The sequence below is a fragment of the Butyrivibrio sp. FC2001 genome (assembly GCF_000424125.1).
Classification (GTDB): Bacteria; Bacillota; Clostridia; order Lachnospirales; family Lachnospiraceae; genus Butyrivibrio.
On record NZ_AUJH01000022.1, the window covers coordinates 1 to 57,671 of the forward strand.

Annotated in this window: 46 protein-coding genes and 1 tRNA gene (1 of these 47 running past the window's edge); 29 read left to right on the forward strand and 18 right to left on the reverse strand. The window is 39.1% G+C overall.

What is annotated here, in order from left to right:
• Positions 1 to 176: 176 nt before the first annotated feature.
• Positions 177 to 716 carry an NADH peroxidase gene (locus tag G601_RS0110875; protein ID WP_026665369.1) on the reverse strand — a complete coding sequence of 180 codons (540 nt, stop codon included), beginning with the start codon at positions 714 to 716 and terminating at the stop codon, positions 177 to 179.
• A gap of 207 nt (positions 717 to 923) precedes the next feature.
• Here G601_RS0110875 and G601_RS25035 point away from each other — a divergent pair, with 207 nt between their 5' ends.
• Positions 924 to 1,781: a MurR/RpiR family transcriptional regulator gene (locus tag G601_RS25035; protein ID WP_051201043.1), complete on the forward strand. Its 858-nt coding sequence runs from the start codon at positions 924 to 926 to the stop codon at positions 1,779 to 1,781.
• A gap of 71 nt (positions 1,782 to 1,852) precedes the next feature.
• Here G601_RS25035 and G601_RS0110885 read toward each other — a convergent pair whose 3' ends face one another.
• From G601_RS0110885 to dnaA, 13 genes are all read right to left on the reverse strand, one after another.
• A complete protein-coding gene (locus G601_RS0110885) occupies positions 1,853 to 4,105 on the reverse strand; it encodes an ABC transporter substrate-binding protein (protein WP_081673499.1) in 2,253 nt (750 codons plus the stop codon).
• A gap of 6 nt (positions 4,106 to 4,111) precedes the next feature.
• Positions 4,112 to 5,212 carry a hypothetical protein gene (locus G601_RS0110890; RefSeq protein WP_026665371.1) on the reverse strand — a complete coding sequence of 367 codons (1,101 nt, stop codon included), beginning with the start codon at positions 5,210 to 5,212 and terminating at the stop codon, positions 4,112 to 4,114.
• Between the two features lie 20 nt (positions 5,213 to 5,232).
• Positions 5,233 to 6,687: an MBOAT family O-acyltransferase gene (locus tag G601_RS0110895; protein WP_242834412.1), complete on the reverse strand. Its 1,455-nt coding sequence runs from the start codon at positions 6,685 to 6,687 to the stop codon at positions 5,233 to 5,235.
• Positions 6,688 to 6,791: 104 nt separating this feature from the next.
• Positions 6,792 to 7,553 carry an exodeoxyribonuclease III gene (locus G601_RS0110900; RefSeq protein ID WP_035790696.1) on the reverse strand — a complete coding sequence of 254 codons (762 nt, stop codon included), beginning with the start codon at positions 7,551 to 7,553 and terminating at the stop codon, positions 6,792 to 6,794.
• Between the two features lie 43 nt (positions 7,554 to 7,596).
• Positions 7,597 to 8,871, reverse strand: a complete 1,275-nt coding sequence (locus G601_RS0110905) for a chloride channel protein (protein WP_026665374.1) — start codon at positions 8,869 to 8,871, stop codon at positions 7,597 to 7,599.
• A gap of 23 nt (positions 8,872 to 8,894) precedes the next feature.
• Entirely contained in the window at positions 8,895 to 9,107 is a 213-nt protein-coding gene (locus G601_RS0110910; protein ID WP_026492704.1) for a hypothetical protein, read from the reverse strand.
• 91 nt (positions 9,108 to 9,198) lie between these two features.
• Positions 9,199 to 10,647 carry a GGDEF domain-containing protein gene (locus G601_RS0110915; RefSeq protein ID WP_026665375.1) on the reverse strand — a complete coding sequence of 483 codons (1,449 nt, stop codon included), beginning with the start codon at positions 10,645 to 10,647 and terminating at the stop codon, positions 9,199 to 9,201.
• Positions 10,648 to 10,652: 5 nt separating this feature from the next.
• Positions 10,653 to 13,190 (reverse strand): DNA gyrase subunit A, encoded by a 2,538-nt coding sequence (gene gyrA, locus G601_RS22925; protein WP_242834413.1) that lies wholly within the window; start codon positions 13,188 to 13,190, stop codon positions 10,653 to 10,655.
• A 166-nt stretch (positions 13,191 to 13,356) separates the two neighbouring features.
• Entirely contained in the window at positions 13,357 to 15,294 is a 1,938-nt protein-coding gene (gene gyrB / locus G601_RS0110925) for a DNA topoisomerase (ATP-hydrolyzing) subunit B (protein ID WP_026665376.1), read from the reverse strand.
• Positions 15,295 to 15,304: 10 nt separating this feature from the next.
• Positions 15,305 to 16,405 (reverse strand): DNA replication/repair protein RecF, encoded by a 1,101-nt coding sequence (gene recF / locus G601_RS0110930; protein ID WP_026665377.1) that lies wholly within the window; start codon positions 16,403 to 16,405, stop codon positions 15,305 to 15,307.
• Complete coding sequence (locus tag G601_RS0110935; RefSeq protein ID WP_026492700.1) at positions 16,402 to 16,623, reverse strand: RNA-binding S4 domain-containing protein; 222 nt, start codon at positions 16,621 to 16,623, stop codon at positions 16,402 to 16,404. Before G601_RS0110935 ends, recF begins: the two co-directional genes overlap by 4 nt.
• A 4-nt stretch (positions 16,624 to 16,627) precedes the next feature.
• Entirely contained in the window at positions 16,628 to 17,737 is a 1,110-nt protein-coding gene (dnaN, locus tag G601_RS0110940) for a DNA polymerase III subunit beta (protein ID WP_026492699.1), read from the reverse strand.
• 303 nt (positions 17,738 to 18,040) lie between these two features.
• On the reverse strand, positions 18,041 to 19,432 hold the full coding sequence (dnaA, locus tag G601_RS0110945) for a chromosomal replication initiator protein DnaA (protein ID WP_026665378.1): 1,392 nt from the start codon (positions 19,430 to 19,432) through the stop codon (positions 18,041 to 18,043).
• 486 nt (positions 19,433 to 19,918) lie between these two features.
• Here dnaA and rpmH point away from each other — a divergent pair, with 486 nt between their 5' ends.
• The 19 genes from rpmH to G601_RS0111035 all read left to right on the forward strand — a co-directional run bounded on the left by rpmH (position 19,919) and on the right by G601_RS0111035 (position 40,766).
• Positions 19,919 to 20,053, forward strand: a complete 135-nt coding sequence (rpmH, locus tag G601_RS0110950) for a 50S ribosomal protein L34 (protein WP_022761795.1) — start codon at positions 19,919 to 19,921, stop codon at positions 20,051 to 20,053.
• 85 nt (positions 20,054 to 20,138) lie between these two features.
• Positions 20,139 to 20,516: a ribonuclease P protein component gene (rnpA, locus tag G601_RS22930; RefSeq protein ID WP_051205756.1), complete on the forward strand. Its 378-nt coding sequence runs from the start codon at positions 20,139 to 20,141 to the stop codon at positions 20,514 to 20,516.
• A complete protein-coding gene (gene yidD, locus G601_RS25760) occupies positions 20,488 to 20,697 on the forward strand; it encodes a membrane protein insertion efficiency factor YidD (protein WP_081673500.1) in 210 nt (69 codons plus the stop codon). Before rnpA ends, yidD begins: the two co-directional genes overlap by 29 nt.
• Positions 20,698 to 20,714: 17 nt before the next feature.
• On the forward strand, positions 20,715 to 22,007 hold the full coding sequence (locus G601_RS0110960) for a YidC/Oxa1 family membrane protein insertase (protein WP_026665379.1): 1,293 nt from the start codon (positions 20,715 to 20,717) through the stop codon (positions 22,005 to 22,007).
• 14 nt (positions 22,008 to 22,021) lie between these two features.
• On the forward strand, positions 22,022 to 22,837 hold the full coding sequence (jag, locus tag G601_RS0110965) for an RNA-binding cell elongation regulator Jag/EloR (protein ID WP_026665380.1): 816 nt from the start codon (positions 22,022 to 22,024) through the stop codon (positions 22,835 to 22,837).
• 84 nt (positions 22,838 to 22,921) lie between these two features.
• Positions 22,922 to 24,319 carry a tRNA uridine-5-carboxymethylaminomethyl(34) synthesis GTPase MnmE gene (gene mnmE, locus G601_RS0110970; protein WP_035786744.1) on the forward strand — a complete coding sequence of 466 codons (1,398 nt, stop codon included), beginning with the start codon at positions 22,922 to 22,924 and terminating at the stop codon, positions 24,317 to 24,319.
• Between the two features lie 33 nt (positions 24,320 to 24,352).
• On the forward strand, positions 24,353 to 26,275 hold the full coding sequence (mnmG, locus tag G601_RS0110975) for a tRNA uridine-5-carboxymethylaminomethyl(34) synthesis enzyme MnmG (RefSeq protein ID WP_155834516.1): 1,923 nt from the start codon (positions 24,353 to 24,355) through the stop codon (positions 26,273 to 26,275).
• 107 nt (positions 26,276 to 26,382) lie between these two features.
• A complete protein-coding gene (rsmG, locus tag G601_RS0110980; RefSeq protein WP_026665382.1) occupies positions 26,383 to 27,120 on the forward strand; it encodes a 16S rRNA (guanine(527)-N(7))-methyltransferase RsmG in 738 nt (245 codons plus the stop codon).
• 230 nt (positions 27,121 to 27,350) lie between these two features.
• The gene (locus G601_RS0110985; RefSeq protein WP_026492692.1) at positions 27,351 to 28,115 is read left to right on the forward strand and encodes a ParA family protein; all 765 of its coding nucleotides are present in this window, start codon (positions 27,351 to 27,353) and stop codon (positions 28,113 to 28,115) included.
• 27 nt (positions 28,116 to 28,142) lie between these two features.
• The gene (locus G601_RS0110990) at positions 28,143 to 29,033 is read left to right on the forward strand and encodes a ParB/RepB/Spo0J family partition protein (RefSeq protein ID WP_026492691.1); all 891 of its coding nucleotides are present in this window, start codon (positions 28,143 to 28,145) and stop codon (positions 29,031 to 29,033) included.
• A gap of 24 nt (positions 29,034 to 29,057) precedes the next feature.
• Positions 29,058 to 29,570, forward strand: a complete 513-nt coding sequence (locus tag G601_RS0110995; protein ID WP_026665383.1) for a DUF4446 family protein — start codon at positions 29,058 to 29,060, stop codon at positions 29,568 to 29,570.
• Positions 29,571 to 29,618: 48 nt separating this feature from the next.
• On the forward strand, positions 29,619 to 30,905 hold the full coding sequence (gene serS / locus G601_RS0111000) for a serine--tRNA ligase (protein WP_026492689.1): 1,287 nt from the start codon (positions 29,619 to 29,621) through the stop codon (positions 30,903 to 30,905).
• 52 nt (positions 30,906 to 30,957) lie between these two features.
• Positions 30,958 to 31,842, forward strand: coding sequence for a DUF3881 family protein (locus tag G601_RS0111005; protein WP_026492688.1), 885 nt, complete (start codon positions 30,958 to 30,960; stop codon positions 31,840 to 31,842).
• A 69-nt stretch (positions 31,843 to 31,911) separates the two neighbouring features.
• Positions 31,912 to 31,985 (forward strand) — tRNA-Arg (locus G601_RS0111010).
• Positions 31,986 to 32,234: 249 nt separating this feature from the next.
• Entirely contained in the window at positions 32,235 to 34,559 is a 2,325-nt protein-coding gene (locus G601_RS22935; protein WP_051205758.1) for a DUF3160 domain-containing protein, read from the forward strand.
• Positions 34,560 to 34,573: 14 nt separating this feature from the next.
• The gene (locus tag G601_RS25040; RefSeq protein WP_196808871.1) at positions 34,574 to 36,019 is read left to right on the forward strand and encodes a CapA family protein; all 1,446 of its coding nucleotides are present in this window, start codon (positions 34,574 to 34,576) and stop codon (positions 36,017 to 36,019) included.
• Positions 36,020 to 36,132: 113 nt separating this feature from the next.
• Positions 36,133 to 37,242, forward strand: coding sequence for an NHL domain-containing protein (locus G601_RS0111025; protein WP_026665384.1), 1,110 nt, complete (start codon positions 36,133 to 36,135; stop codon positions 37,240 to 37,242).
• A 65-nt stretch (positions 37,243 to 37,307) separates the two neighbouring features.
• Positions 37,308 to 39,800, forward strand: a complete 2,493-nt coding sequence (locus G601_RS0111030) for a clostripain-related cysteine peptidase (protein WP_026665385.1) — start codon at positions 37,308 to 37,310, stop codon at positions 39,798 to 39,800.
• Between the two features lie 6 nt (positions 39,801 to 39,806).
• Entirely contained in the window at positions 39,807 to 40,766 is a 960-nt protein-coding gene (locus G601_RS0111035; protein ID WP_026492685.1) for a 3'-5' exonuclease, read from the forward strand.
• A gap of 25 nt (positions 40,767 to 40,791) precedes the next feature.
• On the opposite strand, the gene G601_RS22945 is transcribed toward G601_RS0111035, so the two are convergent.
• A complete protein-coding gene (locus G601_RS22945; protein ID WP_035790697.1) occupies positions 40,792 to 42,216 on the reverse strand; it encodes a D-alanyl-D-alanine carboxypeptidase family protein in 1,425 nt (474 codons plus the stop codon).
• A 154-nt stretch (positions 42,217 to 42,370) separates the two neighbouring features.
• Here G601_RS22945 and trmB point away from each other — a divergent pair, with 154 nt between their 5' ends.
• The 3 genes from trmB to G601_RS0111055 all read left to right on the forward strand — a co-directional run bounded on the left by trmB (position 42,371) and on the right by G601_RS0111055 (position 44,404).
• The gene (gene trmB / locus G601_RS0111045) at positions 42,371 to 43,009 is read left to right on the forward strand and encodes a tRNA (guanosine(46)-N7)-methyltransferase TrmB (RefSeq protein WP_026492684.1); all 639 of its coding nucleotides are present in this window, start codon (positions 42,371 to 42,373) and stop codon (positions 43,007 to 43,009) included.
• Positions 43,010 to 43,065: 56 nt separating this feature from the next.
• Complete coding sequence (gene trxA, locus G601_RS0111050; protein ID WP_022763000.1) at positions 43,066 to 43,389, forward strand: thioredoxin; 324 nt, start codon at positions 43,066 to 43,068, stop codon at positions 43,387 to 43,389.
• 94 nt (positions 43,390 to 43,483) lie between these two features.
• The gene (locus tag G601_RS0111055; protein WP_207638045.1) at positions 43,484 to 44,404 is read left to right on the forward strand and encodes a hypothetical protein; all 921 of its coding nucleotides are present in this window, start codon (positions 43,484 to 43,486) and stop codon (positions 44,402 to 44,404) included.
• Here the strand turns inward: G601_RS0111055 and G601_RS0111060 are convergent.
• On the reverse strand, positions 44,395 to 44,847 hold the full coding sequence (locus G601_RS0111060) for a hypothetical protein (protein WP_155834517.1): 453 nt from the start codon (positions 44,845 to 44,847) through the stop codon (positions 44,395 to 44,397). The genes G601_RS0111055 and G601_RS0111060 overlap by 10 nt on opposite strands.
• Before the next feature lie 31 nt (positions 44,848 to 44,878).
• Between G601_RS0111060 and murI the strand changes: the two genes are divergently transcribed.
• From murI to nrdG, 3 genes are all read left to right on the forward strand, one after another.
• Positions 44,879 to 45,712, forward strand: coding sequence for a glutamate racemase (gene murI / locus G601_RS0111065; RefSeq protein ID WP_026665387.1), 834 nt, complete (start codon positions 44,879 to 44,881; stop codon positions 45,710 to 45,712).
• Positions 45,713 to 45,842: 130 nt separating this feature from the next.
• Complete coding sequence (gene nrdD, locus G601_RS0111070; RefSeq protein WP_026665388.1) at positions 45,843 to 48,059, forward strand: anaerobic ribonucleoside-triphosphate reductase; 2,217 nt, start codon at positions 45,843 to 45,845, stop codon at positions 48,057 to 48,059.
• A 1-nt stretch (position 48,060) separates the two neighbouring features.
• Positions 48,061 to 48,591, forward strand: coding sequence for an anaerobic ribonucleoside-triphosphate reductase activating protein (gene nrdG / locus G601_RS0111075; protein ID WP_026665389.1), 531 nt, complete (start codon positions 48,061 to 48,063; stop codon positions 48,589 to 48,591).
• A gap of 44 nt (positions 48,592 to 48,635) precedes the next feature.
• Here nrdG and G601_RS0111080 read toward each other — a convergent pair whose 3' ends face one another.
• Both G601_RS0111080 and rsmA read right to left on the reverse strand, forming a co-directional pair.
• Positions 48,636 to 49,400, reverse strand: a complete 765-nt coding sequence (locus tag G601_RS0111080) for a TatD family hydrolase (RefSeq protein ID WP_026665390.1) — start codon at positions 49,398 to 49,400, stop codon at positions 48,636 to 48,638.
• A 17-nt stretch (positions 49,401 to 49,417) separates the two neighbouring features.
• Positions 49,418 to 50,287: a 16S rRNA (adenine(1518)-N(6)/adenine(1519)-N(6))-dimethyltransferase RsmA gene (rsmA, locus tag G601_RS0111085; protein WP_026665391.1), complete on the reverse strand. Its 870-nt coding sequence runs from the start codon at positions 50,285 to 50,287 to the stop codon at positions 49,418 to 49,420.
• Between the two features lie 204 nt (positions 50,288 to 50,491).
• Between rsmA and G601_RS0111090 the strand changes: the two genes are divergently transcribed.
• The 3 genes from G601_RS0111090 to G601_RS0111100 form a co-directional block, all read left to right on the forward strand.
• Positions 50,492 to 53,641 (forward strand): tetratricopeptide repeat protein, encoded by a 3,150-nt coding sequence (locus G601_RS0111090; protein WP_026665392.1) that lies wholly within the window; start codon positions 50,492 to 50,494, stop codon positions 53,639 to 53,641.
• Between the two features lie 57 nt (positions 53,642 to 53,698).
• Complete coding sequence (gene glgB, locus G601_RS22950; RefSeq protein WP_081673502.1) at positions 53,699 to 55,732, forward strand: 1,4-alpha-glucan branching protein GlgB; 2,034 nt, start codon at positions 53,699 to 53,701, stop codon at positions 55,730 to 55,732.
• A 98-nt stretch (positions 55,733 to 55,830) separates the two neighbouring features.
• A protein-coding gene (locus tag G601_RS0111100; RefSeq protein ID WP_026665393.1) for a DUF6240 domain-containing protein crosses the window boundary here: on the forward strand, positions 55,831 to 57,671 show its 5' portion. It continues 1,267 nt past the right edge of the window; the window shows 1,841 of its 3,108 coding nt (coding positions 1-1,841); its start codon is at positions 55,831 to 55,833; the stop codon falls past the right edge of the window.

A 57,671-nucleotide genomic window follows, 5' to 3' on the forward strand; every position in this document is an offset into this window, starting at 1 on the left:
TGTGAAAAGAAACAAGGACAACTTTATAAAAGGACAATTCTTTTATCCTTATTTTGTTCATAAAAATAGGTAGTACATTAAAGGGACAACTGTAAGAATAAAAAAGAGAGAACCACCATCAAATGATATCGGTTCTCTCTCATATAACTTTTTACTTATAAACTCTATGCTTTATCTTATTTAAAATATCTGTCCAATAATCCCTTAAATGCCTTGCCATGTCTTGCCTCGTCACGAGCCATCTCATGGACTGTGTCATGGATTGCATCAAGATCAAGAGCCTTAGCACGCTTTGCAAGATCTACCTTACCTGCTGTAGCGCCATTCTCAGCATCTACTCTCATCTGTAGATTCTTCTTTGTGGATTCTGTGAGAACCTCACCAAGAAGCTCTGCAAACTTAGCAGCATGTTCTGCCTCTTCCCATGCAGCCTTAGCATAGTAATCACCAACCTCGGGATAACCCTCTCTGTAAGCCTGGCGACTCATAGCAAGATACATACCAACCTCTGAGCACTCACCATTAAAGTTAGATCTAAGATCTTCGATAATGTCATCCGGAACACCCTTAGCTACTCCAACAACATGCTCTGCTGCCCATGTAAGCTCACCTTCCTGCTTTGTAAATTTCTCAGCAGGAGCATGACATACCGGACACTCTGCCGGCGGCTGATCTCCCTCATGAACATAACCGCATACTGAACAAACCCATTTCATAAACAGAAATCTCCTTTCTTAAGTTATACAAATATAGGTAATACTGTTATTAGTATACCAAATAATTTTAACACATTTAATCGTTTATAGAATTTTAATAAATGCTTAAATATATTATTGTTATTTAATAATGTAATTACTGTTTTTGCGTTATACTATAAATGGTTAATTACGTTATTCTCGCCTATGATGAAAAGGGGATAGAATATGTCATTATTAGAAGAAAGAATTAAAAGCGTTTATGCAAATCTTACCAGAGAAGAGCGCAAAGCAGCTGACTATTGCTTAAAAAATGATGCAACCATATATAACAATACCGTAGCAGAGCTTGCTGAGGCTTCAGGAACGACACAGGCTACCTGGAGCAGATTCTCCAAGTCTCTTGGCTACTCAGGACTTAAAGGTCTAAAGCGCGAGATTTTCTCAGATGCAAAGAAAGCTGAAAAAGCAGGTCCTCACATAGAGTTCAAGGATCTTAACCAATATACATCAATGCAGGCAATAGCCGATAACATCTGCGCTACCAGCTCACAGGCTATTCAGACTACCTACAGACTGTTCGATTCCCAGTCCTTTGAGGGAGCCGTTGACGCTATAGTCGGTGCAAGAATGATCAGGATATTTGGTGTAGGAAGCAGTTCACTTGCTGCTTACGATCTTTTCACCAAGTTCCAGAGACTGTCCTATAACGTAACCTACAATGAGGATTATCATAACAGTCTCATGAATGCCGCTCAGCTCCAGAAAGAGGATGTAGCCATTTTCTTCTGCGATTCAGGTAAAACCGATGAAATCATGCAGATTTTGAAGATTGCAAATGAGAGAGGCTCTGATACAGTTGCTATCACAAAGCTCGGAAACAGTCCCCTTGCTCAGGGATGTAAGCATGTGCTCTTTACCACATCCCCTGAAATTGATAAAAAGAGTGGTGTTACAAGCTCAAGATTTGCGCAGCTTTTCCTTGTAGATACTCTTTATACAGCTGTAGCAAATAAAGACTTTGCAAACATTCGCCAGCATCTTCAGGATTCCTATGATCTGTTCCATGATATGGGAACCTATTGATTACTCTTATCTACTTAAAAAAAGTATATTATTATGCCCCGGATATCATTAAAAATATCCGGGGCGTTTTTTTAATTACTGCTAAGGTATTTCTCAACTCTGTGCTGTATCAGGCTTGATGCCTTCTCAGCAGTTATTTCTCCGTTATAGTAGGGCTTTGCTGCCTCACTTATTATCTTTATTATCTCAGTGTCCTGATGACGGAGTCTGTCTATTGAGCAGATAAAGGTTTTAAAGCTCTCCGCCTCATTTCTGTTAAGAGGCGTGATCGTTATTTCCCTGTCTCCGATTATTGCCGTACTGTTGGTTGTTATCTTTCTGCCGCTGTCATCGATGTAGTATTTATCCTGTTCAGACTTCTCCATCAGTGCATTAAAGGCGTCCTCATTTACCGGGAATCCCCAGTCTATTTTGTACTGGTATTCATCAAGAAGGAAATACCTTATAAATTCCCAGGCTGCTTCTTTGTTGGAGCTTAAGCTGCTGATACCAAATAGCATTCCCGGATCAATATATGAAAGTCCTCTATCCTTTCCGGGATAGCCATTGAAAACCACATCTGCACTAAAGTATCCATCCTTTATAATTCTGTAATCCTCAAAGGATGTTATAAAGCAGCTCTGCAAAAGAGCCTTTTTATCTCTAAAGCAGTTGTCATCTATCTTCTGGTTATTATGCTCCTGTGCTCTTTTGAGCTCTCTTATGAAAATCAGAAGATCTATGAATTTGTAATTCTTGAAGTTACAGGTATTATTTTCAAAGTCTATAAAGTCAAATGCACAGGCTGTATAAAGATCCTCTGCACTGTCAAAGGTCTTTGTTCCCATCATGTTCTGCAGCTTGATGTTGTGCTTATTGCAGTGATTTATATAATTTGAAAGTGTTATTTCTTTTCCTTCAAGAAGACTGTTTGAAGCTGCGCAGGTAGCCACCGTAAATGAAGGCATTACCATGTACTGCTTACCGTTTCTGCTAAGAAGAGAATTAATGCTCTTAAGATATTTCTTATTAGTTATCTCTTCATCATTTTCAATATATGAATCAAGGGGTTCAAGAAGTCCATCTGATATATACGAATCGATGGACGCGTAGGAATTTAGAACCATGATATCCGGCGCATTCCCCTCTTCAATATCCTTGTTCATCGCCTGGTATATTGAATAATAGCTTGAATATCCTTCCTCCGCGTAGTTCTTGACCTTTATAAAATATTCGTCACTGCTTTCGTTAAAATCAACTATCCTCTTTTTTACATATTCGTCGGTAAAAGCTGTTCCGATAGTGATTATCTCTTTTACATTACTCTGAGTATTTCTCTTTGATATCTCAGTAGTTTTTATGGTATCTGCGCCATAGTTAGATACAAGTCTGAAGGTCCCCTGAGCGTATTCATAAAGAAGCAGCGTACTGTCTGAATAAAAACCGTAGTCCTCAAAGCAGCAGATTTTTTTTAAGCTGCCATCTCCAACATTAAAACCATATATGTAATTATTGTTTAAATAGTAAAAGTTATAGGTAATTCCTGGAAAAAGATTACTTCCGTTAGCGATATCTGACGGCGCATAATGTTTCTTCCCAAGAGTCAGCTTCTTTTGATCTAACTCACTAAGGAAATATTTCCACTTACCATCTGTCTCCCCTACAAAAACTCTTCCATCAGCTGAGGTGAAAAATCTCCTGTCTCCATGCAGATTCCCCTCTTCCTTAATCTGCAACAGACTTACACGGCCATTATCCTCATCATAGAGAGAGTATCCACCGTATTGAGAGTAGGTAATGATTCCTTTTCCCTTAATATAAGCAATATCCAAAATATGTGAGTTCTCATCATTATCCGTTAAAGCTACAGCCCAGATCTCATCTCCTGAGGAGGAGTATTTAACCAGTCTCTTTTCCCCATTACCGGTATAGCTGTTATCATCCGGTGTGTTAAGAGATGCTACCTTATCCGGGTATATTGTTCGTATGGCATAAAAACAGCCTTCATCTCCCATAGTAAGGCATTCAAGGTTAACATTACCTGATTCTAACAGTATTTCCTCTGCCTTTTTCTCATCGTTTCTGACTCTTGAAAAGCTATAAGTACTATGTCCGTCACTCTTTGTCATTCTAAGGCAGTACATTCCGTTTTTATCAAAGGTAAAATTGGAATACTCACTGTCACTTGAAATATTTATGCCAAGGTCTTTGAATTCATAGGTATTGATCTCTGTATTTGAATCTACTTTTTGTGATGTACTGCCACTTTTCCCGCAAGCGCATGAAAAAGTCATAGACAGTACCATAACCGCAACTATCCCCCCTGTTAGCAGTTTTTTGATCATATTTTTTTATTCTTCTATCTGTTCGTATGTTAAGAGGTTCTGTTCTTCGTAGGGCTTAATAAGCTCATTAACTATTTTATCCGAAAAGCTCTTCATGTCATCAAGCATTTCCTCGTAATTGTCTTCTGTCATCTGGTACTCACCGGCTATCATCTGATCAAGCATAAGCTTATTGATCTCCGGAGAAAAATGGATTGAATCCATGTAGTTATCAAGATTTGTTATTACATCCTGCTCATTTTGGAAACAGAAGACCTTTACATTATCATACTGTAAGAGACTCTTGACCATCTCCTTTTCACAGTGGATAAATGCATCCCTCTCACCTGTTCTGTATATTCCGTCCCACCAGAGCATGGAATATGCAGGGAAAAAGAAATAAAACTCTGTGTCAGGGTGTCTTTCAACTTCACCTGTAAGAAGCTCTATATTTCCATTAAGCTGCTCGTCATAGACCTTCTCATCCATCATGGGAGTTTCGGTTCTGGTTCTAAAATAAAGTCCAAGAGCGCTCTCGCTGCTAAAGTTCTTCCACTTTGCCCAGTTATATGACAGGTTCTCATTGTAGTCAGTTATATATGAGTTAACTATCATATATGGGATTTTCTCAAGGATTACGCCCTTATTGTACAGATACTGCACATCATTAAAAGGATTATGATCGTACAGATACATAGGGCATCCTGTCATCTCGTAGGTGGTTTCAGTACTTGCATTTAGCGATGAAGGGTCTATGTTATAAAACACCCTCTTTATATCATTACCTGATGCAAAGGCTTCATCTAACAGATAACAGAGGTCTGCCGTTGCACCATAAGACCTTATCGCCTTAATTGACTTGCAGTTAAATGCTTCGTCATACCAACCGTTGTCATTATTCTCAGCAACAGATGATCCGACTATAAGTGTGTCATAATCAAAGTGCCTGAGGGTACCTATACACTGATATTCCTTGTCATTAAGAACTGCCTTAAGTCCAAACCAGGGCTTATGGTAGTGATAAAAAGGATCTATGCAAAATACCACTGCGCCTGTCAGTATGATAACCACAAGAGATGCTATCGCAAATCTTTTTATGAAATTAATGTCTTTGTTACCGTTTTTCAAAAATCGTCCTCTTTAAACAATCAGAACTGGAAATATATAAATGTGCTTACCTGTGATAATGAGATAAAGGACCATATAAAAATGATGACCATAAAGATCACGTGTCCTACTGAATTCCTCTTTTCATCCACGATCTCATGGGCGTTCTTTGCTCTTATCACTAAAACAGATATCACAAGAAGAATTATCCATGTGATCAGATACAGGATGCTTGTGTACTGCTTCGCATACATATTTGCAGCGGTAATAAGCAGGTAGTTCTCAGATATATCAAGCATTGCTGATGTCTTATACATAAATCCCGGCCAGGTCGGTATCACAAGCTGTTTAAAATACTGCAGTGCATAAGTCATGTCCTGGGATCTGAAGAATATCAGTGATACAAGGAACATCATAAATGTAAGTATCTGTCCAAGCATCCTGGGAATTACAACTAAAGGCTTTTCCCTAAGTAGATAGCTCTTTTTAATATCTCCCTCGACTGCCATGATTCCAAGGTCATCCCATACCACCAGGATTCCCATGACAAGTCCCCAGCATATATATGTCCAGCCTGCTCCGTGCCAAAATCCGCTGAGGATAAAGATTATAAGTACATTAGTTGCTGTTCTAAGCTTTCCCTTCCTTGATCCGCCAAGAGGAATGTAAACATATCTTACGAAAAATCTTGTAAGTGTCATGTGCCATCTCTGCCAGAGGTTTCTGACGCTGAAGGCTTTATAGGGCGAGTTGAAGTTCTGCGGAAGCTCTATTCCAAGCATCAGACTTACGCCCTCTGCCATATCGCAGTAGCCGGAAAAATCAAAGTACAGCTGGAATGCATAGGATATCAGAACCAGCGCTCCTGTAAGAGTATCCATATAGTAGGTATATTTAAATCCGTAGTCCGCGATCTTAGCAAGGTTATCTCCAAGAAGTACCTTTTTGGAAAGTCCTATTACAAAAAGCTCTATACCTCTTCGGAAGTTCTCAGCCTTTAATGCTCTTTTTTCAGTATCTCTTATCTGACCGATTATCTCATAGGGGAGAGCTATAGGTCCCTGAACTATCTTAGGAAAATATGTGATGTAAATGAGATATTCTATGAAATCTACATCTCCAAGCTTTTCATTTTTCTTGACCTTATTTTCTTTTTCACGCTTTATATCAGTTATAAATGCTATCTGTGAAAATACGTAAAAACTTATTCCCACAGGCATTATTATTTTTAATTCCGGGATTTCTTTTCCTATGACTGTAAAAATATTGGAAACAAAGAAATTTGAGTATTTAAAAAATCCTAAGAGAAGAATGTTAAAGATAATTCCTATTACATGGATTATTTCTGCTTTTTTCAGGAAGTTATCCACAATTAGCCTGGATATTCCATAGTTTATAAGACATGAAACCATTAAAACCCAGACAAATCTCACTGAAAAAAGGCCGTACAAAATCAGGGAAGCTGCGATAAGTGCCAGATCTGCCAGCTTCCACATTTTGATCCGATTAAGTCCGTGCCAGATTATCAGCACTATTGGTAAAAATATTAAGATAAACGAAAATGAATTAAATGACATGTCTCAACTATAAGGTTATTTGTTTATTTAAGTATAAGTCCTACAGGACAATGGTCTGATCCCATCTGATCCTTGTAGATAACTGCATCTTCAATTTTGTCTTCAAGAGCTTTTGATGTTACAAAGTAGTCGATACGCCACCCTGCGTTCTTTGCTCTCGCCTGGAATCTGTAGGACCACCAGGAATAAGCTCCTTCAAGATCAGGATAAAAATATCTGAAGGTGTCGATCAGGCCTGCATTTACCACATTTGTGAATTTCTCACGCTCTTCATCTGTAAAGCCTGCGTGTCCACGATTGGGCTTCGGATTTTTAAGGTCTATCTCCTTATGTGCTACATTTAAATCTCCGCAGTAGATAACAGGCTTTGTCTCCTCAAGCTTTTTAACATATTTTAAGAAGTCATCCTCCCATCTGCATCTGTATTCCAGTCTGGACAAATCATCCTTGGCATTGGGTACATAGACGGTTATAAGATAGTATTCCGGATACTCAGCTGTTATTATTCTTCCCTCATGGTCATGTTCCTCGATTCCAAGACCATAGGTAACATTTATTGGCTCTTCTTTTGTGAAAAGAGCTGTTCCTGAATATCCCTTTTTCTCTGCATAGTTCCAGTATTGATGATATCCGGGCAGATCAATCTCTATCTGACCTTCCTGAAGCTTTGTCTCCTGAAGGCCTATAACATCGGGCTTTTCATTTTCCATAAAGCTATTGAATTCGCCCTTTGATACGCATGCTCTAAGTCCGTTAACGTTCCATGATACCAGCTTTTTTGACATTGTTATCTCCTGTTAATTAGCTATTATGTGCCTGATTTGTCAGTTACCTTGTTTTCTGGTTAATGTATTTATTGTGGAACTTTGAATACATAATTTTCTGTGAGCCATATACTCCGTAGTAGCCTGAGAATGTGTAGCTAAGTGCAATTGCTATAAGATAATATGGCATTCCTTTATATCCAAACATCTCAAAACAAAGAAGAAGAGATGAAATCGGGCAATTTGTTATACCGCAGAAAAGTGCTCCCATTCCGATTGCTGAGCAAAGAGCAGCATTAAATCCAAATATCTGGGAATACAGGCTTCCAAAGGTTGCTCCTATAAAGAGTGCAGGTACGATTTCACCGCCCTTATAACCGGCTCCAATGGTAACTGCTGTAAAGAGCATCTTAAAAGCAAAGGCCATATACGGAGCTTCTCCTCTTGTAGCAAGCTCTATGATGTCCATTCCTGCTCCATTGTAGTAATTATTACCTACTATAAGTGTAAGAACTACTACAAGGCATCCACCTACAAATATTCTGATGTAGGGATTTTTGAAGAATTTCTTGTACAGCTCGCCGCTTTTCTTCATGGCTATGCAGAACATGATGCTTATGAGTGCACAAAGAATAGCAAGTACTCCGCCCTTTATTGCATTGTTTATTGAAAAGGCCGGAACGATTTCAACTGTGAAAACATCCGGAACTGTTCCAAAATGCTGGGCAACGGTGCTTGAAACCAGCGCAGATAAGACGCAGGGGATAAGAGCAGCATAGTACATTACTCCAACCGCCTCTATCTCCATCGCAAGGAATGCTGCGGCCATAGGTGTACCAAAGAGTGCTGCAAAAGCTGCACTCATGCCACACATGGTGATTATTCTGCAGTCATTTTCATCAAGCTTTATGAGCTCACCAAAGTTATATCCGATACTTCCGCCAAGCTGAAGCGCAGCACTTTCTCTACCCGCACTTCCTCCGCAGAGATGTGTTAAGATCGTTGCTACAAATATCAGGGGTATCTTTCTTTTTGGCAGATGATCACCGGCTGAAATCGTTGTGATAACCAGATTCGTACCGGTATCCTCATATTCCTTGGAAAGTCTGTACAGAAATACTATAAGCAGACCCGCAAAGGGAAGCAGATATATCATGAAGCTGTGAGCTTTTCTAAACTCAGTAGCTAATCTGATTCCATGAAAAAAGGCAGCCCCAACTGCCCCTATGATTAATCCCACAATAATACCAAGCACCAACCATTTCAGTGTGGATAAAAGCCTTCTGATCTGATGCTTATAGTGTGGTTCTTCACTATTCGCATTGTTTTGAACAGACATTTTCTCACCCAAAAACTATCTTATTATTTTGACATTGACGCTATAAGTGCATCTATCTCTGCCTGACTTAGCATCTTACCACTATCTGCAGGATTGGGAGCCGCGGCAGGTGTTGGCGTAGCTCCAGCTGCTGCGGGCATACTAAATGAGCCTGCTCCCTGTTGAGAAGACTTACCCATAATACTCGCAAGTAAAGCCTGTTGTTCTGGATCTAATCCGTTTGCATCAGTACCCATTTACTATCCTCTAAATTAAATGCTAATGATACTAGTTAAGCACATTGTATCTTCTTTTATTGTTTTTAACAACTTAATAAATTATAAACTATTAACCAAGAGTTTCCATTCTTCGCATATTTTTGAGATTATCATCTGTTTCCTTGAGCATTTCTCTAAGTGACAGACTCTCCTCATAATCAAATTCGCAGATAGAATAGATCAAGTGATTAAGATACTTTGTATTCTCCATGAGAAGCTTATTGTTCTGACGGGCCATCTCAATTCTGAGTTCCTCAGCCTTATCCTCTTCGTCTGTAACCTCTATTACAGCAAATTCGTCACCACGTATTCTTCCGCAGACACTCTTTTTACCAAATACTTCTTCAAGAATATCAGCTACTCTCTTTACAGCGTGGTCGCCCTCGTCATGGCCATGAATAGCATTAATGTTTTTTAATGAATCCATGTCTATATATGCAACTACAGCATATTTTCCTTCCTTGAAGTCCTTTTTAAGAAGATCGTATGCCTTTGTGAAAAATCCTCTTCTGTTAGGAAGATTGGTAAGATAATCCTTATCTCCAATATGATCAAGAACAGATCCGTCTCTTGCAATCTCCTCCTGGCACTGAGTAAGCTCTTCCTCAGCATCAATAAGACGTTTTCTTAAGAAATTCATTCTTATTCCGCTAAGAACAATGCTTGTAATAAGGTCATCAAAGGTTCCTGTTCTTACACTGTCTTCAAATCCGATGATAAAAAGACCATACTGCTCCTCACCTCTGAAAACATTTCTTATAATTTTTGTACCCTTGATTTTGGAAAGGTCAAAAATATCAGAGGTTTCCATATCTGTCTTCTTATCAAATTTATCAGCTTTTCCGTCATGAATGGTAATTATACGCTTACTGTATTTAGGTACCTTCCAGCCCTTTTTCATTGAACATATCTGAGGACTTTCAAGAAGAAATACTTCAAAATTCTTAAATCCGGCCTGAGCTATTTTTTTGAATATGAGATCATAATTATCCTTCTCATAATTGCACTGAGAAGAAAGCTCTGCCAAAGCTGATGTTCTGCTATTTACACTAATAACATCTTCAGCTGTAAACTCATTTATACTCTTTCTCTTTGCCTTTACCTTGTTATCAGATACCTTTGACAGAATCTGCTCAATAGCAAGGAAGCCTATTTCAAAATAGGGTGTGTCCTTTTTATATTCGACCTTTTCAAAGCCTTCAAGCTCTGTAACTGTAAGGAGGGGCTTTTTTCCAAACTGCTTAAGGAAGCCTTCTTTTTTCAGTATCGGCGCACTATTTCCAATGCGCTCTATATCCACAATAAGTCCGTCAAAGCCGGCCTCATAGATATAATCAAATACTGCCTGATACTGATATTCATAGGGATTATCATCACTGAAGTTTTTATCAGTGATGATATATTTTCCCGGAAAAATGACCAGTTCAACCCCTAGGTCTCTTGCAGCAATGTCTGCTCCAAGACACATATCGCAAACATTTTTATCCTTAAATTCAGAAATTAAAAGCCCAACTCTCATAAGTTTTACTCTTCGTCTGTCTCTTCTTCAATGCCTTCTTCGATATCGTCAGTATCATCATCGTCGAAGTCGTCGGTTATTTCCACACCGTCGTCCTCAGGAATATCTTCCATTGCATCTTCGATGTTTTCGAACTCTTCGTCACCGTTTGAAATCTTCTCACGAACCTTTGCAATGGCAACTACACTGACACCCTTGTCAAGATTTATCATCTTAACACCTGATGTTACTCTGCCATGGATTGTTATTTCTTCCATTCTGAGCTGGATCAGTATTCCGCTGTCTGTGATCATCATGATCTCGTGCTCATCCTTAACAGCCTTGACACCGATTACATTTCCGGTCTTCTCTGTTATCTTGTAGCACTTAACACCCTTACCACCTCTGAGCTGGATATGGAACTCACCAAGCTCTGTTCTCTTTCCAAAGCCTTTTTCAGATACGATAAGAAGTGAATCACCCTGAGAATTAAGCTGCATTCCTACAACTTCATCCTGATCACCGAGCATAATACCTCTTACACCCATTGATGATCTTCCGGTAGGTCTTACATCTGTCTCCTTGAATCTGATACACATACCATTCTTTGTTACAAGGAAAATCTCAGAATCTGCCTTTGTTGTCTTAACCTCGATAAGCTCGTCGTCATCATCAAGATTGATTGCTGTAAGTCCGTTCTTTCTTACATTTGCAAATTCCATTACAGGAGTCTTCTTAACGGTTCCCTTCTTGGTAACCATGAAGAGGTTCTTCTCCTCTGTGTATTCCTTGATCGGAATAGTAGCTGTGATTTTTTCTTCAGGTGAGAGCTGCAGAAGATTTACTACTGCTGTTCCCCTGGATGTTCTTGACGCCTCAGGAATCTGGTAAGCCTTAAGTCTGTAAGCTCTTCCCTTGTTGGTAAAGAACATAATGTAATTGTGTGTTGTGGTCATAAGAAGGTCTTCCACATAGTCGTTCTCAATTGTGGATATTCCCTTTATTCCCTTACCTCCGCGGTTCTGTGCACGGAAGTTATCTATGGACATACGCTTGATATAACCAACGTTTGTCATAGCTATAACTGTATTAACATTGGGAATCATGTCCTCAATGTTTATGTCAGAATCATCATGTCCTATCTGAGTCTTACGATCATCGCCGTATTTATCAGATATCTCTGTGATTTCTTTTCTGATTACTCCAAGAAGTACCTTCTTGTCAGAAAGGATGAGCTTCAACTCTTCAATTCTCTTTAAGAGTTCAGCATGCTCCTGCTCAAGCTTGTCTCTCTCCAAACCTGTGAGAGTACGAAGACGCATGTCTACGATAGCCTGTGCCTGAGCATCTGATAATCCGAATCTCTCCATCAACTGTTCTTTTGCTATCTGAACAGTTTTACTTCCACGGATTATCTTGATAACCTCATCGATGTTATCAAGAGCTATGAGCAATCCCTCAACAATGTGATTTCTCTCTTCAGCCTTGTTGAGATCGTACTGTGTTCTTCTTGTTACTACCTCTTCCTGGTGGACGATGTAGTGGTGAAGCATATCAACAAGTCCAAGAATCTTAGGCTCGTTGTTAACAAGAGCCAGCATGATAATACCGAATGAATCCTGGAGCTGTGTGTGCTTGAAGAGACGGTTGAGCATTACATTTGCATTTACATCATGTCTGAGCTCAATAACGATTCTCATACCTTCACGGTCTGATTCATCTCTAAGAGCTGTGATGCCGTCAAGCTTCTTAAGCTTTACATATTCTGCAATCTTGGAAATAAGATTTGCCTTATTAACCAGATAAGGAAGCTCTGTTACGATAATTCTGCTCTTACCGTTAGGCATAGTCTCGATATCTGTTACCGCACGAACTACAACCTTTCCTCTACCTGTTCTGTATGCTTCCTCTGCACCTCTTGTGCCAAGGATGATACCACCTGTAGGGAAATCAGGTGCCTTTACGATGGGTAAAAGCTCCTCAATATCTGTCTCTCTATCTTCATTTACCTTATTGTCAATCATCTTAACAACAGCAGTAATTACCTCACGAAGGTTGTGAGGCGGAATATTTGTAGCCATTCCGACAGCGATACCTGTTGTACCGTTCACAAGAAGATTAGGAAATCTTGCAGGAAGTACTGCAGGCTCTTTTTCTGTCTCATCAAAGTTAGGTGTGAAATCTACTGTATCCTTGTTGATATCAGCAGTCATTTCCATGGAAATCTTGGTAAGTCTTGCCTCTGTGTATCGCATAGCGGCAGCGCCGTCACCATCCACAGATCCAAAGTTACCGTGTCCGTCAACAAGACAGTATCTCATTGACCAGGGCTGAGCCATGTTAACCAAAGCTCCGTAAATTGAGCTGTCACCATGAGGGTGGAATTTACCCATTGTATCACCTACGATACGAGCACATTTACGGTGCGGCTTATCGGGTCCATTGTTCAGCTCTATCATGGAGTAGAGAATTCTTCTCTGAACAGGCTTAAGTCCGTCTCTGACATCGGGAAGAGCTCTTGAAGCAATTACACTCATGGCATAGTCGATGTAATCAGACTCCATGGTCTTTTGCAGGTCAACTTCCTTAATTCTGTCAGTAGTTACCTGATCAAATACGTCATCAGCTAACTCTTCTCCATTCTGGTTGTTATTGTTGTTATTGTTATCCGCCATTTTTTATCCTATCCGTCAGCTTCGCTGACGCCCTCCAATAATTGAAAGGCTAATATTATATATCCAGATTCTTTACAAATTTTGCGTTCTTCTCAATAAACTCTCTTCTGGGCTCTACCTTGTCACCCATAAGAGTTGTAAATGTTACATCGATATCAGATTCAGCTTCTTCATCGATGTTTACTCTGAGCAGAACTCGTCTGTCAGGATCCATTGTTGTTTCCCAGAGCTGCTCGGGATCCATCTCTCCAAGTCCCTTATATCGCTGAATCTTGTTATTCTGATCACGACCTACGTCGTTAAGAATCTTATTTAACTCATCATCACTGTATGCATACCATACCTTTTTGTTCTTCTCCAGCTTATAGAGCGGAGGCTGAGCAAGATATACATGTCCTGTCTTAATGAGCTCAGGCATGAATCTGTAAAGGAATGTGAGCATAAGTGTAGCAATATGAGCACCGTCGACATCGGCATCAGTCATGATAATGATCTTGTTGTAACGAAGCTTTTCGATATCAAAATCATCATGAATTCCTGTACCAAATGCAGTGATCATTGCTTTGATCTCGGCATTACCATATATCTTGTCTATTCTTGCCTTCTCAACGTTTAAGATTTTTCCTCTAAGAGGAAGAATAGCCTGAGTCGCACGAGATCTTGCTGTTTTAGCTGATCCACCCGCGGAATCTCCCTCAACTATGAAAATCTCACAGTTCTTGGGATCCTTATCTGAGCAGTCTGCAAGCTTTCCGGGAAGTCCAAGTCCATCCAGAGCAGACTTTCTTCTTGTAAGGTCTCTTGCCTTTCTTGCAGCATCTCTTGCATGCTGTGCAAGAATAGCTTTTTCAAGTATAACCTTTGCAACCTGAGGATTCTGCTCAAGGAAATATGTAAGTTGCTCAGCAACAACGCTGTTTACAGCACCTCTTGCTTCACTGTTACCAAGCTTCTGCTTTGTCTGTCCTTCAAACTGAGGATCCTCGATCTTAACACTGATGATGGATGTAAGTCCTTCACGGATATCATCACCTGTGAGGTTATCCTCGTTATCCTTAAGCATTTTCTTTTCTCTTGCGTAGTCATTGAAGGTCTTGGTAAGAGCTGCCTTAAAGCCTTCAAGATGAGTTCCGCCTTCAGGAGTATTAATGTTGTTTACGAAAGTATATGTGCTCTCGTTGAAGGAATCGTTGTGCTGAAGTGATACTTCAACCTGAACGTTATTCTTATTTCCTTCAAAGTACATTATCTGATCATAGAGAACTGTCTTACTCTTGTTGAGGTACTGAACAAATTCCTTAATACCGCCTTCGTAGTAGAAGGTCTGCTCTGTAAAGTCAGCGCCTTCTTCAACTCTGTAATCTCTAAGCGTGATTTTAAGACCTTTTGTAAGAAAGGCCATCTCACGAAGTCTCTGCTTTAATACGTTGTAATCGAATATAGTTGTCTCTTTGAAAATAAGAGCATCAGGCTTAAATGATACCTTTGTTCCAGAAGTTACAACATCTGTTGTTCCAACTTCCTTAAGAGGATAGCAAACCTTTCCTCTCTCGTATCTCTGCTGGTAAATTTTTCCTTCACGAACAACCTGAACCTCAAGCCATTCTGAAAGAGCATTAACTACTGATGCACCAACGCCGTGAAGACCACCGGATACCTTGTATCCTCCACCACCGAACTTACCACCTGCGTGAAGAATAGTAAATACTACTTCTACACCGGTAAGTCCTGATTTGTGGTTAACGTCTACAGGAATTCCACGACCGTTATCCATAACGGTTATGGTGTTGTCAGCATTGATATTAACTTCAATGTGATCGCAGAATCCGGCAAGTGCCTCATCTACTGAATTGTCTACTATCTCATATACAAGATGATGAAGTCCTCTTGCAGCAGTAGTTCCAATGTACATACCAGGTCTCTTACGAACTGCCTCAAGTCCTTCAAGAATCTGTATTTGGTCCGCGCCATACTTATTTTCTTCGTTACTCATTCTTATCCTCTTATTCTTCAGGTATACTTCCGTTAACTACTCTGAATACTTTGTTTATTTCAAAACGATTATTAACAAATTCATCCAAACCGGTACAGGTAATGATTGTCTGTATATTACCTATGGTATTTAACAGGTAATTCTGTCTGTTACTGTCAAGCTCTGACAATACATCATCAAGTAAAAGGACCGGATTTTCTTTTTTGGATTTTTTTACAATCTCAATTTCCGAAAGCTTAAGTGAAAGTGAAGCAGTTCTCTGTTGTCCCTGAGAACCATATTTCCTGATGTCTATCTCTTCAGGCATATTTTCAGTAGTGACATTAAATGAAAAATCATCCTTATGAGGTCCTACCGTTGTCTGCTTAAGATATATGTCCTTCTGCCTGGAATTTCTGAGCTTACTTTCGAATTCCGCAGCAGTTATATTGGGTTCATAATATATCTTTAATTTTTCTCTTCCACCTGTGAGTTTATGATGAATAGGATCTACAATATCACATAAATCCCTTATGAACTTTTCTCTGGATCTTATAATTACTGATCCGTATTCCAAAAGTTGCTTATCCTGAACATCCAAAAGAACACTGTTTTCAGGATGTTCAAACATATCCTTTAATACCTTATTTCTCTCAGTGATCAGCTTATTGTATTTCGCAAGGTTCTCTAAATAAATTTGATCCAGCTGACAAAGCTCCATATCCATGAATCTTCGTCTTTCCGCCGGACCGTCCTTTATAATACTAAGATCTTCCGGAGAAAAAAATACAACATTGCATCTTCCCACAAGGTCAGATGCTTTTCTTATTTTTTGTCCGTCAATTGCTATTCCTTTGGATTTGCTTTTTCTAAGGTGCATGTCTACGCGATATTCTGCACCATCTCTCTCGATAATTGTTCTGATATGTCCCTCTTCTTTACCAAAGGATATAATTTCTTTGTCCTTACTACCTTTGTGGGACTTTGTTGTAGCAGCAAGATAAATAGCCTCGAGAATGTTAGTCTTTCCCTGGGCATTGTCACCGTAAAGAATGTTGGTTCCACTGCTGAATTCTATTTTTAAATTTTCGTAGTTTCTAAAATCTGCTAACTCTAATGATTTTATTATCATTTTATTATTTGTACCTGAACGCCTTCGTATTCGATAGTGTCTCCACTGTAAAGTTTTCTGCCTCTTCTGGTTTCAACTTCACCATTAACCTTAACAAGACCTTCCTGAATATCCATTTTGGCGTCAACGCCGGATTCCTCAAGGCCGGCCTTTTTCATGGCCTGCCCTAATTTAATGAATTCGTCGCTTTCTCTTAAATTAACCTTTATTGTTTCCATTTTTTCAGCTCACTGTTAAAAAATTTATAGGAAGAACAAGATAGATGTAGTTAGAATCCTTGTCCCTTATAAAACAGGGTGCCTTAGGATTAACCATGTAGATATCTATGTTCTCATCGTCAATAGCGCGAAGAGCATCAATGAGGAACTTAGGATTGAATCCGATTATAAGATCCTTACCCTGTTTCTCGATTTCAATCTCTTCATCCATGCTTCCGATTGTGGAATTGATCTTAAGCTCCATCTTATCATCAGTAATTGAGATGATAACGGGCTTCTTATCGCCTTCCTTTACAAGCAGAGTTGCTCTGTCTATACAATCAAGCATCTCTTTTCTTGAAATAGTCATCTTTGTTTCATAATCACTGGAGAGCATCTGATCAATATTGAAGTACTCACCCTCAAGAAGTCTTGAAACAACGATAGTTTTATCAAACTCGAACAATATATGCTTGTCAGTAAAGAAAATCTCAACGTTATTCTCAGTACTGTCAGTAATAATCTTACTTATATCCGAAAGAGTTTTTCCGGGAACTACTACCTTTTTGGAATCATAAGAATTTTGAAGCTTTACTTTACGAATAGATATACGATGACCATCAAGAGATACAAGCTTAAGTGTATCCTGATTAATCTCGAAAAGCTCACCACTCATCATCTTATTGGCATCATTCTCAGCGATAGAGAAGATAGTCTGCTGGATAATGTTTTTAAGAGTGAACTGAGATACAGTTATACCATCTATTCTTTCAATATTGGGAAGATATGTAAAATCATCTGCATTTCTTCCTACAATACCAAACTTAGCTTTTTCACAGCTGATAGTAACCTTACCGTTTGAATCGGATTCAATAGTTACATCATTATCAGGAAGCTTTCTTATAATGTCAAAGAAGATCTTTGCATCGATAGCAATATATCCTCTCTCTAAAATATTACCGTCTACCTCGGTCTGTATTCCGAGTTCCATATCATTAGCGATAAATTTGATGACTGTTTCTGTAGCATCTATCAGAATGCATTCCAATATAGACATTGTAGTCTTATTAGGAACTGCCTTTGAAACAATCTGTAGTCCGGTAATAAGATTCGATTTTGAACAAACAAACTTCATGGGTTAAGAACTCCCTCCAACTAGAAAGTGATTATGCACAAAACACTATATATAAATTAATTAATAATATTTAGTATTATAATTAGTAATAGGTGTTGATATGTGGAAATCCTTATCTATTATACAATTTATCTGCCTTATTTACAAATTTTTAATAGTTGATAAATAAAAATTTAATGTTGAAAAGCTAAATGTTCTCCACAGGGCAAATTTTGCGATATAAGGCTATAAAAAAGTTTTCCACTCTTATCCCCAGTTTATAAACAATTTATAAAGTATTTATAAACTGAGTTATCCACTTTATCACGCAGAAGGGTTTAGCTTCTTATTAATAATGTCGAGATTCTTTTTGAGCTCATCATCAATAGCAAGAAGATCCTTTATCTTGGTTACGCCACTCATTACAGTAGTGTGATCCTTTTTACCAAGTGCCTTACCTATTTCTTCAAGAGGCATATCTGTAAGCTCCCTTGCAAGGTACATAACGATCTGTCTGGGAAGGACAATTTCCTTATTTCTCTTCTTGGAAGTGATGTCTTCCTGTCTTACTCCATACTGCTCACAAACTGTACTTATAATAAGAGAGATTGTAATAACCTTTGAAACATCGGGATAAATGATATCCTTTAATGCTTCCTTGGCATTATCTAAAGTAATTTCTACCTTATTTAAACGTGAGAATGCGATTATCTTGTTGTAAGCACCTTCAAGCTCACGGATGTTTGACTTGATATTGGTAGCAATGTACTCAAATATCTCATCATCGATGTGCTTTGAATAGCTCTCAGCGTTTTTCTTAAGGATTGCCATTCTGGTCTCATAGTCAGGAGCCTGAATATCTGAGATAAGTCCCATCTCGAATCTTGAACGGAATCTCTCTTCAAGGGTCTCCATTTCCTTCGGAGGCTTATCAGATGAAATAATGATCTGTTTTCCTGACTGGTGAAGTACGTTGAAGGTGTGGAAAAACTCTTCCTGAGTACTTTCCTTGCCTATAATAAACTGAACATCATCTACCATAAGTACATCAACTGTACGGTATTTATCGCGAAGACGACTCATGGCCTCGGCTTTACCACTTCTGATAGACTCGATAACTTCGTTGGTAAACTGCTCAGATGTAACATATAAAACCTTAAAGCCTGGATTGTTCTCTATTATGAAATGTCCAATAGCATGCATGAGGTGAGTCTTACCAAGTCCGGGGCCTCCATATAAGAAGAGGGGATTGTAAGCTTCTCCCGGTGATTCTGCAACTGCTAATGAAGCGTTGTATGCAAAACGGTTATTTCCACCTACTACATATGTATCAAAAACGTATTTAGGATTCAGGTTAGAAAACTCATAGTTATTCTGATTAGATTTAGGTTTATCTGACTCATTTGAATGAGTTTCTTCTTTATTAATAAAAGCATCTTTTTCTAAAATGAATTCGACCTCAATTTCCTCATCCAAAAATTCAGATAAAGTAACCTTAAAGAATTTCTGATATTTCCTCTCTATATAATTGAGAGCGTTTGTATCATCAAAGGGAATTAAAACGATAACAGAACCGTTTTCATATTTATAAAAAGAAAGAGGTTTGATCCACGTATCGAAGGAGATAGTGGTCATACCTAGCTCTACTCGTATTTCTTCCTTTAAATTATCAAAGTTCTCTGTAAGTTTTTGTGTTATTTCTGTAGCCTTTTCCATATATTTCTCCCATTGCAAATTTAAGATTTATTTTATCTTATGGATAACTAAATATCAAACGGAGGGAAATTGTGGATAACTTTTAAAAAAAAATATTTTAAAATCACATTGTAATAACAACAGGTGGAAAAGTGGAAAAAAAGGATAGAGATATTCACCGTCTGGAAGCCGCATAAATACTGGATTCTATATTTTAACTTTATAAAAACTTTAAATGTTTTCCACATTATATCCACATTTTGTGGATAAAAATTCTAAATTTACAGATAATAACAAGTTATCCACAAAATCAACATTTAGATGTGGATAACTTGTTGAAATACAAAATGTAGACAATATTTTTTCAAAATATTTTCCACAGTTATCCACAATTTTTTTTTAACTTGACGGAAATGCTTAATTTTATTATAATAACAACGATTTTTTCTGATTCAGACAATTATATTATTTGCTAAATAGATTTTAAAAAGGAGGTGTATTTCGACTATGAAGAGAACTTATCAGCCGCATAAGCTTCAGAGAGCTCGTGTTCACGGCTTTAGAGCAAGAATGGCAACTAAGGGAGGCAGAAAGGTACTTGCTGCCAGAAGACTTAAGGGTAGAAAAAAGATATCTGCATAATAAGGACCACAGCATATTGTGGTCTTGTTACGCGAATGTGCATAGATGCATATTCGCGTATTTTCTTATCTTATAGGAAATATAAATGCAAAATACAGAAAGTTTAAGAAAAACAGCTGATTTTAAGATTGTTTATAAAACCGGTAAGGCGTACGCAGATAAAAACATTGTCATTTATGTCAGAGAAAATAATACCGATATAAACAGACTTGGTATTTCAGCAAGCAAAAAAGTAGGGAACAGTGTTGTAAGGCACAGGTTTGCAAGACTTGTTCGAGAAGTTTACCGACTACACGAAAATATATTTAATAGTGGTTTAGATATAGTAGTCGTGGCCAGAAGCCGTGCTAAAGATGCTTCGTATTTTGATATTGAGAAGTCATTTTTATATCTGGCCGGGAAGTCTCATCTAAGGAAAAATGATGAGGTGAAATATGAAGAGAGTACTGATATTCCTTATTAAGTTTTATCAAAAGTATGTTTCTCCCTTAAAGAGAACAAAATGTCCGTATATACCGACTTGTTCGCAATACGGATTAGAAGCAATAGAAAAACACGGTGCATTAAAAGGTAGTTTACTTGCTGCATGGAGAATTCTAAGATGCAATCCATTTTCCAGCGGTGGTTACGATCCTGTACCGTAAGTATTGGAGGATAGGTTTTGAATATTGTTACGTTGACACAATATCAGGGAAAAATTGTAGGTCCTATTGCATGGATCCTTGGTCATATTATGAACTGGATCTTCATTTTCCTCGATAAGATTGGTATTCCCAGTACCGGTCTTGCTATTATTTTATTTACAATAATAATGTACTTTTTACTTATGCCTCTTACCTACAAGCAGCAGAAGTTTTCCAAGCTGCAGGCAAGAATGAACCCTGAGATTCAGGAAATTCAGAAGAAGTACAAGGGTAAGAAGGATAACGAGTCCATGCTTGCACAGCAGGAAGAAATCAAAGCTGTTTATGCTAAGTATGGTGTTTCACAGACAGGTAGCTGCGTTCAGCTTTTAATTCAGCTTCCTATCATGATCGCTCTTTACAGAGTTATCTATTCCATGCCTGCTTATGTTAGCCAGGTAAAGTCAGCTTTTTATCCTCTTGTTACACAGCTTCGTGAGACAGCAGGATCAGCTGAGTTTTTACAGACACTTTCAAGTGCAGGTCAGTATTCAAAGCAGTTTACAAATGAAGCATTCACATCAGGTAATACTACTTATATAGAGAACACATTTATTGATGTTCTTTACAAGGCTTCAACAAAGGATTGGGCTTCACTTACTGAAAAGTTCGGAAGTCTTTCAGATTCAATTGCAAACTCACATGCACTTATTAGTAAGTACAACAACTTCCTTGGTCTTAACATGGGAGATTCACCTTCCTACATGGTTCAGACAGCTTGGGCTAATAAGTCATTTGTTCTTTTTGTAGTTGCACTTATTATTCCTTTCCTTTCATGCTTTACACAGTGGGTTAGCATTAAGCTTATGCCTCAGGCTGCTCCTACATCCAATGATCCTAACGATCAGGCAGCTCAGATGGCTAATTCAATGAAGACTATGAACATGATGATGCCTCTCATGTCACTTTTCTTCACATTTACATTTCCTGCAGGTCTTGGTATTTACTGGATCGCAGGTGCTGTAGTTCGTACAGTTCAGCAGATTGTAATTAACAAGCACATTGACAAGACCGATATTGATGCTGAGATTGAGAAAAATATCGCTAAGTATAACGAAAAGCTTGAGAAGATGAAGTCTACTCCTCAGATGAATCGCTATGCTAATATGAATACCAGAACCATAAATTCTTATTCTTCAACTTTATCTGAAAAAGAGAAGGAAGAGGGTCTCAAGAAGGCAAATAAGGTTTATGAGTCAGGTAAGATCAGAAAAGACAGTCTTCTTGCCAGAGCAAATATGGTAAAAGAGTTTGATCAAAAGAACAACTGATAGGGGATAAGAAAATGGAATATATTGAGATTTCAAAAAAGACTGTAGAAGATTGCATCACAGAAGCATGTGCACAGCTTATGGTTACAAGTGACAATCTTGATTATGAAGTTATTTCTTCCGGTTCAACTGGATTTCTTGGTTTAAATGTTAAGCCTGCTGTTATAAGAGCAAGAGTTAAAGCTGTAAAAGAAGAAGATGAGATAAAGACTTCTCTTGAAGAGCAGGTTGATAACAAGGTTAAAGAAAAAGCAGAGAAGAAGGAAAGCAAAAAGCCTCAGAAAAATGAGGAGAAAAAAGCTGAAGTAAAGAAGGAAGCTTCTGTTGAAGCTCCTGAAGTAAAAGAAGAGAAGAAAATTTCTTATGTTTATGATCACGAGTTCATAAACAGTGCAAAGGTATTTTTATCAAATGTATTTGGTTCCATGAACATGAAGGTTGATGTGAGTGCTAAATACAATGAGACAGATAAGGTTCTTGAAATAGAACTTTCAGGTGATGAGATGGGTGTTCTTATTGGTAAGAGAGGACAGACACTTGATTCATTACAGTATCTCATTTCTCTTGTTGTTAACAGAGGATCTGAGGATTACATTCATGTAAAGGTTGATACAGAGAACTACCGTGAAAGAAGAAAAGCTACTCTTGAGAATCTTGCAAAGAATATTGCTTATAAGGTTCGAAAGAACAGACAGTCTTTATCACTGGAGCCTATGAATCCTTATGAAAGAAGAATCATTCATTCAGCGCTTCAGAATGATAAATATGTTACTACTCACAGTGAAGGTGAAGAGCCCTTCCGCCGAGTTGTTGTAACTCTTAAAAAATAAGCAAATATTAAGAGCTGCCATTGATTTTACATAGATTTCAATTGGCAGCTCTAATTTACATTATGTGTTATTGAGGATTGAATAATGTTTTATAAGGAAGATACGATTTGTGCAATAGCAACAGCTATGATTGATGCCGGTATTGGTATCATAAGAGTAAGCGGTGAAAATTCAATTGATATCGTAAGCAAACTTTATATAGATGCCAAAGGTAATTTTTCCTTGAAGGATTATCAGTCCCATACTATTAACTATGGTTTTATTGTTGATGCCAATAAAACTAAAGTTGATGAAGTTATGGTTTCCATTATGAAGGCACCAAGAACTTATACCAGAGAGGATGTTGTTGAAATCAACACTCATGGTGGCCGTGTTGTCATGGAAACAATAATTAACCTTCTTATATCAAATGGCTGCAGACTTGCTGAGCCAGGCGAATTTACCAAAAGAGCTTTTTTAAATGGAAGAATTGATCTGACAAGAGCAGAAGCAGTAATGGATCTTATTAGTGCTCAGAATTCTTTTGCAGTAAAAAATTCTGAACTTCAACTTGATGGAGCACTTTTCAATAAAATAGATTCACTTAGAAAAGAAATTCTATATGAGATGGCATTTATAGAATCTGCCATTGATGATCCTGAGAATTATGATCTCACAGGATATGATGAGAGATTATCAAAAAAGAATTCAGAGTGGCTTACAAAATTAGACTCTCTTATAAATTCCTCTGATGAAGGTGTTATAAGAAAAGATGGAATTAAAACTGTAATTATTGGAAAGCCTAATGCAGGTAAGTCTTCACTTTTAAATAAACTTGCCGGAGAAGAAAAAGCAATTGTTACTGAAATCGAAGGAACAACTAGGGATGTTATTGAAGAGACAATAAGACTCGGTGATTTTGTTCTTAGAGTAATGGACACTGCCGGCATAAGAGATACAGAAGATAAAGTTGAAAAGATTGGTGTTGAAAGAGCAGTTAAATATGCACAGGATGCAGATTTAATTTTATATATAATTGATTCCACTGATAAGACAGTTTCAGAGGATGAGAGAATTAAGGATATAATCAATAAAAAACATGTGATTGTATTACTTAATAAAAATGACATTAGTGACAGTATTAGTATTCTTGAAAATGATATACACAATATATATGGTTCAAGTATACCCGTTATTAAAACCTCAATGGTTGATGAGACCGGAATTGATGAGCTCAAAAAAATAATAACTGATATGTTTTTCAATGGAAGTATCACTCCTAAGGAAGAAATATATATCACTAACTTAAGACATAAGGAAGCTTTGATAAATGCTTTTGACAGTTTAAAAAAAGTTGAGAGTAGTATTATGGATTGTATGTCAGAAGATTTTTATTCAATTGATCTTATGAATGCATATTCATTCCTTGGTGAGATTATCGGTCAGGAAGTTGATGAAGATCTGGTTGAAGAGATTTTCTCAAAATTCTGTATGGGAAAATAATTCGTTTAGTAATTTAGTTTTATGGAGCAAAATATGGTAGCAGATATAGTAGATGTAATTGTAATAGGTGGCGGTCATGCCGGATGTGAGGCCGGACTTGCAGCAGCAAGACTTGGCTTAAAGACTATAGTTTTTACTTTAAGTGCAGATAATATTGCATTTATGCCTTGTAACCCTCACATTGGTGGATCCTCAAAAGGACATCTTGTAAGAGAGATTGATGCTTTGGGTGGAGAGATGGGAAGAAATATTGATAAGACCTATCTTCAATCAAAGATGCTTAATAAATCCAAAGGCCCTGCTATCCATTCACTTCGTGCTCAGGCAGACAAGCTTGAGTACTCAAAATCCATGAGACATATTTTGGAAAATCAGGAAAATTTAATTGTAAAGCAGTCAGAGATTTCTGAGATTCTTTTTGAAGATTTAAATAGTAATGATGATAAAGAATTATTAAGTGATGGATATGAGAAGAGAATAAAAGGAATTAAAACTGTTACAGGTCTTATCTATGAAGCTAAGGCAGTTATCCTTTGTACCGGAACATATTTAAAGAGCAGATGTCTTTGCGGTGAGTCAATTTCTTATACTGGACCTAACGGATTACAGCCTTCAAATCTTTTATCAGACTCACTTATAAAAGCCGGAGTTGAACTTAGAAGATTTAAAACCGGAACACCTGCCAGAATGGATGGAAATACAATCGATTATTCAAAGATGGAAATCCAGACAGGTGATACTCCTGTAATTCCTTTTTCATTTGATACTAATCCTGATGATATTCAGAAGGAGCAGTACAATTGCTGGCTTACATATACAAATGAAAAAACACATGAAATAATACGAAATAACATAGATAGATCACCTATATATGCAGGTATCATTGAAGGTATCGGACCAAGGTATTGTCCTTCAATTGAGGATAAGGTTGTAAAATTCCCTGATAAGATAAGACACCAGGTTTTTATTGAACCTGAGGGAAGTCATACTAATGAAATGTATATAGATGGTATGTCCTCTTCAATGCCAGAGGATGTTCAGCTTCAGATGTACAGATCTGTTCCTGGACTTGAGAATTGTGTAATTGTAAAAAACGCTTATGCGATTGAATACGATTGCTTATGCTCTGGTCAGCTTTATCCTACATTAGAGATAAAGAAAATCAGAGGTTTATTTAGTGCAGGTCAGTTTAATGGAAGTAGTGGTTATGAAGAGGCTGCAGCTCAGGGACTTTATGCAGGAATAAATGCCTGCATGCAGATTTTGAAAAAACCTTATTTATCTATCGATAGATCTGAGGGATATATTGGTGTACTTGTAGATGACATTGTTACCAAAGATAATCTTGAGCCTTATCGTATGATGACTTCAAGAGCAGAGTACAGATTATTGCTTAGACAGGATAATGCTGATATAAGACTTAGAAAAAAGGGTTACGAAGTAGGACTTATTCCTGAAGATAAATACAAGAAGCTAATCGAAAAAGAAGAGCAGATTAAAGAAGAGACTGAGAGACTTAAGTCTATAAAGGTTGGTGCCGCAAAAAATGTTCAGGCATTTATGGAAAAGCATAACTCACCTATACTTAAGACAGCAGTTTCACTTGCAGAACTTATATGCAGACCTGAACTCAACTATGAGAATATAGCTGATCTTGATCCTGATAGAAAAGAACTTTCCAAGGAAGTAATCGAGCAGGTAGAAATCAATATCAAATATGAAGGTTACATAGAGAGACAGCAGAGACAGGTTGATAAATTTAAGAAGATGGAAAATAAAAAGATCCCTGCTGAAATAGATTATGATGATATTCTTAGTTTAAGACTAGAAGCTCGTGCTAATCTTAAAAAGTTCAGACCTATAAATGTTGGTCAGGCTTCAAGAATAAGTGGAGTTAATCCAGCAGATATTTCTGTGTTACTTGTATATTTGGAAAATTATAATCGTAAAAAATAACTACCACTAATTGTATTAAATGTTTCACGTGAAACACTATATATTGTATTATAATTTCAACGCTGATTAATCACATATAAATTAGTGTTTTAGAGGAGAAAATTGAATTGAATAATGATTTTAATTCATTAAAGGAAGACATAAAGTCATTCAATATAGAATTATCTACCAAACAGATTGAACAGCTTGATAAGTATTTCGAATTATTGGTTGATTGGAATAATAAAATAAATCTTACAGCTATAACAGAATTTGATGATGTATGTAAGCTTCATTTTGTTGATTCTATATCATCTGCAAAATTTTTTGATTTTACGAAAAGAGATTTATCTTTAGTAGATATAGGAACAGGTGCTGGCTTTCCAGGTATAGTTTTAAAAATTGTTTTTCCTAATTTGCATGTTACTCTATTAGACTCACTTCAAAAAAGAATAAGTTTTCTTGATGAAGTAATATCAAAACTTGAACTTAATGAAGAAGGTTCTATTAAAACAGTACATGGAAGAGCAGAAGATTTTTCCGATTCAAAGAAGGGTGAGCTTAGAGAAAAATTTGATATAGCAGTATCAAGAGCAGTTGCAAGATTTTCAACTCTTTGTGAATATGATTTACCTTATGTGAAAAAAGGTGGACACTTTATTGCCTATAAAGGTGATAAAGGAATTGAAGAAGTTGATGAAGCAAAAAATGCAATTTTCTTATTAGGTGGGAAGATAAAGTCTGTTGACGAATTCAATCTTCCTAATAGTGATATCAAACGTACTATATGTATAATTGAAAAGGTACAGAATACATCATCTAAGTATCCTCGTAAAGCTGGTGTTCCACAGAAAAAACCATTATAGATTTTGATTATTAGTTTCACGTGAAACATTGATATATGAAAAATTTATTCTACAAGAATTTGTTTCACGTGAAACATTCGAACCCAATATGTAGTAAAATATTATCGTGAAACATTAATATGATGAATATTGTAGCAAAAATATAAAAAATTATAGCCATAATTGCAAAACTGAAGTACTGAATTTGTGTTATAATTACAAAGTTAAAAATTGAAGAGGGAGAGAAAAGTATGGGAAGAGCAATAGCAATTGCAAACCAAAAAGGTGGAGTAGGTAAGACTACAACATCTATTAACTTATCTGCAACACTTGCAGAAAAAGGTAAAAAGGTACTAGTTATTGATACAGATCCTCAGGGAAATACTACCAGTGGATTTGGTCTTAATAAGAATCAGTTAGAAAATACTATATATGAATTGCTCATAGGTGAATGCGAAGTTAATGACGCATTATATAAAAACGTTGTTGATGGAGTAGATATTATTCCTTCCAATGTTAACCTGGCGGCAGTTGAAATAGAACTGATCGATATGGAAGAAAAAGAATTTATTCTTAAAAAGTCCATAGATACAATAAGACAGAACTATGATTTTATTGTAATTGATTGTCCTCCTTCACTTAGTATGCTTACTATAAATGCTATGACTACAGCTGATACAGTTTTAGTTCCGATTCAGTGTGAGTATTATGCATTGGAAGGATTAAGTCAGTTGGTACATACAGTTAACCTTGTAAAAGAGAGACTGAATAATTCATTGGAGATGGAAGGTGTCATCTTTACAATGTATGATTCAAGAACCAACCTCTCTATGCAGGTAGTTGAGAACGTTAAAGATCATATTTCTGAAAATGTATATAAGACAATAATACCTAGAAACATTCGCTTGGCAGAGGCTCCCAGTTACGGACTCCCGATTAATCTTTATGACACAAGATCAGCAGGTGCTGAAGCATACAGATTATTAGCGGATGAAGTTATCGGAAGAAAATTCTAAATTAAAGTAATAGAAAGAGGTACATATATGGCACCCAAAAATGCTAAACGAGGATTAGGCAAAGGACTTGATGCACTTATAGCTCCTGCTCCTGCTTCTTCAAAAGCTGGAAAAGAAGAAAAAATAGAAGAGGGACAGGTAGTAACAGTTAATATTACTAAGGTTGAACCCAATAGAGATCAGCCCAGAAAAACATTTGATGAAGATAAGCTTATAGAGTTATCAGATTCAATAAAGCAGCATGGAATTATAAATCCTCTTATTGTTCAGGATAGAAAAGATCATTATGAGATCATCGGTGGTGAGAGAAGATGGCGCGCTGCTAAAAAAGCAGGACTTAAGGAAGTACCTGTTATAATCAAAAATCTTACTGAAGAAGAGATAGCAGAGTATGCGCTCATTGATAACATTCAAAGAGATGATCTTAATCCGATAGATGAAGCTCTTGCTTTCAAAAAGCTTATCGATGATTTTGGTTATACCCAGGATGTTGTAGCAGAGAAGGTTTCTAAGAGCCGAGTTGCTATTACTAATTCACTCAGACTTCTTAAGCTCTGTGAAGAAGTTCGTCAGATGGTAATTGATGGTAAGCTTTCCACCGGACATGCCAGAGCACTTATTTCAATAGAGGATAAAGAAAAGCAGATTCAGATTGCGGAGCAGGTTTTCGATTTAAAGATGAATGTTCGTGATACTGAGAAGCTTGTAAAGAATCTGGATAAACCGAAGAAGAATAAAAAGAAATTAGAAATTAATCCAAGTGTTGAATCAGCCTATAGAGAACTTGAAGATAAATGTACTCAGGCAACCGGAACTAAGGTATCTATTTCAACTAAGAGTGATGGAGTTGGGAAAATAGAAATTGAGTTCTATAGTACAGATGATCTTGAAAAAATCACTGAGAGATTATATAGGTAATAAATTATATTTAGGAGATAAGGTATGAACAGTAATTTATTTGACCAGCTTGGATTGAACTTGGATATTGCCTACATTTTTATAGGACTTGCAGTACTTATTATTATTTTATTTATTATAATTATTAGTCAGAATAAAAAGATAAAAAGTATTAAGGAACAGATATCAAAATTCATGAAGGGTAGAGATGCAGCTTCCCTTGAAGAAGAAATTGTTGCTTTATTTGAGGATAATCAGATTATCAAAAAAGCGACTGAAAATAATCAAAAAGACATAGATGATTTATACAACAGACTTGCTTCATGTTTCCAGAAGGTTGGCATAATAAAATATGATGCCTTCAATCAGATGGGAGGACAGCTCAGTTATTCAATAGCACTCCTTGATGAGGACAACAATGGATTTTTATTAAACTCAGTTCACAGTACTGACGGATGCTATTCCTACTCAAAAGAGATACGCCATGGAAAATGCAAACTTGAACTTGGCGACGAAGAGCAGATGGCATTGAATGAAGCAATGGATTATAAGAACTAACAAATTATATTTCACAAAAGTGAAATAAGAAATAAAGGGGAAAAGAAAATGATAGATATTAAATTCTTAAGAGAGAATCCTGAAGTAGTAAAGGAAAATATCAAAAAGAAATTTCAGGATGAAAAACTCCCGCTGGTTGATGAAGTAATCGAACTTGATAATGAGAGAAGAAAAAATCAGCAGGAAGCTGATGAGCTTCGTGCCCACAAAAATAAGATATCAAAAGAAATCGGTGCTTTAATGGCACAAGGTAAAAAGGAAGAAGCAGAAGAGAGAAAAGCAGAAGTTGCAGCTAATGCAAAGAGACTTGCTGAGCTCGAGGAAAACCAGAAGGTAGTTGATGAGAAAGTCATGAAGATCATGATGGTTATCCCTCAGATCATTGATGATACAGTTCCGATCGGAAAAGATGATTCAGAGAACGTAGAGATTCAGAAATATGGTGAGCCCGTTGTTCCTGATTTTGAAATTCCCTATCACACAGATATCATGGAGAGATTCAACGGAATAGATTTTGATGCAGCAAGAAGAGTTGCAGGAAATGGATTCTATTATCTCATGGGTGACATCGCAAGACTTCACTCAGCTGTTATTTCTTATGCAAGAGATTTCATGATCGACAGAGGCTTCACATATTGCATTCCTCCTTTCATGATTCATGGTAATGTCGTTGAAGGTGTTATGAGTTTTCCTGAGATGGAAGCTATGATGTATAAGATTGAAGGTGAGGACCTTTACCTCATCGGAACAAGTGAGCATTCAATGATCGGTAAGTTCAAGGAGCAGATCATTGAAGAAGAGGAGCTTCCTCAGACACTTACAAGCTATTCACCCTGCTTCAGAAAAGAGAAGGGTGCTCACGGAATTGAGGAGCGTGGTGTTTACAGAATTCACCAGTTTGAGAAACAGGAGATGATAGTTGTATGTAAGCCCGAAGAATCCAAGATGTGGTATGACAAGCTTTGGCAGAACACAGTAGATCTTTTCAGATCTATGGATATTCCGGTTCGTACACTTGAGTGCTGCTCTGGAGATCTTGCAGATCTTAAGTGCAAGTCATGCGACGTAGAAGCATGGTCACCCAGACAGCAGAAATACTTCGAGGTAGGAAGCTGCTCTAACCTTGGTGATGCTCAGGCAAGAAGACTTAAGATCAGAATCAAGGGTAAGGATGGCAACTATCTTGCTCATACACTTAACAACACAGTTGTTGCTCCGCCTCGTATGCTTATCGCATTCCTTGAGAACAACCTTAACGAAGATGGATCAGTTAACATTCCTGTTGCTCTCAGACCTTACATGGGCAACAAGGAAAAAATGATTCCTGTAAAGTAATTATTTTAAAATACAAAATGCAAAAATATAAATTAGAGAGGAGGTGAAATCCATGCACAATTATTTAAGAGCAATAGGCTTCGAAAACTTCAAAAGCAGAGAAGACATTCAGCAGCTGATAGCCATGACAGTTCAACAGGCTGATACAAGATCCTATGTTACTAAGGATGGTGAAAAGCTTATAGGAGAATTCTGCAAGGATTTCACTGACCGTATAGGAATCTGTGTCTGCGGTGAATTCAATGAGAACGATAAATTCTTATATGATTATTATTACCCCTACATCAGAGGAACCAATGTTACTACCGAAGAGGATATCACAGTTTCAAGGCATTCTTCTAAGGAATCCTATGCCGGAGTGTGTGATGACCTTCGTGTAGGTGTAACAATAATTTTCTATCTGCAGAACATGATTCCATATATCAAGATCCAGAATGAAAACAGATTCCCAATCAAAGGAACCTCACTTACATTATCCGCCCTTTCACTTAAGGGAACGATAATGATGCCAATTGCAAAAACAGATAGCGATAAAAATTTTGCAAGAAAAAGAATCCGTGAAAGAGAAAAGCTCATGCACAAAGCAAGAAAAGGTGATGAGTCAGCAATGGAATCTCTTTCAATAGAGGATATGGATACATATAGTGCAATCTCAAAGCAGATAAAAACCACAGATATTTATACAATTGTGGATAACTACTTTATGCCCTTCGGTGTGGAGTGCGATCAGTATTCAGTTATGGGAGAAATCATGGAATGCCATGAGGAGACTAACAGTCTCACAGGACAGACTCTGGAGATAATGACCATCAACTGTAACGAGCTTATCTTTGATGTATGTATAAATAAAAAGGATCTGCTTGGTGAACCTGTTCCCGGAAGAAGATTTAAGGGAACAATCTGGATGCAGGGATATGTAAATTATCCGGAAAATTAAATGAAAATAGGAGAAGTATTGAACTTGTACTTCTCCTATGATAATATATTTTGGTGTTGTAAAACAGTTGTTCTCGTAGCTCAGCTGGATAGAGCGTCCGCCTCCTAAGCGGAAGGTCGTGTGTTCGAATCACATCGGGAACGTTTAACCTAGCCGGCAGTATAGATCTGCCGACCAAAACGCATAAGGCCGTATGTTCGAATCACATCGGGAACGTTCATTTTTCGAAGTCTCATAATGAGGCTTCTTTTTTTTATTGGCATGGGAGAAATCTTATGCCTTTATAAATTTTATATAAACAAGGCAAAGAGATTATAAATTTATGATATACTTTTTATGGTTATCACAAAAACGGAATTTCATTTTAGACAATTATGAAAGAGGGAAACTTTATGAAAAAGAAGATTATTTCAATGATTCTTACTTTATCAATAGTTGTGTCCGGTTGTGCTGCAGGTAACAATTCTAATAATAATGAAGCACCTGCAAAAGAGGAAACTACTAACACAAATGATACGGTAGGAGAAAAAAAGGAAGAGACAAAGGAAGAGGTAAAGGAAACAGAAGAAAAAGAACAGGAAGCAGAACAGACTGAAGAAACAGAAGTAGCAGAGGAGGAAAATGCATCTGAAACTACTGCGACCGGTGAAACAAAAAGTCTTTCACTTCTTGGCGATGAGATAGAAAACTACTATGATGAAAATCTTGTGCCAAGTATACCTGATTATCAGGTAGAGCCTGATCTTTCCAATATTGTTTATGATAAAAAATTTGAATATCTTTTCGACCCGAAGGAAGAAAGTGAATACAATCATGTAGAGGATTTCAGAAAAGGTCTTGCTGAGAATATGTTTGTAGTAAGAGAATCAGGGCATGACGAATTCTTTGATGTATATGAGGGAAACCGTTATAACTATTTTCCTAATTTTGTTACGGTTGATTCTCTGATGCACACCTATCATCTCTACTTTGCTTATCTTATGAAAAAGACAGAAACCAATTACATTACAGATAGGCTTCAGAGCTTAAGTGCGCAGATGCTCGAGGCATCAGCAAAGCAGTATGAGGAATTAAAGGGAACAGATTTTGAAAATGCTGCTCTTAGAAATTTAAAGTTCTTTTATCTTGGTTCACTCCTTCAGGACGATTCAGTTGAAGCACCTATCAGTAACAGTGAACTTACTGATGATGTAAAAACAGAATACGACAGGATCTTGAAGGCTGAGGGAATAGAAGAATCCCTGATATCGGGAGTTAAGGAAGATTATTCACAGTACAAGCCAAGGGGATATTATGAGGGTGATGAAAAGCTTGAAAAATATTTCCGAGCTATGATGATGTATGGAAGAATGGCCTTCGAAGTAGATAATGATGATACCCTTAAAAGCTCAATGCTGATCACAATGGGAATTGCTGAGAATCCGGATGACTGGATGAGCATTTATGAAATAACAAGCTTCTTTGCAGGAGCATCAGATGATCCGGGATATGCAGAGTTCTCAGATATATTGCAGAAGAGCTATGGAAAAATTCCGGAGGCTTCAGATCTGACATCTGATAGTGGCGCTTTTGATAAGGTAAAAAATGAAATAAAGAATCTTGCACCTCCGAAGATAAATTCTATTCCTGTTTATGAGGATGAGGAATCAGTTATTTCATCCTTCAGATTTATGGGACAGAGATTCACTATAGATGCAGCAATTATGCAGCGCCTGGTATATCAGTCAGTAAAAGAAAATGATGAAGGTGAATTAAGATACCTTCCTGATACACTTGATACGGCTGCAACTCTTGGTTCTGAAACAGCCCTAAAGATACTTGAAGATAAGGGTGACACAAAGTTCAAGAACTATACAGACAATCTTACAACACTGCAAACTATCTATTACGGAAATGACTCTGCACTATGGAATGCAAGTTTGTACTCGGGATGGCTTAATACATTAAGACCTCTTTTCGAGAAAAAGGGTGATGGTTATCCGTCCTACATGAAGTCAGATGAATGGGAAAAGAAGGATCTTGAAACCTTCGCAGGCTCTTACGCTGAATTAAAGCATGACACCATACTTTATGCTAAGCAGGTTATGGCAGAAATGGGAGGCCCCGGCGACGAGGAGATTCCTGATGACAGAGGATATGTAGATCCAGAGCCTGTTGTTTACAGCAGATTCGTATTCTTATCTAACAAGACTAAGGAAGGTCTTGATAATTTCAAGATGCTTGATGCAGATGATAAGAAGAATCTTGAGCTTCTCTCAGAACTGGCAATGAGACTTATTGAGATTTCTGAAAAAGAATTAAAGAATGAGTCACTTACTGATGATGACTATGAGTTTATAAGATCCTACGGCGGAAGTCTTGAGCACTTCTGGCTTGAAGTAAATAAGGATAGTGAAGATAGCATAGTTTACAGTTATCAGGCACCCTGCCCGGTAGTAGCTGACATTGCGACAGATCCTAACGGTTCTGTTCTTGAGGTTGGTTCAGGAAAAGCAGATATAATCTATGTAGTATTCCCTATCGATGGTGAGCTCCATGTAGGAAGTGGAAGTGCATACAGCTTCTATCAGTTCACCGTTCCGATCAATGAGAGAATGACAGACTCCGAATGGAGAGAGAGACTTTCAGGCGGACATCTCGATGACGACTGGAACTGGGTTGAGTCAGAGGATGTACCTGATAAGCCTGAATGGACAACAAGCTATCGTATAAAGTGATAATGAAAAATAATATGCCAAAAATTACAACATCAAAATGGCTGCTGCTTCTTATAGCGGCAGCCATTTATATAACAACAAATTTAACTACAGTAAAAGCGGCCGCGTCTGAAAATGAAGAGATACCTGGGTGGGTTTCCTTTCAGGAAAAAGAGCTAAAGACCAGCGACAAAAAGGTCTTCGAGCTTTCAGATAAGCATGTGATATATAAGGACGGTAAAGGTAAGACACTCTGGGAGAGCAAAGAAGATTATCTTGTTCAGGATGAATTTATCACAGATATCGACAGAAACGGCGACGAAGAGCTGATCCTTCTTTTGTGGAAAAAGGGAAGATACGGAAAGGATAAACCCTTCTGGGTAAAGGGTGATGAGGATAGTTTTTCTCAGCATATTGGAATTTACGATATAGGAAGTGAAGGCAAGGTGTCCGCAAAGTGGTTTGCCTCCGACATAGGAAGACAGGTCACAAGAATGAAGCTCATGGAGAAGGACAATGCCATACTTCTTACTGAGGATATAGATGAAAACTGTGCCCTTTGGATGTGGGAATCCTTTGGACTTAAGAATATAAATAATGAAGTTAAATTCATCGCCTTTGGGGATAACATTATCCACAAAGAGATTTACCAATACGCAGCAAGAAAAGAAAAGGGAAGCTATGACTTTTTATATAAACCCTTTAAAAAAGAAATAGAGGAAGCAGACATCGCAGCAATTGCCGCGGAGACAATTCTTGTGGATAAAAATAGTGCTGTATCTGGGTACCCAAGCTTTGGGTCACCTCTTGCTGTAGGAGAAGCTATTAAAAATGCTGGCTTTGACATAGCAGTGTGTGCTAATAACCATGCCCTTGATAAAGGTATTTATGGAATAGATGTAACGACAGATTTTTATAGAGAAAACAAGATTACCTGCGTGGGAATCCAGAAAAGCTCTGATAAAGAATATAAGCCCTATGAGATTATAAGCAGGAACGGCATCAGATTTGCACTTTTTTCATATACCTATGGAACAAACGATATAGACGTTTCCGATAAATATCCCTTTGCAGTCCATTACCTTCCAAAGACGGATGCTGAAAAGAAAAGGGTAATAGGTGATATTGAAAAAGCTAAAAAAGAATCAGATTTTATAATCGTATTCGTACATTGGGGTGACGAATACAGTATGAATATAAGTAAAGAACAAAAGGCAATGACCGAACTTTTTTCAAAGACAGAGGCAGATGTGATAATTGGAACTCATCCACATGTAGTGCAAAAGACGGAGCTCATAGATAAAGAGGATGGAGGAAAGCTATTAGTCTATTATTCTCTCGGGAATTTTAGGGCAGATCAGGGAAAAGATAAGGCTACAAAAACAGGTGAAGAGGCCATTTTCTATGTTGCTCACACCTATGATGGTGTTCGTCTAAAAAAGTGGGAAACAAAGGAATTAAATTCTTATTGGAAAGAATAAATCCTGCAGAAATGCGCATTTTCAGCTATAATATAAGTTAAGATTATATGAAAATTAAGCTGGGACAGATATTCATTTAGCATAGGTATGATTTAAACGAACAGGGGGATGCTATGAATAAGAAAAAGAAAAACGGCTTGAAATGGGTTTTGCTTGTAATTGTACTGATAATTACAACCTTTACCGTCACTATGGTTGCCTGCGGTCTTTTTAAGGAAAAGGGTTCTGAGAAGGCTGCGGAGGAACAGGGGGAAACGGCAGAGGAAGAGCTTTATGACGCAGGTTCTCTTTCAGATACAGGACTTGGAGGAATAGGAGATGTCAGCATAGACACTGATGAAGCTACTATAGATTTTGACCTATCTGACCTTCCTGATACGATGGAGCCCTGCGGAATTTGCAGCTATGACGGCTGCCTTTATATAACGGATTCTTTTTCAAAATGTGTGTGGAAGGCATCTGCTGACGGAATAGATATTTTGGCAGGAGCGGACAGCTCAAGGGATATCTATGATAAACCCCAGGGTGGTTATAATGATGCGTCATTGACAGAAGCACTTTTCAAATTGCCCTGGACTGTGACACCTTTCCTTGGTGGAATAGCGGTATCTGATACAGAAAATAATGCGATACGACTTATAAACGATGACAGGGTTGATACCATTAATTCTGCAAACGGAACTGATGAGTATAACTATCCAACCGGAATTACCTCCGACGGAACAGGACATCTTTTTGTTTCCGATACTCATTCAGATTCAGTAAAAATAGTTTCAGAGGATGGAACAGTTTCCACCTTTATTGATGGACTGGACAGCCCCATGGGACTTAGCTTTAATTCAGGCTATTTATATATAGCAGAAACAGGAAAAAACAGAATTATAAAAGTAAATGCCACTGATGTCAGCTCTAAAAAGAGTAGCAGTGATATTGAGCTTGTGGCAGGAAACGGAGAAGAGGGCTTTAAGGACGGAGCAACACCTGAAGCATCCTTTTCATCACCAAAGGGAATAGCTGTTGCTGGAGATGGAACAGTTTTTGTTGCTGATACTGTTAACAGCGCGGTTCGTTTAATTAAGGGCGGACAGGTAAGTACCCTTAACATTGTGGATGAGAGAATTCCAGATGCAGAGCTGGTGTCACCTATTGGGATATGCATACAGGGAAGAAGATTATATATCTGCGATAATTTCGGAAAGAAAATCTATACAGCAGATTTATAAAAATATTTTTGGTATGTAAATCTTTTCATAAGAAATGACCGGTATGGAAAGAGGAAGGGGAGAAAATGGCAGATAAGCCGGTAAGAAGAAAAAAGAACATCGAGGACGGAGGCGTTGGAGTCCATAAGAGAGGTGAAGGTCTGGGCGGAGGTCCCGTCGGATCAAGTGATGGCTACGCAGGAAGAAAGGGAGGAAGTACTACCGGAGGCGGAGGTCCCCAGAGAAGCGGTGGAAAAAGTCCTCTTTCACTTATAGTAATTTTGGCTATACTTCTTCTTGGAGGTGGCGGCGGAATCGGAAGCCTTATGGGAGGCTTTTCAGGAGATGACACTACCTATACTCAGGAGAGTCATCAGACTACAACCACCCAGAATACTACCAATACTACGACAACAACAGGTACAGGCAGTCAGTCTGGAAGCGGACAGAGCCAGGCGGGCACATCTCAGATGGGATCACTTCTCGGAACTCTTCTTGGAGGAGGAACGGGATACTATGGTCAGACCAGCAGTGCCTGGAGCGAGTCACCTAACACAGGTGTCCTTAACAGAGAGGTTGCAGAGGGCTCAAGAGAAAGAAGAACTAATATAATCGGAGATGGCTTTGATAAAACCACAATCATGATCTATATGTGTGGTACAGACCTTGAGTCAAGAAGCCAGATGGCCACCAGAGATCTTCAGGAGATGATGGCCGCTGATATTAGTGATAATATCAATATCATTGTTTACACAGGTGGTTGTAAGCAGTGGCAGAACAATGTTATTTCAAGTAAGACAAATCAGATTTATCAGGTAAAGAAGGGTGGTCTTGCTCTTTTAAAGGATAACCTTGGAGAGACTGCCATGACAAAGCCTGAAAATCTCACAGGCTTTATAAAGTGGACAGCAGAGAATTTTCCTGCAAACAGATATGACCTTATTTTCTGGGATCATGGCGGCGGATCTGTAAGCGGCTATGGTTATGATGAGAAATTTGCAAGGGAAGGATCAATGGATCTTTCAGAAATCAACAAGGCACTTAAGGATAGTGGAATAACCTATGATTTTATAGGCTTTGATGCCTGCCTCATGGCTACTGTAGAGACAGCCCTTGTTGCTTCAAACTACGCTGACTACATGATAGCTTCAGAGGAGACAGAGCCCGGAGTTGGCTGGTACTATACAGACTGGCTTAACGCTTATTCCAAGAATCCTTCAATGGAAACTATAGACCTGGCGAAGCTGATAATTGACACATACACAGATGTGTGTGCCACAACCTGCAGAGGTCAAAAGACAACACTTTCACTTATAGACCTTGCTGAGATTCAGAACACAGTTCCTTCAGAGCTTAAGGAATTTGCAAAGGATACCTCTGACAAGATTTCAGATAAGGATTATCAGGTAGTTGCAAATGCAAGATCAGAAGCAAGAGAATTTGCTTCATCATCAAAAATCGATCAGGTGGACCTTATCCATCTTGCTTCCAATATGGGAACAGAGGATGGAAAAGAGCTTGCGGACGCTCTTAAGGGCTGCGTAAAGTACAACAGAACAAGTCAGAATATGACAAATGCCTATGGCCTTTCCATATACTTCCCTTATAAGAAGACCTCCAAGGTTGACAGTATGGTAAGCACCTATGAAGCTATAGGAATGGATGATAGCTATGCCGACTGTATTCAGAAGTTTGCGTCAATGGAGGTTGCAGGTCAGGTAGCTTCAGGCGGAACCATGTCACCTATGGGAAGTCTGTTTGGAGACATGAGCAGCCAGGGTCAGTCCGTATCCAGTCAGGATGTACTGGTTCAGCTTTTCGGAAGCATGATGAGCAGCGGAGTAACAGGAATCTCCGGACTTGATGCATCCAATTCTTCCTTCTTTGGAAAAGGAATTGATGCGGAAACAATGGCAGGCTATGTAACTGAGCACAGCTTTGACAATAACCAGTTTGTATGGACAACTAACTCCAAGGGCGAAGATGTCATTCAGATGTCAGAGGAGCAGTGGAGTCTTGTTCAGAATCTTGATGTAAATATTTTCTATGATGATGGTACAGGATACGTTGACCTCGGACTTGATAACTCCTATGATATCGACGATGACGGCAATCCGGTTGCACCTTCAGACAGGACATGGATATCAATCAATAAGCAGCCTGTTGAGTACATTCGCATAGATACTCAGGGAGATGAGGACAGCTATGCAATAATGGGAAGAGTTCCCTGCTTCATCAACGATGTAAGAGCTAACCTTATCCTTATATTTGACTCAGAAAATGAAGACGGATATGTGGCAGGTGTTTGCTACGATTATACCACGGGTGAGACAGAGACCATTGCGAAAAATCTCACAGAACTGCAAACTGGTGATAGAATAGATTTTGTTTGCGATTTCTATGACTATGATGAGAACTTTCAGGATAAGTATCACCTCGGTGAGACTCTGACTGTGGAGGGAAGCATGGCAGATCTTCACATTTCCAACACAACAGTTGGTGATGGCAAGGTACGCGTGACCTTCAAGATTACAGATATTTATGGGCAGGAGCATTGGACACCTGCCAAGGAGTATTAAGCCTTAATGGGAAATTATATTGTATTTGATCTGGAATGGAATCAGGGAAAAACAGTAAAGGAGAGAAATGGAAAATCTCTTCCTTTCGAGATAATAGAAATCGGTGCAGTGCGTCTTGATGAGAACAGAAACAGGACCGGAGAATTCAGCCGCCTTGTCCGTCCTCAGGTTTATAAAAAGATGCATAAGATTACAGAGGACCTGATCCACATTTCAATGGAAGATCTTCAGAGCGGTGATGATTTTGTAACAGTCATCACTGACTTCCTCGAATGGTGCGGAGAGGAACCGACCTTCTGCACCTGGGGACCCCTTGATCTTACAGAACTTCAGAGGAACATGGACTTTTTTGACCTGCCTCTTCTTTCAGACAGACCACTTCCGTTCTATGATGTGCAAAAGCTTTTCAGCATCCAGTACGAGGATGGAAAGATGAGAAGATCCTTAGAGCATGCGACAGAGAGTCTCGGTATGAAAAAGGATTCAGCTTTTCACAGAGCCTTAGCGGATGCGGACTACACTGCCCAGATTTTTTGTGAGCTTAGCCGCAAGGTATTTTACAACTACTCCTTTGATAACTATGTCACACCAAAGACTAAGGATCAGGAAGTTCATATTGTTTTTGAACACTATGCAAAGTATATCTCAAGAGAGTTTAAGTCAAAGGAAGAGCTTTTATCTGACCCGGAGGTAATGGGAACAAAATGCTATCTTTGTAATAAGCCGATAAAGAGAAAGGTCAAATGGTTTTCAAATAACGGGAAGCATTTTTACAGTGTATCTCTTTGCAAAGAGCATGGCTTTATGAAGGCAAAGGTCAGATTAAAGAAGGCGGAAAGTCAGAAATATTATGCCGTAAAAACTTTGAAATTCATCACCGATAAGGAGATGGAGGAGATGAAGGCTAAATCGGAAAAAAAGAGCTATAACAGGTTGGGAGACCATAAGAAAAAGCGGACTGATTAATTTCAGTTCGCTTTTTAGATACATTTTAAAGTCTTGGTCCGTTTCGTTTTCTTGCTTCTCGTTTTCTTCTGTTAAGTCTCTTTCTGTCTTCGCGGCTTACACCGGTACTGTATGCTCCGATAAGAGAGGATACATATATCAGGAAGACAAGTGATCCACCTGCAATTGAGATAAGAATTATTATGAATTTGATATTTATATATATCATGCTGGCAGCAGCTTCCGGATTCACATCAGAGGAAAGAGCTGTATTCTGAGAAATAATAATATGCCCTGAACCAACAGGAACACCGTTAAAGCTGTAATTGATAGTGGCTATATGTCCTGTACTTTCTGCGTCCTCATCGTAGGATACTGTGGATACTGCATCTGACAGAGAAGAGGTCACAGGAAGTATTACATAATCTGATTTTGCAAATTCCAAAAAGGAGCTCTGTGTGGTGAAGAAGTCCTTATCGGATGAGAAAAAGGAATTGTCCTTGGGGATATATCCATTTTCTTCACTTTTAACATTAACTGTCTTGAAGTTATTAAAGCCGTAATCAAAAAGTGTAACTGTATCAGTAAACTGTGCCGGGGATTCCTCCATAAATACAACACAGACAAGCTTCATTCCGTTTTTCTCGGCGCAGGTTACAAGTGTTTCTCTGGCAAGATCGGTGTAACCTGTTTTTCCTCCGATTATTCCTTCGTAGGAAACCTCGCCTGTTATAAGCTTATGCTTGTTATTAAGATAAAAATCATCAGGCTGACCGGCACTTGGTTCAAAGTGATATCTTGGAGTATTACCAACTCTGCAAAGAAGTTCATTTGAGAAAAACTGAGCAGATATCAGAGCCAGGTCATAGGCACTTGTGTAGTGGTTTGGATCCTGAAGACCGTTCGCATTGGCAAAGTGAGTATTGGTGCAGCCAAGGGACTTTGCCTTTTCGTTCATGAGATCAATAAAGCCATCAATTGAACCACTCACATGCTCAGCGACTGCGTTGGAAACCTCGTTGGCACTTCCGACCATTATTCCGTAAAGACATTCCTCCAGTGACAGGTACTCACCTGCATCCATACCGATCTTGGAACCATCGGCGGGAACTGAGTGAATTGCATCGTATGTAAAATCGACCCTGTCATCGAGGCTTGCATTTTCTACAGCGAGAAGACAGGTCATGATCTTCGTGGTACTGGCAGGATATAATTCCTCATGTATATTTTTCTCATAGAGAATCGTTCCTGTATTAACATCCATAAGGATAGCAGCTTCGGCACCGATCTGAGGGCCTTCTGGCCATCCCGGAATCTCATTACTTTGTATAGGAAGCTCTTTTCTTGAGGCTGCAGCACTTTCTAAATCAGTCTCAGCATGGCTTACAAATGTGTTCGTAAGAAAAATAGCAATAAATGAGAATATTAATGCACCTCTATTCAGTTTTTCCACAAAATATCTGCGATTCATTAAAAACTCCTTATAGCAACATTCTGCTAATCTATGATACACTAAAAGAGGATAAAACCAAAGATAAAGCTGCAAAAAACTTTTCAATAAGTGGCTATTGGCGTATTCTCTATTTATGGTACAATTAATTTATATTTGAAAGGTGATTTTTTATATGCGGCTTAGAAATGTAGCCGGATCCAGAGAGAGGATTGCTGAAAGTCCCTTTACCATCGATAACCCGGAAGAAAACAAGGGTAAATGGAAAGAGGTTTTCGGGAATGACAATCCTATCAGAATAGAGGTTGGAACCGGAAAAGGAAGATTTATTATGGATATGGCCAAGGCCAATCCGGACATCAACTACGTTGGAATTGAGAAATACTCAAGTGTTCTTTTAAGAGCAGTACAGAAGCAGACAGAGCGGGAGCTTACAAATGTAAGATTTATCCGAATGGAAGCTGAGATCATTACAGAGGTCTTTGAGGAGAATGAAGTAGACAGGATTTACCTTAACTTTTCAGATCCCTGGCCCAAGGACAGACATGCTCAGAGAAGACTTACATCAAGTACTTTTCTTAGAAGATATGATCAGATATTAAAAAAAGACGGACAGTTGGAATTTAAAACAGATAACAGAGGCCTTTTTGATTTTTCACTTATGGAGCTGAATACTGCAGGCTGGCATGCAGAGGCAGTTACATATGATCTTCATAATGATTCATCCATGAATGAAGGTAACATAATGACAGAATATGAGGAGAAGTTTTCCGCAAAAGGAAATCCGATCTTCAAATATATTATCAAGCGGTAGGGTTGTTACATTATTTTATGCAAAGCGATAGTACTTATCGCGGAAAGAGGTGGACGATGGCTGAGTACACATTTACAACAGACAACTTTGAGGAAGAAGTTCTCAACAGTAAGCTTCCGGTTCTTATTGACTTTATGGCTGACTGGTGCGGACCTTGCAAGATGATGGCTCCTATGATTGACGAGTTTGCCAAGGAGTATGACGGAGAGCTTAAGGTTGGCAAGATAAACGTGGATGAGCAGCCTGAGATTGCTCAGAAATACGGAGTTATGTCCATTCCTATGTTTGCTTTTATTAAGGATGGCGAGCTTGTAGATCAGGCAGTTGGCGCACAGAGCAAGGCTAAGTTGCAGAGCATGATCGACAAGGTTGTTTCTTGAATGTAATTAAATTAAATTATGTGATAATATAGAGTTCGGGTAGACAACCAGGTCTGCCCGAGCTGTTTTTAATTTACTGGAAATTATTTTTTATATGGGGGAGATGTTGACCAAGGGATTTCCCGGAGGAGAAGTCATGTCGGACAATATCAGGAATTTTAACGACTACAGAAAAAAGATAATAAATGACGAACAGGCAACAGAGGAAATAGATATTGAGATTCAGGATCCGCTGGATTTTTTAAGTGCAGAGGAGAGAGAAGAATACTACAGAACACAGCATGAAGCCATGGACAGGGAAAGAGAAAGCCTCAGCGAGGATTCGGATGAGTTTTATCTGGATGAGGATTTTGAGGTAGAGTACGAAGAACCTGTGAGAGAACCTGAAAGCCCCAGGGCTGAAAGCAGTAAGAGAGAATCTGCAAGAGAAAGATCTGAAAGCAGAGACAGAGAACCTGCTCCTTCTAAAAAGGAGAGACGACCTGAACCCAAGAAGGAAAAAAAGCGTTCTGAGCCTCCTAAGAAAGAGAAAAGAAGGCCTGAACCCAAAAAAGAAAAGCAGGAATTTATTAGGAAAAAGCACCGTAAGGAAGTAGAAAGAAGAGATACTGAAGACGATTACGATGATGAAGAGAATGAATTTCTTCCTCTTTTAATAGTAAGGATTTCTTCTATTATTACTGGTATCGTAATACTGGTACTGATTGGAATGATCTTAAAGAATAAGGTATATGACAAATACTTTGTGCCAGATCCTGACGAAGAGACCACCACTGAAACGGTTGTGGGAGAGCTTGCCGGCTATACCAAGACCGGTGATAAGATCGTAACTACTGCAGACCTTAATCTTAGAAATACACCCAGCACTGCAAGTGATGACTTTATTGTAGTTCAGGTACCGCAGGGCACCGTCCTTGACAGAGTTGCTGTCAGCGATGACGGTGAGTGGGCACAGATTCAGTACGAGGGACAGCTTTTATTCTGTGTTATGAAATACGCTCAGGTTCAGGAATAAAAGTTGTGGATCCAGGAGCAGAATCCATCAAGAGCATCTGAAATGTCATCCTTTTGCATGCACAAGGAATTGATTTTATCAAAGATCTCGTCAGATGTGATTTTATTATCCAGGGCAGATGAGAGTTTATCTGCATTGGTTTTTTCGAGGGCATTTACATCCATATGAATAAGAATATCCTCATAGAGTTGTTCAACGCTTGTGAACAGATGGGGATATTTTTTGCGGATGTAGGAAAACTCATCGAGATAGCTTTCTCTTCTCTGAAGAAGGAAAAGAATATAAACCGGCTCGAAGATTTCACGAGGCTCTATTTCTTCCATATAAGAACCGTCCTCGTAGTCAAGACCGGATGCGTAGTATTCACATACCTCCTGTACAAGGGAGCTTACGTGTGAGTCGTCATATAATTTTTGTAATTCGAGTGTAAATGATTCTTTCATAATTAATAATGATACAACAACGAGGAACGATATGCGAATAGGAATTTTTGATTCCGGTATAGGCGGACTATCAGTTTTACATGAGGCTTACCACAGATTTCCCGATGAGGAATATATTTTTTATGCAGATACCAGGCACGTACCCTATGGAACCAAGTCTGAGGATGAGATAAAGGGATATGTGGATGGCATAGTGCGCTTTCTTATAGAAAAGAAGGTGGATGCTATCGTAATAGCCTGCAATACTGCTACAAGTGTAGGCGCTTCCATGGTAAGACAAAAATACGATCTTCCCATACTTGGTATGGAGCCCGCAGTTAAGCCTGCAGTGGAGGAGTCTCCCGAGGATGAAAGAAGAATCCTTGTTATGGCAACTCCCGTTACCTTAAGAGAGAAGAAGCTTGAGATGCTTCTTAACAGAGTGGATATAGGGCACAAGGCTGATCTTCTTGAGATGCCGGGACTCGTAACCTTTGCTGAAAAAGAAGAATTTGAAGGTGATGAGGTGAGGGAATATATAAGGCAGCGCTTTAAGACTCTTGATGCTTCAGACACAAAATATAGTGGTCTTGTTCTTGGCTGCACTCATTTTAATTATTTTAAGCCTTTATATAAGGAAATTCTCGGTGACAACATACATCTTATAGATGGAAATCACGGAACAATCAATCATCTTGGGGATGTTATGGGGTTAAAAGCTAAAAACACTCCGGATAATGAGATCATTTTTAATGAACCACAAGATATAGTGGTTAGATTCAAGACGACATACTACGAGTCAGGAGACGAAATAACGGATACCGTAAGGCTCTCAAAATACCTCAGAATGCTGAGCAGGCTTGAGTTTGTGAGAAATTTTCGCTAACGATAAATTGTTACTTGATTTATACAATATAATGTATTATAGTTTATATATAGCCACAAGATATAGTTTCGGGTGGCTATTATTTTTCTAAAAATTTAAATTTATTCATATATTTCCAGGGGGTTAACCAGTGAAGATTATAAAGAGAAGCGGAAAAGAAGTTACTTTTGATGGCTCAAAAATTTTGGCAGCTATCGAGAAAGCAAATAAGGAAGTGACTCCGGATCAGAGCTTGTCTGACGATCAAATTAAAAATATCGGCGCGCAGGTAGAGGAGAAGTGCGGAAAGCTTACCAGAGCTGCCAGCGTAGAAGAAATCCAGGATATGGTTGAGGATGGCCTCATGCAGTCCGGGAAGTTCGAGGTTGCCCGTAAGTATATAACCTATCGTTATCGTCATGCTCTTGTTCGTAAGTCTAATACTACAGACGAGCAGATCATGTCACTTATCGAGTGCAGTAACGAGGAGGTTAAGCAGGAGAACTCCAACAAGAATCCCACTGTAAACAGTGTACAGAGAGATTACATGGCTGGAGAGGTTAGCCGCGATATCACTCGCAGATTCCTTCTGCCCGAGGATGTTGTTAAGGCTCACAAGGATGGAATCATCCATTTCCATGATTCTGACTACTTTGCTCAACATATGCACAACTGCTGTCTTGTAAACCTTGAGGATATGCTTCAGAACGGAACAGTTATTTCAGAGACCATGATCGAGCGTCCCAAGAGCTTTTCAACTGCCTGCAATATTGCTACACAGGCTATTGCACAGATAGCAAGCTCACAGTACGGCGGACAGAGTATCACTCTTTCACACCTTGTTCCTTTTGTAGATGTCAGCAGACAGAAGTTCAGAAGAGAAGTGCGCCAGGAATTCATCGATGCACACATGGAAGCAACAGATGAGCAGATAAAAGAGATTGCTGAGATGCGTGTCCGCAAGGAAATCGAGCGCGGTGTTCAGGTTATCCAGTACCAGGTTATCACATTAATGACAACCAATGGACAGGCACCTTTCATCACAGTATTTATGTATCTTGACGAGGTTCCTGAAGGACAGCTCAGAGATGACCTTGCACTTGTTATCGAGGAGATGCTCAAGCAGAGAATCACAGGTGTTAAGAATGAGAAGGGAGTTTATATTACTCCTGCATTCCCTAAGCTTATTTATGTTCTTGATGAGGACAATATCAAGGAGGGTACACGTTACTGGTACCTCACTCAGCTTGCTGCAAAGTGCACTGCTAAGAGAATGGTTCCGGATTACATCTCTGCAAAGAAGATGAAGGAATACAAGGGCGGCGACGTTTATCCCTGCATGGGATGTAGAAGCTTCCTTACAGTAGACAGTGAAGATACTAATGAGGGACTTTGCAACAAGGGCAATATCTCCAAGGCTCAGAACTACAACGAGGGTGAGCACAAGTATTACGGACGTTTTAACCAGGGTGTTGTTACTATAAATCTCGTTGATGCAGCCTGCTCTTCAGGCGGTGACGAGGAGAAATTCTGGGAGATCATGGAAGAGCGCACAGAGCTTTGCAAAAAGGCATTAATGTGCAGACATAACCGTCTTCTTGGAACTCCTTCAGATGTAGCACCTATTCTTTGGCAGAACGGTGCCCTTGCAAGACTTAAGAAGGGAGAGACAATTGATAAGCTCCTTTATGGCAACTATTCAACAATCTCTCTTGGATACGCAGGTCTTTGTGAATGTACTAAATTCATGAAGGGCGTTACACATACAGATCCCGCTGGAAAGGATTTTGCACTCAGAGTTATGCAGTTCATGAATGACAAGTGTGCAAAGTGGAGAAAGGAAACAAACATCTCCTTCAGTCTGTATGGAACACCACTTGAGTCTACTACTTACAAATTTGCCAGAGCACTTCAGAAGCGCTTTGGAATGATTCCTGGAGTAACAGACAGGAACTATATTACAAATAGTTATCACGTTCATGTAACTGAGAAGATCGATGCCTTCACAAAGCTCAAGTTTGAGTCTGAGTTCCAGGCACTTTCTCCGGGAGGAGCTATCAGCTATGTAGAGGTTCCTAACATGAACAACAACATTGAGGCCGTTCTTTCTGTAATGCAGTATATTTATGAGAATATAATGTACGCCGAGCTCAATACAAAGAGTGATTATTGCCAGTGCTGTGGCTATAATGGCGAGATACAGATCGAGAATGACATCGATGGTAAGTTGATCTGGAAGTGCCCTAACTGCGGTAACACTGATCAGTCCAAGATGAACGTGGCAAGACGTACCTGTGGATACATTGGAACCCAGTACTGGAACCAGGGTAGAACACAGGAGATAAAAGAAAGAGTATTGCACCTTTAATATGAATTACGCTGAGATAAAAACTACAGACATTGCAAATGGAGTAGGAATCAGGACATCTCTTTTTGTATCGGGATGTACTCACCACTGCAAGGGCTGCTTTAACGAGGAAACATGGGATTTTAATTTCGGAAAGCCCTTCACGAAGGAAGTGGAGGACGAGATAATTGAATCCTTGCGCCCTGATTTTGTAAAGGGGCTTACAATCCTTGGTGGTGAGCCCATGGAAGTAGTTAATCAGAAGGCTCTTCGCCCTTTTATTGAGAGGGTAAAAAATGAGCTTCATGATAAAAATATCTGGATTTATTCCGGATATGTGTGGGAAGAGCTTAATGACAAAAACAATAAGCGCTGCCACAGTGAGGACACGGAAGCAATTTTATCCATGATTGATACTCTTGTGGACGGAGAATTTGTTATCGACCTTAAAAATATCTCACTAAAATTCAGAGGTTCATCGAACCAGAGAATCATAAAGGTTCAGGATACATTAAAAGAAGGAAAGATAGTTCTTTCTGAATTGAATAACTGATTATGAAAATAGCTGTCGGAAATATTTCCGACAGCTATTTATTATTATAGGTTATAAAGCTTTCTTGCGTTTTCTTCAGTTATGGCAATTACTTCCTCGGCTGTAATGCCTTTAATTTCTGCAATCTTTGCCGCAACAAGAGGAAGATTTAATGAGGAATTGCGCTTTCCTCTATAGGGCTCCGGAGAAAGATAGGGAGAGTCAGTTTCAAGTACGATCTGTTCGATGGGAGCATATTCTACAACCTCTCTTAATTTTCTTCCGTTTTTGAAGGTAATTACTCCTCCAACTCCAATATAGAAACCCATGTTCAGATATTCTCTTGCAACTTCAACAGAATATGAAAAGCAGTGGATATCTCCTCCGATTTCTTCTGTCTTAAGGGTCTTCATGATGTCCATAGTATCCTTTGCAGCATCACGGGAATGAACAATGATAGGAAGCTTTACTCTTCGTGCCATTTCAATCTGGGCTTCGAACCATTTTTTCTGAATGTCCTTTGAGGGCTCATCATAGTGATAATCAAGACCGATTTCACCAACGGCTACGGCCTTTTCATTAGAGCACATATCCTCTAGCCATCTTAGCTCATCGTCATCCATTTCAGCGCAGTCACTTGGATGAACACCAATAGTTGTGTATATAAAGGGATATTTCTTGGTAAGCTCCAAGGACATCTCAACGGTCCTTTTACTTGCAGTGGCATTTACAATAGTACCGATGCCATTTTCCTGCATTGATGAGAGGAGTTCTGCCCTGTCTTCATCAAAGGCCTCATCATCAAAATGTGCGTGTGTTTCGAAAATCATTAATTACTCCTGAGGTTTTATTTATTTAGTTCATCATATAAAAGATTGGAAATATCGGCAAATTCCTGAAGGCTAAGCTTTTCTCCTCTTATAGAAGGATTAATAGAAAGCTTTTCAAGAGCAGAGACTACCTGCTCTCTTGATATACCAAGATTTCCGTTTGTAACACCGTTAGCCAGAGTTTTTCTTCTCTGTGAAAAGGCAGCCCTTATAACGGAAAACAGGAACTTTGAGTCCTTGGTTTCAACCGGTGGATTCTTGTGGCACTTTAAGTGGATAACAGCTGAATCAACACCCGGCTGCGGGATAAAGCAGCTTGGAGGAACAATCTGAACCATAGAGGGCTCAGTATAATACTGTATTGCAAGGGAAAGAGCACCATAGTCCTTTGATCCCGGCTTTTCAGCCATTCTGTCAGCGACTTCTTTCTGAACCATAACGGTTATACTCTCAATCGGAAGCTCACTTTCAAGTAGTCTCATTAGTATGGGGGTTGTGATGTAATAGGGAAGATTTGCGACAACCTTAATAGGCTTTCCGCCATTTTCTTCCTGAACGATCTTTTCAATATCAACCTTTAAGATATCTTCATTAATGACCTTTACATTATCATAATCAGATAATGTGTCAGCAAGAATGGGGATTAGCATTCTGTCTATCTCAACAGCGATAACCTTACCGGCGCTCTCTGCGATGTACTGGGTCATAGTTCCGATTCCGGGGCCAATTTCCAGTACGGTATCTTCCTTTGTAACTCCGGCGGCTTCCACGGTTCTGCTAAGAACAGAATCATCTATAAGAAAGTTCTGGCCGAATTTTTTTTGAATACTTAGGTTATATTTTTCAATTACTGCTTTTGTGCCCGAAGCACATCCAAGAGTTGGCATATATTTTCTCTCCAATAACATTTATAAAAGCTATATTTGTACATACATTTTAATATATTTCTACGTGCTTCAAAATAGTTTGATACAAATTCGTGAAAAACCGCGAAAATATGCGGATTTTTAATGACACAATTTTGACATAAATAGGTTGCTATGCTAAAATTTCACTATATATAGTATGAAAAAGTTTTAGAGGACAATATTTTGGATAAAACAGAATATAAAATTCGAGCGGAAGAAATCAAATCGCTGATAAGAGCACAGCGTTTTGCAGATGCAGTAAAGATTGCCGACACAATTGACTGGAAAAGGGTTAAGAGTGTCGGTATGCTGTGTGCCATCAGTGATCTGTATAAGGTAAATAGAAGGCTGGAGGAGAGCCGAGACATTCTGCTTCTCGCATACGACAGAAGTCCTACGAGAAGGGAAATTGTATACTCTCTTTGCGAGCTGGCAATTGCCATGGGTGAATTTGTCCAGGCAGTTGAATATTATAAGGAATTTGTGCGACTTGCTCCCAGAAATACAGCAAGGTACATCCTTCAGTACAAACTCTATGAGGCTCAGGAGGTTAGTCTTGAGGAGCGCATTGCGGTACTTGAGGAATATAAGAAGCATGATTATAACGAAAAGTGGGCTTATGAGCTGGCTTATCTTTATCACAGAGTCGGTCTTACAACCGAGTGTATTGAGGAATGTGATGAGCTTTTCCTCTACATGCGTGAGGGCCGCTATGTAATAAAGGCATTGGAATTAAAGGCTTTGCATGAGCCTCTTTCTGCTGAGCAGAAGGCAGTTTATGCGAAGTACAAGGCAGAGATAAGCGGCAATCTGTATGCTCCCGAGGTTCAGGATTCTGTTCCCGGAAAAGATGTTGTTGACGGGAAAAAGGCTCCCACAAGAGAACTTCCTGAATTAACAGAAGAGCAGATTAATGGACAGCCCTACTATCAGAATAATGCAGTAAATGAGCCTGTTTATCAGGCACCGGTATATGAAGCGCCGGTCTATGAACAGCCCATAGCACAGGCACCTGTTCAGGAGGCTCCCATGCAGGAGATTCCTCTTAGGCAGGAAGCTTATGAAGCACCACAGGCAGTTCAGGAGCCCTATCAGCAGGAGATACCTGAACCCTACACAGTTCCTACAGTAAATGTGGATACCTATAACACAGTAGATCTTCAGAAGGAGATTGCTGAAAATCTTAAAGAGGTACTTATCTCAAATCCCGAAGCAGCACTTTTTGCAGATGCTCACGGACCTCAGGTTATCAAGGAGGGTGACGAGACAGAGAGCCTTGATACAGGAGATATGTTCGACACCACAGGTGATATAACAGGTCCCTCTATGTCTGAGCTTTTCTATGAGGATAAGAAAGAGGACGTTGCAGAAAAAGAGCCTGTCAATGTTCCGATAGAAGAGAAAGAGCCGGAGCAGGAGTCTTTGGAAGTACCTACTCCAGAGGATGATGATAATTTCACTGTTACAAAGATATGGAGCGCTGATGAAGTAAAGAAGGCAAGTGAGCCGGCAGCTCCTGCAGAAAATAAAAAGGCACCTATTTCAGAGGAGCTTAAGGACAAGGAGATTGCAGCGAATATTGCAGCAGCCACAATGAATGACCACACCATGTATAAGGGTGTAGTTTTCATGGACGAGCCCCTGCAGGATGAGGTTCCCGGTGCTGTTATCAGACCTAACGTAAGATATCAGATCAACAGTAACAGCCATTTTGATAAGATGCTCTCTCAGGAAACTGACGGACAGATCAGCATTGCAATTGATGATGCAAAGCAGGTTGAGCGCCAGATAACCGGTCAGATCAGTATCAATGAATTCATGAGCGACTGGGAGAATTATAAAAAGCAGCAGCAGGAAAAACAGTACAAGAATGTTAAGAAGCTTATGGCTTCAGAGACAGGCGAGCTGTTTAAGGACTTTGACGAGAACCTAAAGGATGCGCTTTTAGGTGAAGCCGGAGTTTCAGGTATAAAAGAAGAAGTAGCAAAAGAGCCTGTGATCCAGGAAGAAGAAATTATTCCTGAACCTGTTCAGGAGACAGCAAAGACAAGTGATACTCTGGCAGTAGAGGAGACATCACAGGAGATAACACCTGTTGATGATCTTCAGAATACCCAGTCAATAGTACTTATAACTGGTGAGAACCTCGAAGAAGCTACTAATACTGAGAAGGCACCTGAAGAAGATAACGGTGAAGAGAAGGTTGCTGCAGAGGTAGACCTTGGAGAGACTACAGAGATTAAGTCAGAAGAGGTTGAAGAGGCTATAGCGAAGGCTTCCGGAATGAAGGAGCTTAAGGTAGAAGAGGCTCCGAAGGAAGAAGTACAGGAAGAATTGCCTGAGGAGGAATTACCGCAGGAGGAAGAATCTGAGGAGGTACCTTCTGAAGAAATATCTGAAGAAGAAATTCCTGAAGATGAGATTCCTGAGGAAGCTCCCGAAGAAAAAGCAGAGGATATAGAAGAAGAGAAGACAGAAGAGCCTGTAAAGCCTGTTAAGGAAGAAAAGGTTTCCAGAAAACAGGAGTCTGAAGATGCAGACGATTCCGATGACGATACAGAGGATGCAGGACTTGAGCAGAGAGTCCGCGTAATGACTCCTGAGGAGAAGGGTCTCTTTGGACCTTACATCCATTACAAGAAGTCCAGAAAGCAGATAATAAGAGCCATTGATAATCTCAGTATGGCTGCTTATACCAATAATGCCATTGTTACAGGAGAAGAAGGCGCCGGAACAGTGAACCTTGCAAAGGGTCTTATCAAGGCCGTGCAGTCCACAGATTCCAATTTCTCCGGAAAAGTGGCAATGATCACAGCTATGAAGCTCAACAAGAGCTCCGTAAGTTCAATCCTTGATAAGATCGTAAATGGTGCGCTGATCATCAGACGTGCAGCTGACCTTAAGGAGGATACGGTTAAGACTCTTCTTAAACAGCTTCAGAGTGAGAACAAAGGCTATATAGTTGTAATCGAGGATACCAAGGACGACATCGACAGACTCCTTGATAAATATCCGGATCTCAATAAGTGCTTCAATGTACGTGTTGATATAGAGGCACTTGATGATGATTCTCTTGTTGCGTATGCTGAGCAATATGCACTTGAAAAAGAACATATCATAGATAATTTGGGAATTCTTGCGCTTCATCAGAAGATTTCTGAGCGTCAGACACTTGACCATGAGGTTACGGTAGCTGAGGTTAAAGAGATGGTTGATGATGCGATCTACTACGCAGATAAGCATTCAATCGGACATTACTTCGATGTGCTTTTGAGAAAGCGTTATGATAAAGAAGATATGATTATTTTAAGGGAGAAGGACTTCCTTCATTAAGCACATGTTGTGCTATAATGAAAACACTTCAAAAATTTTCTAAAAAGGGGATATTATATGGGTCAGACAGTTTTTATTTCAGACGCAGATGAGTACCTGTTTGGGCAGGGAACTCATTACGATATTTATAAGAAATTAGGGGCACATGTCTCTGAGGAAAATGGCGTTAAGGGGATGTTTTTTGCTGTCTGGGCGCCAAATGCCGCAGCGGTTCATGTGATCGGGTCATTTAACGGATGGGATGAGGATATGTATCCGATGGAAAGAATCGGAAACATGGGAATATATCAGCTTTTCATTCCGGGAGTTGGTACAGGTGAGCTGTACAAATATCTGATACATACACAGGACGGCAGAAAGCTTTATAAGGCAGATCCTTATGCAAACTATGCTGAGCTCAGACCCGGTAATGCTTCAAGAACCACAGATCTTTCCAAATTCAAATGGAGTGACAGCAAGTGGTACGAAGGCAAAAAGGGCAAGGACTTAAATAAGCAGCCCATGGCTATCTATGAATGTCATATCGGTTCATGGATGAAGCATCCTGATGGAACTGAGGATGGCTTCTACAGCTACAGACAGTTTGCAGACAGAGTAGTTGAATATTTAAGGGAAATGAAGTATACGCATGTCGAGCTCATCGGTATTGCGGAGCATCCCTTCGATGGTTCCTGGGGATATCAGGTAACAGGCTATTACGCACCTACATCTCGTTACGGTGAGCCTACAGACTTTATGTACCTGGTTAATCTTCTTCACAAGAATAACATCGGAGTAATTCTTGACTGGGTTCCTGCACACTTTTGTCCTGATGAATTCGGACTTGGATGCTTTGACGGTACATGCATCTATGAGGATCCGGACCCGAGAAAGGGGGAGCACCCTGACTGGGGAACAAAGATATTTAACCTTGCTAAAAACGAAGTTAAAAACTTCCTGATCGCCAACGCACTGTTCTGGATCAAGGAGTTCCATATCGATGGACTCAGAGTTGATGCCGTTGCATCAATGCTATATCTTGATTACGGAAAAAGAGACGGACAGTGGGTTCCCAACAAGGACGGCGGAAATAAAAACTATGAAGCCATCGAATTTTTCAAGCATCTTAACAGCGTGGTCAGAGGAACATACCCTGATGTTATGATGATTGCTGAGGAATCAACAGCATGGCCTAAGATCACAGCTCCTGTAGAGGACGACGGACTGAACTTCAGTTTTAAATGGAACATGGGATGGATGCATGACTTTTGTGAATACATGAAGCTCGATCCCTATTTCAGAAAAGGCGCTCATTACATGATGACCTTTGCAATGAGCTACAACAATGCTGAGAATTATATTCTTCCTTTATCTCATGACGAGGTAGTGCACCTTAAGTGCTCCATGGTTGAGAAGATGCCCGGATACAAGGTTGATAAGTATGCTAACTTGAGAGCCGGCTATACCTTCATGTTTGGACATAGTGGCAAGAAGCTTCTTTTCATGGGACAGGACTTCGGTCAGGAGAGAGAATGGAGTGAAAAAAGAGAGCTTGACTGGTTCCTTCTTCAGGAGGATCTAAACAGAGGTCTTAAGGACTATGTTCGTGACCTTCTCGAGATATATAGAAAATATCCTGCCCTTTACGAAGTGGACAATGACTGGGGCGGATTTGAATGGATAAATGCAGATGATGCAGATCACAGCATTTACAGCTTCTACAGAAGAGCATCCAATGGAAGAGATAATATCTTATTTGTAATTAACTTTACTCCTATGGAGGTTCAGAACTACAAGGTAGGAGTTCCTTTTGCAGGAAACTACAAGCATATACTTGACAGTGCCGATAAAAAATATGCAGGCTGCGGAACAGGTATTCCGGAGAGCATAAAGGCAGAGCCCGGACTTTGCGATTACAAGAATTACAGTATTACAATGACGATCCCGCCTTATGGAGCAGAGGTATTTGTATTCCAGGATCCGGATGCAAAGCCTGAGGAAACTGTAGAAGATAAAAAGGCTGATACAGCTAAGGCAGAAACAAAGAAGACAACTACTAAGAAGACAGCAGCCAAGACTACTAAGAATACTACTTCAAAAAAGACAAAATAAGGCAGCATAAAGATTTTTAAAAATCATTCCGAAATAATAGGTGATAAACATTGAATATGTTTGTCACCTTTATTTTTTTGCAAGATTCGGAGAGACATATGAACGTGAACTTTCAGACTATAAACGGAATGGAATCCGATTTAGAAAAAGCCAGAAAGGGCATGGATGCAGGACAAATACATACTTCGGGGAATATTAAGGGCATGACATTAAAGAGTGCAGTTGCAGTCAGCTTTAATGATGGCCTTAATAATCAGGCATATTCAGAACCCGGTAAAACGAAGAGTGATGTAATGGCAGAGGCTCAGAATACAAACGCTGAGATCCGCCATAATTATATGTCGCTTATGGCCAACAATATGTCGCCTGATGATTTTGCCAGAGCATCCCAGGATGGATTTAATTTTTCAGAGATGGATCCGGACGAAACCGTGACAATCCTCGACAAGATTAAGGCTACACTTGCGATGTCCGGAACTGAGGTAATCGGCTACACAGATGATATTTCTATGGACAAGCTGGCAGAGATAACAGGCAGCAGAGGGCTTGCAGGTGATATCATCTCTTCTTTTTATGAAAATGATATTCCGCTTACAGATGAAAACATAAGCGAAGTGATGACCGCCATAGAAAAAATGGAAGGCATTACTGAGATTAGTGACGGCGCAGTTAAATACATGACACTTAATGATCTGCAGCCAACAATCGAAAATATATACATGGCAGAGCATGCTACAAACGGCCAGGACAGAAAGGGCGGAGCATTTATAGCCCTTGAAGCAGGTGGATACTATGCCAAGAAAGCTAGTGACCTTGACTGGGAATCAGTTAAGGATCAGGCTGCAAGAATTATCGAGGAAGCAGGCTTTGAACCCTCCGATAAAGAAGTCCTTGATAATGCCAGATGGATGATAGAGGATTCCATCCCGCTTACAAAGGAAAACCTGCAGAAGGTAAGTGAGATAAAGAATCTTACTTTTCCCATGGATGAAAAAGAAATTGTAAAGTCAGCTGCAACCTCTATCGCAAATAAAAATTCAGGGGCAGCAGGCCTTACCCAGAATCAGGAAAACCACATGGATAAGGCAATTGAAATCGTGGAAAAGGTGGATGCGATAAGCACAAAATCCATAGACCGCGTAGTTGCAGAATCCAAGCCTGTTACCATTGAAAATTTGTATAAAGAACAGGAAACCATAGATTCAGAAAAGAGTTCTTCTGACCAGAAAGAGAATGAGAAAACCATAATTCCTCTTGATATAAATCAGGAAAAGGAAGCTCTGCTTGCAAGAAAGCAGCTTGAGGAAATAAGGCTTTCAATGACAGTAACAGCTAACCTGAGGCTTTTAGATAAGGGCTTTAAGCTTGAAACCAAGCCAATAAGTGATGTTCTTGAGGCTCTTAACAACGAGATAGAGGCTTTAAACAAAAATCTGTTTAACGAGGAAGGAACCGAAAAATACCTTCTTTTTGAAGACACAACCAGAAAAGTAGATGAGTTAAAGACCTTCCCTGTAGCCTTTATCGGACAGCTTGGAGGTATCCGATCTGCTAATCTTGAGAACATTTACGAAACCGGAAATAACATAAAGCAGAGATACGAAAAGGCCGGTGCAACATACGAAGCAGTGGGAACAGAGGTAAGAGCTGACCTTGGTGACAACATTAAAAAGGCCTTTCGTAATATTGATGAGCTTATTAAAAATGCTGGGCTTGAAGTTAACGACCAAAATAAAAGAGCTGCAAGAATTCTCGGCTACAACCGAATGGAAATATCTGAAGAGAATATCGAAAGAGTAAGAACTGTAGATGAAAAGCTCATGAATGTAGTTAATAAATTAAAGCCAAGTGCAGTTCTTAATATGATAAGGGATGGACACAATCCTCTGAAGATGACACTTGAAGAGCTTGGAAGCGAACTTTCAAGGCAGGACAAGGA

Bases quoted from the DNA above. Each gene is read 5' to 3' on its own strand.
- G601_RS0110875 (WP_026665369.1), bottom strand. From the start codon at position 716: ATGAAATGGGTTTGTTCAGTATGCGGTTATGTTCATGAGGGAGATCAG.
- G601_RS25035 (WP_051201043.1), top strand. From the start codon at position 924: ATGTCATTATTAGAAGAAAGAATTAAAAGCGTTTATGCAAATCTTACC.
- G601_RS0110885 (WP_081673499.1), bottom strand. From the start codon at position 4,105: ATGATCAAAAAACTGCTAACAGGGGGGATAGTTGCGGTTATGGTACTG.
- G601_RS0110895 (WP_242834412.1), bottom strand. From the start codon at position 6,687: ATGTGGAAGCTGGCAGATCTGGCACTTATCGCAGCTTCCCTGATTTTG.
- G601_RS0110900 (WP_035790696.1), bottom strand. From the start codon at position 7,553: ATGTCAAAAAAGCTGGTATCATGGAACGTTAACGGACTTAGAGCATGC.
- G601_RS0110905 (WP_026665374.1), bottom strand. From the start codon at position 8,871: ATGTCTGTTCAAAACAATGCGAATAGTGAAGAACCACACTATAAGCAT.
- G601_RS0110910 (WP_026492704.1), bottom strand. From the start codon at position 9,107: ATGGGTACTGATGCAAACGGATTAGATCCAGAACAACAGGCTTTACTT.
- G601_RS0110915 (WP_026665375.1), bottom strand. From the start codon at position 10,647: ATGAGAGTTGGGCTTTTAATTTCTGAATTTAAGGATAAAAATGTTTGC.
- gyrA (WP_242834413.1), bottom strand. From the start codon at position 13,190: ATGGAGTCTGATTACATCGACTATGCCATGAGTGTAATTGCTTCAAGA.
- gyrB (WP_026665376.1), bottom strand. From the start codon at position 15,294: ATGAGTAACGAAGAAAATAAGTATGGCGCGGACCAAATACAGATTCTT.
- recF (WP_026665377.1), bottom strand. From the start codon at position 16,405: ATGATAATAAAATCATTAGAGTTAGCAGATTTTAGAAACTACGAAAAT.
- G601_RS0110935 (WP_026492700.1), bottom strand. From the start codon at position 16,623: ATGGAAACAATAAAGGTTAATTTAAGAGAAAGCGACGAATTCATTAAA.
- dnaN (WP_026492699.1), bottom strand. From the start codon at position 17,737: ATGAAGTTTGTTTGTTCAAAATCGAATCTTATTACCGGACTACAGATT.
- dnaA (WP_026665378.1), bottom strand. From the start codon at position 19,432: ATGGAAAAGGCTACAGAAATAACACAAAAACTTACAGAGAACTTTGAT.
- rpmH (WP_022761795.1), top strand. From the start codon at position 19,919: ATGAAGAGAACTTATCAGCCGCATAAGCTTCAGAGAGCTCGTGTTCAC.
- rnpA (WP_051205756.1), top strand. From the start codon at position 20,139: ATGCAAAATACAGAAAGTTTAAGAAAAACAGCTGATTTTAAGATTGTT.
- yidD (WP_081673500.1), top strand. From the start codon at position 20,488: ATGAAGAGAGTACTGATATTCCTTATTAAGTTTTATCAAAAGTATGTT.
- jag (WP_026665380.1), top strand. From the start codon at position 22,022: ATGGAATATATTGAGATTTCAAAAAAGACTGTAGAAGATTGCATCACA.
- mnmE (WP_035786744.1), top strand. From the start codon at position 22,922: ATGTTTTATAAGGAAGATACGATTTGTGCAATAGCAACAGCTATGATT.
- mnmG (WP_155834516.1), top strand. From the start codon at position 24,353: ATGGTAGCAGATATAGTAGATGTAATTGTAATAGGTGGCGGTCATGCC.
- G601_RS0110985 (WP_026492692.1), top strand. From the start codon at position 27,351: ATGGGAAGAGCAATAGCAATTGCAAACCAAAAAGGTGGAGTAGGTAAG.
- G601_RS0110990 (WP_026492691.1), top strand. From the start codon at position 28,143: ATGGCACCCAAAAATGCTAAACGAGGATTAGGCAAAGGACTTGATGCA.
- G601_RS0110995 (WP_026665383.1), top strand. From the start codon at position 29,058: ATGAACAGTAATTTATTTGACCAGCTTGGATTGAACTTGGATATTGCC.
- serS (WP_026492689.1), top strand. From the start codon at position 29,619: ATGATAGATATTAAATTCTTAAGAGAGAATCCTGAAGTAGTAAAGGAA.
- G601_RS0111005 (WP_026492688.1), top strand. From the start codon at position 30,958: ATGCACAATTATTTAAGAGCAATAGGCTTCGAAAACTTCAAAAGCAGA.
- G601_RS22935 (WP_051205758.1), top strand. From the start codon at position 32,235: ATGAAAAAGAAGATTATTTCAATGATTCTTACTTTATCAATAGTTGTG.
- G601_RS25040 (WP_196808871.1), top strand. From the start codon at position 34,574: ATGCCAAAAATTACAACATCAAAATGGCTGCTGCTTCTTATAGCGGCA.
- G601_RS0111025 (WP_026665384.1), top strand. From the start codon at position 36,133: ATGAATAAGAAAAAGAAAAACGGCTTGAAATGGGTTTTGCTTGTAATT.
- G601_RS0111030 (WP_026665385.1), top strand. From the start codon at position 37,308: ATGGCAGATAAGCCGGTAAGAAGAAAAAAGAACATCGAGGACGGAGGC.
- G601_RS0111035 (WP_026492685.1), top strand. From the start codon at position 39,807: ATGGGAAATTATATTGTATTTGATCTGGAATGGAATCAGGGAAAAACA.
- G601_RS22945 (WP_035790697.1), bottom strand. From the start codon at position 42,216: ATGAATCGCAGATATTTTGTGGAAAAACTGAATAGAGGTGCATTAATA.
- trmB (WP_026492684.1), top strand. From the start codon at position 42,371: ATGCGGCTTAGAAATGTAGCCGGATCCAGAGAGAGGATTGCTGAAAGT.
- trxA (WP_022763000.1), top strand. From the start codon at position 43,066: ATGGCTGAGTACACATTTACAACAGACAACTTTGAGGAAGAAGTTCTC.
- G601_RS0111055 (WP_207638045.1), top strand. From the start codon at position 43,484: ATGGGGGAGATGTTGACCAAGGGATTTCCCGGAGGAGAAGTCATGTCG.
- G601_RS0111060 (WP_155834517.1), bottom strand. From the start codon at position 44,847: ATGAAAGAATCATTTACACTCGAATTACAAAAATTATATGACGACTCA.
- murI (WP_026665387.1), top strand. From the start codon at position 44,879: ATGCGAATAGGAATTTTTGATTCCGGTATAGGCGGACTATCAGTTTTA.
- nrdG (WP_026665389.1), top strand. From the start codon at position 48,061: ATGAATTACGCTGAGATAAAAACTACAGACATTGCAAATGGAGTAGGA.
- G601_RS0111080 (WP_026665390.1), bottom strand. From the start codon at position 49,400: ATGATTTTCGAAACACACGCACATTTTGATGATGAGGCCTTTGATGAA.
- rsmA (WP_026665391.1), bottom strand. From the start codon at position 50,287: ATGCCAACTCTTGGATGTGCTTCGGGCACAAAAGCAGTAATTGAAAAA.
- glgB (WP_081673502.1), top strand. From the start codon at position 53,699: ATGGGTCAGACAGTTTTTATTTCAGACGCAGATGAGTACCTGTTTGGG.